Here is a 57,671-nt window from a genome sequence, read left to right on the forward strand (position 1 = left end):
CGGAACCAACGACGACTCCGATTATTACCGGGGAGCCTTGAGTTACCACAGCCCCTCAGGGGGCTGTATCAGATAGTGGATATAAGGAGACAATATGTTACCAGCAGCAAGAATGGGCGACTTAGCCTGCCATTGCGGTGTGGTGGAACTGGGTTCATGTAACGTGTTTACCAACTGTATCCCGCAAACCTTCCTGGGGGCGCCGGTATGTTGTGCTATTCATGTTAAAAGTTGCATATGCACCGCATCCTGTACCGTCTTTGTCAATAATATCCCGGCGGCACGCGCCGGGGATTGTGGTGGCTGCGGGACAGTGGTATCAACGGGTTCATGTAATGTATTTATCGGCCCCTAATCATGCTATTGCATTTTAACTGGCCGACCCGTAAAGGGTCGGTCAAACTGACAGAGCTGAACACCATCGATAATCCGGTGGTGATTAATGCGTTTACTGCGGATGTTACATTACATGCCGGTGAATCGCAGGATACCGATGTTCTGTTTTATTACACCAACACCGGTCCTGTTTTGCAGAATATCTGCCGGGAACTGGTTTGCGTGGTCAATAAACAGCAGGTCGCATTTGGTTCAAAAATCCGGCTGATATACGGTTCTGCCATTCAGATTGGTCATTTTTCACTGACTTTTGTCGCGGCGGAAAATAATCAGTCAGCATCAGTTATAGAAGCATTAACAGAACTGACAGCGACAAAGGTTGATTTCACCAATCTTGAAATTAATGAAATATTACCGCAGGGTGCGGGATTTATTTCCATAGAATATGCCGCAGAAGAGAGCCGGAAAAGCGGTGATGAATTAAAAAAACTGGAAATAGAGTATAAAAAGTTTCTGTTATGGGGAGAAATTGATTCCCCGCAAACTGAAAATCATGCAGTCACAGAAGAGGCAAAATTATCTGCCGCGGATGATGACGGCAGTTTTGATTCACTCTGTGAGCAGATAAAAGATCTGAATCTGACAGAGTGTATTTTTGAAACGTCGGCATTTATGGATCGTGTCTGGCGTGAATTGTCCACAATGGAAGAAGTTGATTTAACACAGGACGAGCATGAGGACTATGACATTCTGAGAATGCTGGCGCCGAACGGAATTATTCCGTATGCAAAAGACTCTGTTTCCTCACTTGTTTCAAAGGAACTTTATAAATTAGGCTTAGACAGCCGTTTATAATCACTTAAGGATTTTTACATGGCCACAACACAAAAACTCTCCGATATTCTTGCCAACTCATCGCTGGATGAATTTTTTGATGACACTCTCAATAAGGTAAAACAGAAGCCGAACGACTTAGTTATTCGTGAGACTTTATTTAAATTGTGTTGCCTGAAAGGTTACTGGGAAAAGGCAATGGTTCAGCTGGAAACCTGGTCATTAATTGATGGTCAGGATGATGACCGTCAGCTTGAGTTGTATAAAAACCTGGTATTCAGTGAAATTCTGCGCGAAGAGATCCTGAAAGGAAAACGCGAGCCGATGACATTACAGCAGGAATTACCTGAATGGATGAAATCGGTCTGGGAAGCCAATAAATTACTGATTGAGAATAAGCCGGATAAATCGGAGGCACTGCGCTTACAGGCATTTGAAAATGCCCCGGCAGCCGGCGGCAACGGTGAGAAAATCGGTGATTTTGCCTGGATGGCAGATAATGACAGCCGTCTGGGGCCTATCTGTGAATTTATTGTCGCCGGCGGCTACCGCTGGGTACCGTTTGCGGATATTGAAACTATCAATATTGTTAAACCGCGGGATTTACTGGATCTGGTTTGGATTCATGCCCAGGTTAAAGTAAAAAATGATATTTTTTACGGCTATATTCCGGCCCGTTATCCTGTCCGTGATACAGACAGTGACAAAATTAAGCTGGGTTTTGAAACACAATGGGAGCAGGTATCAGAATATTTCCTGACAGGGAAAGGCGGAAAAATGGTCATTACTGACCAGGGAGAATATCCGTTATCTGAACTGAATAAGGTTTCCATGACAATGGCCGGTGCTGAAACTGAACATGCAGGATAATAAAAAGCAATATATGCCTGCATTGCTTGACCGGCTGATTGATGATCATCCGAAAGAGCGGCGTGAGCCTGCCGATAAATTCTATTTCGATTCACGCAAAATGCGTGAGGTGATATTGCGTGATCTCCTGACGATTTTCAGTACTGAAAATACAGAAGGCGAATTACAGCGTTACAGCAAATCACCGGTTGTCGACTCAGTCATTAATTATGGTATTGCGCCGTTAACCGGCGTCTATGCCAGACAGCTGAGCTGGGAACAGGTTGAGGAGAAGTTGCGCCGGGCTATTCTGCGTTTTGAAAGCCGGGTTATTCCTGACTCTCTGATTATTACGCCGCTGGCGGGAAAAGATCAGTATGCGCAGTATGGTATTATTGTTTTTGAAATAAGAACACTGGTTTACTGGGATCCTTATCCGCTGGATCTGCGTATCAAAGGTTCTTATGATATGGAAACTCAGCAGGTTAGTCTGAATTACCGCTGAAATAAAAAGGAAGCGTCAGCTTCCTTTTTATTTTTCAATGCAGATCAGAGGCTTAAAAAATCCATACCAAACTGTGATGTCTCACGTTTTACAATATAACCGTTTGGTGTCATCACCAGTTTTCCGCCTTCATTGTTTTTATGCTGAGCAACAAAGAAATTCTCTATCTGAAGCAACTCATACCCCATTTCATCCTGTAATAAAGAAAAAAGGTGTTTATTTTTCTCTATGGTGGATTTCATATAGTCGCCCCATGTGGTGAAAATAATGTAAGGGTAACCGGATGCCTGTATCCATTTTCTGCCGCCTTTCAGAACCTCCAGTTCCAGGCCCTGGGCATCGATTTTAATCAGGCTGGCATGTGGCATATTCAGTGTATCCAGTGTATTGATTGTCCTTTTTTCTGTGGGAAATTCTGAGCCGCAGCGTTGCTCCAGGAAGATGGTTTTATCCAGGGAGACGGCACCGAGATTATTGTCGGTATACGGATTCGGTACCGGGACATCGATTTCACCATCATAATCGCCAAGGGCGGAGTTAAAGGTATAACAGTTTTTCAGTTTATTCAGATAGATATTACCACAGAGCTGATTATAGACCTGACGCTGAGGCTCAAAGGAATAAACAATACCATTACGGTGCTGAAAATAATTGCCTGCCGGGATTGTCCAGGAGCCGAGGTTGGCACCAATATCATAAATAACCGGTGCCGCCGAAAATTCCAGCAGGCGCTGACTGATATTGATTGAGGTTGCATTCCAGAGTTCTCCGCCGCGTAATACACCACTGATGTAATCGGGGCCGGAAGTCAGCAGGAACCGGTGGTCACCGCGGGTTGTACAGATTTCAAATTCAGATGATTTTTTATTTTCCATAATGTTATCGCCCGGATATTCAGAGGGTAATGAGATTCCTGTTCAGACATTTATTATTCAGAATGCTATCACTATATCAGAGAGAATAAAAATGGCTTACAGACGGCAGGCGGATTATAAGATAAGTCCTGATTATGTTGCTTTTTAAAAATACACATTGTCTTCTGTTTTCAGCGTGATATTCCGTTGATATTTCTTATGGCGGTTCAGACTGGCTTTTACTGCGGCTGATCGTTATTTTTTATCATAAATGAAAATATAATTTTCATTTATGATGGTGTCAGGTTTTATATTTAAGAATAATCGGAATGTTCAAAGGGTAAAACATTATTCAATTCGCGTTATATTGTCGGTAATATTAATACCATTCTTACTTGCAGATCGTTATTGTGAACCATCATCAGATATCCGGTATTTATCTCATTTTATGTTCATTTTTCATGTCCGGATAATGATGCAGGGTAATTTCTGAGTCAGGGATTAAGCAGAATTTATTGTTCTGAAATAGGTTCGGTGAGCACCTGCTTCATTTTATATACAGGAGTTATGTAATATGCCTATCGTTATCGGCGTTGTTGATAAAGCAACGCGCGTGACAAAAAAAGCAGTAACCTCAGTCAAAGACGGGGTTAATGTGCTGAAAGCCGTTCCGGGAGTGGATTATGTGCTGGTCGATAAGCAAACCGGAACAGCACCGCAGAAAGCGATCATGATCCGTGACGGTAATAACCTGAAGTTATTTCTGATGGGAGAAGAAGATCCATCGGTGGTCATTGAGGATTATTATCTGGTTCCCGGTCAGATTATCGGCGAAGCAGCGGATAAACAGGTGCATGACTACACGCCGCAATCTGCGGTGGAGCATGACAATATCGGCAGTATGGCAGATAAACAGGCGGCAGTTCAGCAGCCGGGTGAAAAATTGCTGGCACCGATTACATGGGAATCATCCGGCCCGGGCTGGGAGTTGCTGACTTTCCTGGGGCTGGCTGTGGCCGGCGGGACTGCTGCGGCGATCGCCAAAAATAATCATTCAGATGATGATCATAAAAATAATGATTCATCCGCTGATAATAAAGATAACGGAAATACCGGCACTGATGATACCGGCAACGGCAATGCCGGTACGGATGATAAGGGTAACGGTAACGCCGGAACCGAAAACAGCGGTAACGGTAACACGGGTACCGACGACAAAGGTAACAGCAATACCGGAACAGAAAACACCGGAACAGAGACCGGCGGTAACAATCACACCGGTGCGGATGAGCAGGATAACAATAATACCGACACAAATGATAACGGTAATACTGCTGCGGATGATCAGGAGAGTACCGATGTACCGGCTGATATTACCGCGATTGCCGCCATTGATGATGTTACGGATTCTGCCGGGGCTGATCCTGAAAACCTGTCAGCAATGACACCGGTATTAACCGGACATCTTGATAATGCACTGACGGAAGGCCAGGTGGTGGTCATCTCCCGTGATGGTCATGTGGCGGGGTATGCCACGGTGGAGAATGACGGTAAATGGACATTCAATGATACCTCCGGCGATTTTGAGCAGGGACAGACTTACCATTACACCGCGCGTGTTGAAGGTAATGGTGTGAGCGGCGCGGAATCCGATCCGTTCAGCATTCACTATGACACCACCGGTCAGCACGAAGGAACAGAAATGCCTGCGCTGCCCGGGTCTGAAGATGCGGCAGCCCTGGCTGCCACCGGGCTGCTCTCCGGTCATGACGGCTCCGTGAATCTGGACAAACTGCTGAGTCAGTTACCGGAGCAGGATACCCCGGCAGAACATAGTAATACGGCCACCGCTGCACCGGACTATTTTCAGCCGTCAGCGGAATTTACAGCACATGATATGGTGAATCAGGATCTGACGTCATTAACAGAGGCGCAGACCACACTGTTCTGATTCGCAGAACAACAAACAGAACGGGCCGCCGGTCATCATGACCGGCGGCCCGTTTTATTATGCGGAGCGGGAAACGCCCGGTGATACGCCGCTATCAATGTGATAACCGGAATTATTAAATTGAGAAGGCAATCGATTGTTATGCCGTCCGGCCTGAAAAATGACATTTTACAGGTGTCATAAAAATGCGGCGGGTATCTCGTTTTCAGCGGAAAAATGCCTGAAAAAACCGGAAACCGGTCACGAAACACAGCATTTATGCTGACAGAAAATCGCGCTGGTCTGAATTTTGCTCAATCGTTTAAATGATGAACCGATACCCGGGCCGGGTTCGTCATCATAGTGAGACACCCTGACGCCAGGGGTCATTTTCCGAGATCTTCGAATCGAAGCCGGGGAGTCCCGGTTGTAAGGGAGTCTGTTTCATGAGCAATCATAGTGTGGATCAAGCACAGGAACCGGTTAAGCCCGTTATTGACGAAGTTGAAGAAATATTACCTGCGGGAAAACTGATGATGCTGGGATTACAGCATGTGCTGGTGATGTATGCCGGTGCAGTAGCGGTACCGCTGGTTATCGGTGACCGGCTGGGGCTGAGCAAGGAAGTGGTGACACTGCTTATCAGTTCAGATCTGTTTTGCTGTGGTATCGTAACACTGTTGCAGTGTATCGGTATCGGGAAATTTGCCGGTATCCGTCTTCCGGTGATTATGTCTGTGACGTTCGCGGCGGTGACGCCGATGCTGGCTATCGGTGCCAACCCGGATATCGGCCTGATGGGGATTTTCGGTGCCACTATTGCAGCGGGGGTGCTGACAACACTGATCGTCCCGCTGATGGGAAAACTGATGCCGCTTTTCCCCAATATGGTCACCGGTATTGTGATCACCTCTATCGGACTGAGTATCATGCAGGTGGGAATTGACTGGGCAGCCGGGGGCAAAGGTAACCCGGAATATGGTCACCCGCTCTACCTTGGTATCTCATTTGCCGTTCTGCTGTTTATCCTGTTTATTACCAAATTCTGCAAGGGCTTTCTCTGTAATATCTCGGTATTACTGGGGATTATCTTTGGTTTTGTGTTGTCGCTGATGTGCAATGAGGTCAGTTTCGACGGCTATACGGATGCGCCCTGGTTTAAACTGGTTACCCCGATGGCACTGGGCACACCAACGTTTGAGCCTATCTCTATTATCACCCTCAGTGTGGTACTGCTGATTGTCTTTATTGAATCGATGGGGATGTTTCTGGCGCTCGGGGAAATTGTCGGCCGCCCGGTCGGAAAAGACGATATTGTGCGCGGATTGCGGGTGGACGGGATCGGGACAATTATCGGCGGTCTGTTCAACAGTTTCCCGCATACCTCATTTTCCCAGAATGTCGGGCTGGTGGGTGTGACGAAAGTCCACAGCCGCTGGGTGTGTGTGGTCTCCGGATTTATCCTGATTATCTTTGGTCTGCTGCCGAAAATGGCGGTGGTGATCGCCTCTATTCCGCAGTTTGTGCTCGGCGGTGCGGGGCTGGTGATGTTCGGCATGGTGCTGGCGACGGGGATCCGCATTCTGTCCCGTGTTGATTACAGCGGCAATAATTACAATCTCTATATTGTGGCGATAAGCCTGGGGGTCGGGCTGACGCCGACACTCTCCGGTAATTTCTTTGCCAAATTGCCGATGTTCTTACAGCCGCTGCTGCACAGCGGGATCCTGCTGGCGACGGTCAGTGCGGTGATCCTCAACCTGTTTTTTAACGGTTATCATCCGAAAAAGGAAAGTCCGGCAACGTGATATGAATCACTAAGCATAACCCGAAGTGGTGATTGACACCGATGCAGAAAAGCATCGGTGTTTTTTTATGGACGGGCGTATACTGAATTATTAGTAAGCACAATTATTGGCAACCTAAATCATATCAGTAAGGCCGTACTATGAGTGGAATCATCACGGAGCATGAACCTTTCGGCACATTACTGGGCTATGCGCCCGGCGGTGTGGCTATCTATTCCTCTGACTACGATACCATCACGGACGCAGAGAAAGAGGATGATATTTCCTTCCGCAGTTATATCGGAAATGAATATATGGGATACAAATGGCAGTGTGTGGAATTTGCCCGCCGCTTCCTGTATCTCAATTACGGTGTGGTGTTTACCGATGTCGGGATGGCGTACGAGATTTTTTCCCTGCGTTTTCTGCGTCATGTGGTGGATGACAGCATTTTGCCGCTGCGGGCGTTTAAAAATGGCTGTCAGCAGGCACCGGTAGCCGGGGCATTGCTTATCTGGCAGGAGGGAGGAGAGTTTAAACGCACCGGTCATGTGGCGGTGATAACCCAGGTGTGTGCGGATAAAGTCCGGATTGTGGAACAGAATGTCATTCACCATAAACTGCCGCGCGGTCAGCAATGGACCCGTGAGCTGCCGATGCATGTCAAAGACGGTTATTACACCCTGTCCGATACGTTCCCGGATACGCAGATCCTCGGCTGGATGATCCAGACAATTGATGATGAGTATGCGTGGACCGAACCGGCGGTGAACCCGGCGCTGATGACACTGCATGCCGCCCGCCTGGACGAGAAAGCCGACTTCACCGGAAAATGGCTGGATGAGTCGGATCCGATGGAAAAAGCCTATATCAAAGCGAATCACGGTCACAATCTGAATGCGGATCCGCACGAGTATTTCACCATTTCGGAAACCGCCGAAAATGCCCTGATGCAGGCGACCAACGAAGTTCATCTGATGTATCTGCACGCCACCGAAAAAGTGCTGAAAGATGATAATCTGCTGAAATTATTCAATATCCCGGAAATCCTCTGGCCGAGACTGCGGCTCTCCTGGCAGAACCGCCGTCACGATATGGTGACCGGCAGACTGGATTTCTGCATGGATGAGCGCGGGCTGAAGGTGTATGAATACAATGCGGATTCTGCTTCCTGCCATGCGGAAACCGGGCGGATTATTGAAAAATGGGCGAAACAGGGTGGTCTTACCGAAGGCTGGGATCCGGGGGAACGCCTGTCAGACATGCTGGCGGATATCTGGAAACACACCTCAGCCAAGCCGTTTATCCATATTATGCAGGATAAAGACAGCGAAGAAGATTACCACGCCCTCAATATGGCGCAGGCCATTACGGCGGCAGGGTACGGATACCGGATCATTCACGGGCTGGATGAACTGAGCTGGAATGAAAGCGGGCAGGTCATCGACGGCGAAGGGCGTGTGCTCAAATGTGTCTGGAAAACCTGGGCGTGGGAAACGGCGCTGGAACAACTGCGTCAGGAAAGTGAAAGCGACCGGACATACTCCGCGCTGCCTATCCGTACCGGTCATCCGCGCCATGGAAATGATGTGCGGCTGATTGATGTGCTGCTGCGCCCGGAAATCCGGGTATTTGAACCACTGTGGACGGTGATCCCCGGCAACAAAGCGATTCTGCCGATCCTGTGGTCGCTGTTCCCGCATCATCCTTATCTGCTGGATACGGAATTTCAACTCAGCGACGAACTGCGCCGGACCGGTTATGCGGTTAAGCCGATTGCCGGACGCTGCGGCAGCAATATCGGGCTGGTGGATCACCGCGATGAAGTGCTGGATGAAACCTGCGGTCGTTTCGGTGAGCAGGAAAATGTCTATCAGCAGCTCTGGTGTTTACCGAAAGTGGCAGGCCGCTATATCCAGATGTGCGCCTTTACGGTCGGTGGTCACTACGGTGGTGTCTGTCTGCGTTCGGATCCGTCTTTGGTTATTAAAAAAGAGAGTGATATTGAGCCGCTGCGGGTACTGGAGGATAAGGACTTTCTGGCAGAGAACTGATTTCTTACAGTGATACTTTTCCCGGGCAGCCCCGTATTCGCCGGTGGCTGCCCGTTTTTATATCCATTTGATCTGATTTATATTTCCTTTCTTTCCGCGAACGCACTCCTTTCCCGTATAAAAATCAGGGTTAAAAAACAGTGGTCAACCGCAATAAAAATCATTATCGTTATATTATAACATAACAAAATGAGGCAACCATGAAACCCGATATTCATCCGGATTACCGGACTGTCATCTTCCACGACACCGCCGCAGACGTGTATTTCAAAGTCGGATCCACCATCAGAACGGAAAGAACCATTGAGTTTGAAGGGCAGACGTATCCTTATGTCACTCTGGATGTCTCATCTCATTCTCACCCGTTCTATACCGGCAAACAGAAAACACACTCTCAGGAAGGGAATGTGGCCCGTTTTACCAAGCGCTTCGGGCGTTTTGTCCATTAAAAGAAGAGGAAAAACCGATGCAGGTATTAAGTTCACTGAAAAGTGCGAAACAGCGCCATCCGGACTGCAAAATTGTCCGCCGTCGCGGTCGTATCTATGTGATTTGTAAGTCCAATCCGCGTTTTAAAGCCGTACAGGGGTGATTATGACAGCTAAATCAGTTCTCCCGTTACTGTTGCTGGCGGGATTATTCAGCGGTGCGGCGGCGGCACACGGACACCATCACGACAAACCGCAGACAGAAGCACAGCGCAAGGCCGCAGAAGGGATTTTTGCGGATAAGGATGTCAAAGACCGGCAGCTGAGTGACTGGGACGGAGTCTGGCAGTCGGTTGCGCCTTATCTGGCCAGCGGCGAGCTGGATCCGGTGATGCAGGCGAAAGCTGCGAAGAATGGCGATAAAACGGCAGAAGAGTATCGTGCGTATTATACAAAGGGATATAAAACCGATGTGGATATGATTGGTATTGAAAATAATATCATCGAATTCCATCGCGGGGATAAGGTGGATCAGTGTGAGTATCAGTATGCCGGTTACCGGATCCTGAATTACACCTCCGGCAAGAAAGGGGCGCGTTATCTGTTTGAGTGCAAAGATAAAAATAGTCATGCACCGAAATATATCCAGTTCAGCGACCATATCATTGCGCCGGAAAAAGCCGGTCATTTCCACCTGTATATGGGCAATGAATCCCAGGAGGCTCTGCTGACTCAACTGGACAACTGGCCGACGTATTATCCTTATACGATGAGCGGAAAAGATATCGTTCACGACATGCTGCACCACTGACAGCAAAGCGGCACAGCACTATAAAACCGACAGCCCGGAAACAATCTCTGTTTCCGGGCTGTTTTGTTATTTCATTAACAGATTAATATAAAACTTGATTAATCGTGTCAGTTCAAAATAAAATAAGAATAAGCGATTCAGCTAATCAGTTTAAACAGATTTACCACAACAAACACCCGATGTTTTCTGGTTTTATTCCGGACTGATTTATTTGATATCAATCACAGTATGTATGTAACGATAAAACACATATTTCAATATTACTCTTCTAAGATTATGAAAACAAACACATGTTTGCTGATATGACAACCAATGCATAACAGATTGATAGATATGAAAATTATTTTTAATTAAATCCTCTATTTTTGAAGGTTATTATTTTGTGTTTTTTATTCTATTTTTGAAGATATAAAAAACATGATCGCCTTCCGGTTTTTTTGCTGAAAACCCATACCCTGCATTTTACGATCATGACTCAAATTCCGGTGAAATCTTTATTTCAGCGCTTTACTTTGTCGCGGGCAAAAAATAAAACAAGCACATGTTTAATAACTAACAAGTGTCCGCTTATGACCAGTCGAGAAAAACAAATCCTTCAGATCCTCCGGCGTGATCCGCTCATTCCGCAGCAGGAACTGGCCGGCGTATTAGGTATCAGCCGCTCTGCGGTGGCCGGACATATCATGAATCTGATGAATAAAGGCTACATCAAGGGTAAAGGATACATCCTCTCCGAGCACCGCTATGTGGTGACTGTCGGTTCAGCCAATATGGATGTTTGTGGTTATTCTGACCTGAATCTGGTGTATGAAGATTCTAATCCCGGTCACATTAAATGTTCACCCGGCGGGGTCGGGCGCAATATCGCCCAGAATATTGCCCTGCTGGGCTGCGAATCGCATTTTATCTCTGTTATCGGTGATGATTTCTACGGTAACACCCTGTACGAACAGGCAAAACTGGCCGGTGTGAATGTCAGTAATCTGCATCGTCTGCACGGGGAAACCACCTCCACCTATCTGTCTTTGCTGGATCCGCAGGGTGAAATGATCACTGCCATCAATGATATGCGCATCCTGGAAAAACTGACCCCGGCGCTGCTGGCAACCTCCCGCGATCTGATCCGCCACGCCGGTGTGCTGGTGGCGGACTGCAATCTCTCAGAAGGTGCGCTGGAGTGGCTGTTTACCAATGCGGGCAATGTCCCGGTCTTTGTCGATACCGTTTCCGCGTTCAAAGCAAACAAAATCAAGCCGTGGCTCAGCCATATCCACACCCTGAAACCGAACCGCTTTGAGGCGGAAATTCTCACCGGTATCAAAGTAGATAATAAACAGGATGTGGTGCGTGCCGCCAATGCTCTGCATGAGCAGGGTGTGCAGCGCATTGCCCTGAGTATGGGCGGCGAAGGCGTTTATTACAGCGAGGCGGGCGGTGAAAACGGCTGGTCGAAGCCGTTCAGTGTCCACATTGTCAATGTGACCGGTGCCGGTGACGCCATGATGGCAGGCCTTGCCCGCTGCTGGCTCGAAGGCGAGCCGCTGTCACAGAGTATCCGTTTTTCCCAGGGCTGCTCCGCCCTGACGCTCGCCAGCGAGCTGACAAATAATCCCGGTCTGTCAAAAGACAGTGTTCACAAACTAATGGAATCACAAGCATGAAAACTCAACAACTGAACGCAGAATATCTGGACATTTCCCCTGAGGTTGCACAGGCGCTCGCGGAGAAAAAGCCGGTTGTGGCACTGGAATCCACCATTATTTCTCACGGCATGCCGTATCCGGACAACGTGAAAATGGCACTGGAAGTGGAACAGCGTATCCGCGACAACGGTGCGATCCCGGCGACGATTGCGGTGATTAACGGCCGTATGAAAGCAGGTCTGTCTCATGACGAAATTGAGATGCTCGGCAAAGAAGGCCACAAGGTGATGAAAGTGAGCCGCCGCGACCTGCCGTTTGTGATCGCCCAGGGCATCCACGGTGCGACGACCGTTGCCTCCACCATGATTATCGCGGAAATGGCCGGGATTGCTGTTTTTGCCACCGGCGGGATCGGCGGTGTTCACCGTGGTGCGGAACACACCTTTGATATCTCAGCGGATTTACAGGAACTGGCACAAACCAATGTTGCGGTTGTTTGCGCGGGTGCCAAATCTATCCTGGATCTGGGGCTGACCACAGAATATCTGGAAACCTACGGCGTACCGGTTGTCGGCTATCAGACGGATAAATTACCGGCATTCTTCTGCCGTGAAAGCGAATTCCCGGTCACCATCCGCATGGAAACCCCGGAAACTGTGGCAAAAGCACTGCACGCCAAGTGGGCGACCGGCCTGAACGGCGGCATGGTCATTGCCAACCCGATCCCGCATGAGTTTGCCATGCCGGAAGAAACCATCAACAGCGCGATCGCACAGGCAGTACGTGAAGCGGATGAGCAGGGCATTAACGGCAAAGCAAGCACACCGTTCCTGCTGGCCCGTGTGGCAGAGCTGACCGGCGGTAACAGTGTGAATTCTAACATTGAGCTGGTGTTCAATAACGCGAAACTGGCTGCCCGTATCGCCTCCGCTTATCAGCAACTGTAAGCGGCTGACCGGTAACCGGTCATAACAACAAATGAAATACCTGACCCGGTAAGGTGCTGATCTCACAATCAGCCTTTACCGGGCATTGCAGCATACAACTGATGAGTATAATAACCACGGGGCCGGATTATGGATTTATTACGGAGTTTGGCGGGGATCGGCGTCTTATTACTGATAGCATTTCTCTTTTCGGTGAATAAGCGGAAAATCAGTCTGCGCACTGTCGGCGCGGCACTGCTGTTACAGGTGGCACTCGGTGCCATCATGCTGTATATCCCGGCGGGGAAATGGTTTATTCAGACCATTGCGTCGGGCGTGAACAACGTTATTGCCTACAGTGATGCGGGCAGCGCCTTTATTTTCGGCAGCCTGGTCGGCCCGAAAATGGATGTGTTATTTGACGGCGCCGGGTTTATCTTCGCATTCCGCGTCTTACCGGCCATTATTTTTATCACTTCTCTGATCGCGATTTTGTATTACCTCGGCATTATGCGCTGGGTGATCAACATTCTGGCGTATGTCTTCCAGAAGACCATGAAAATCAGCAAGATCGAATCCTTTGCGGCAGTAACCACCATTTTCCTCGGGCAGAATGAGTTACCGGCGGTACTGAAACCCTTTGTCAGCCGGATGAATAACAATGAATTATTCACCGTGATTTGCAGCGGCATGGCTTCCATTGCCGGATCAATGCTGGTGGGTTACGCCGGGCTGGGCGTACCGATTGAATATCTGCTGGCGGCATCCCTGATGGCAATTCCGGGCGGGATCCTGTTTGCACGGATGTTAAGCCCGGCGACACAGGAGTCCACCGTGGAATTCACCGAAATCTCTTTTAGTGAAAAACGCCCTGCCAGTATTATTGAGGCGGCGGCAGGCGGTGCGATGCTCGGGCTGAAAATTGCCGTCGGTGTGGCAACGGTGGTGCTGGCGTTTGTGGCCCTGATTGCCCTGATTAACGGGTTGATTGGCGGCCTCGGCGGCGTGATGGGTTTTGAGGGGGTCAGCCTGCAAAGTCTGTTCGGCTATATTTTCTCACCGCTGGCGTATCTGATGGGGGTGAGCAGTGAGCATATTGCGCTGGCGGGCAGCCTGATCGGCGAAAAACTGGCGATCAACGAGTTCGTGGCCTATGTGGATTTCTCCCCGCATTTACACGACGGCACGCTGGATGCCAAAACGATTGCGGTGATCTCTTTTGCCTTATGCGGTTTTGCCAACTTCGGTTCGATTGCGGTGGTGGTCGGGGCGTTCAGCGCGGTTGCACCGGAGCGGGCATCGGATATCGCCCGTGTGGGTGTCCGCGCACTGTTGGCAGCGACCTTATCCAACCTGATGAGTGCCACTATTGCCGGATTGTTTATCGGCCTGGCCGTGGCACCGGGTGTCTGACCGGTTCAGATGAATGTCCGGTATTTACAGCCGCTTCCTTATAAAGGACGCGGCTGTTACCAGCTGATACGATTCAATTTTTTTTATTCCGCTTAAGACCGCGTCAGGTCAAAAAACCAAATCCCGCTCCCCGTTAAAGTAAAAAAAATCCGGTAGCCCTGTTGCGCGTGTGTTATTGCCTTCCTGCATCCGCAGAATTTGACCCGCCCCGCAAAATGACCATAAAACAGACTACGATGGGCCGAATGTGCCCGGTTATTGCATGGTTACCAATACTGAAAACCCGGAAAGCGATAGGTGAACATGAATAAATGTATTGTTGCGGACAGCCGGAAATGCATCGGATGTCACGCCTGCGAAATTGCCTGCGTTGTCGCGCATAATGATCACCACTGGCCACATGACAGCCGTGATTACACCCCCCGTATCCGTGTCATGTTCAAAGAGAGTGACAGCCTCGCTGTCACCTGCCGCCAGTGTGAAGACGCCCCCTGTGCCGCTGCCTGCCCGGTGGATGCCCTGTATGTGGCGGACAATATTGTCAAACTGGATCAGGAAAAATGTATCGGCTGTAAAAGCTGTGTGCTGGTCTGTCCGTTCGGGGCGATGGAAATGGTGATGACGTTCGATCACTCGCACGAACTGGCGCAGAAATGCGATTTATGTGATACCACCGGCGGGTCACCCGCGTGTGTGGCTAACTGCCCGACCAACGCACTCAGCATCCTGGATGAACAGAAACTGGTGATCCTGCGCAATGATCGCCTGATGCGGGCAGCCACCGGCGCATACAATCAGGCGCGTCAGTCGGAAATCCGTTTTGAGATCCTCAAACGTCCGCCGCGTGAAGGAACACAGAAACAGAGTGCGGCACTGCGTAAAAATCATTTCGGCGAAATTTATATCGGGCTGAATGAACAGTGTGCCGGTTATGAAAGTGAGCGCTGTCTGTACTGCTCACAAAAGGCGATGTGTAATATGTCATGCCCGCTGCATAACGCGATTCCGGACTTTGTCCGTCTGGTGCGTGAAGGTAAAATTATTGAGGCGGCGGAGCTGAGCAATTCGACCAGTTCACTGCCGGAAATCTGCGGCCGGGTCTGCCCGCAGGACAGATTGTGCGAAAGCCGCTGTACGCTGCGTAACCACGGCGGCGCGGTCACTGTCGGGAATATTGAACGCTATATCACGGATACCGCTTTTGAGATGGGCTGGCGTCCGTCGGTGGCGGAGGATGTGGTTCCGCGCCCGGAACGTGTCGCGATTATCGGTGCCGGGCCAGCCGGACTTGGCTGTGCGGATGTGCTGACCCGTGCCGGAGTGAAAGCGGAAGTGTTTGAGCGCCATCCTGAAATCGGAGGCCTGCTGACCTTCGGGATCCCGCCGTTCAAGCTGGACAAGCAGCTGATGGCACAGCGGCGGCAGATTTTCACGGATATGGGGATCACCTTCCGTCTGAACTGTGAGGTCGGTAAAGATATCCCGTTCAGCCGTCTGATGAGTGAGTATGATGCAGTACTGCTGGGAGTCGGCACCTACGGCATGATGAAAGCCGGGCTGGAGCATGAGGATTCCCCGGGCGTGGTGCAGGCACTGCCGTTCCTGATCGCCAGTACCCGTGAGGTGATGGGGCTGCCGGTAGCGGATGAATACCCGTGGATTGATGTGAAAGGGAAAAAAGTGGTGGTACTCGGCGGCGGTGATACCGCAATGGACTGTGTCCGTACTGCTGTCCGCCGTGGTGCTGAGAGTGTTATCTGCGCTTACCGCCGTGATGAGGCGAGTATGCCGGGCTCGAAGAAAGAGGTGATCAACGCCCGTGAAGAGGGGGTGGAATTCCTCTATAACGTGCAGCCGCAGTTTATTGACCGCACTGAACAGGGGGCGGTCAGCGGTATCGGGCTTATCCGTACGCAACTCGGTGAACCGGGGCCGGATGGCCGCCGCCGTCCGAAACCGGTGGAAGGGTCTGAATTTATCCTTGATGCGGATGTGCTGATTATGGCGTTCGGCTTTCAGTCGCATCCGATGCCGTGGCTCAGCGGTTATAATGTCCAGCTGGATAAATGGGGACAGATTAAAACCGGCGGCAACGGTCGCATGAGTAATCAGACCACCAACCCGAAAATCTTTGCTTCCGGTGATGCGGTACACGGCGCGGATCTGGTGGTCACCGCTATGGCTGCCGGTCGTCAGGCCGCCCGCGAGATGCTGAGTATGTTCGATGAACAGGCACAGTCACCACAGGCTATGGTCAGTAACGCATAACAGAAAGCCGTAAAAACAAAACCGCGATAATTATTATCGCGGTTTTTTTACGGGCAAAAATCAGAGAGGTCAGATAACGCGTTTGTTCTCCGCACTCATGGCCATATCCGGCAGGTCCCGCTCTGCATCCGGGATATCCAGCATTGCCCCGAGCTCCTCTGCCAGCACATCCGGCTCTTCCTCATTGGCTGCACCACGCGGTTGTCCGACCGGGATCAGCAGATTCAGGATAATCGCCGTCAGACCGCCGACGCAAATCGGGTTCTCGGCAAGGATATATAAAGACGGCGGCAGGATACTGAAGATCTGCGGATCATAAGAAACCCCCAGCCCGAGACCCAGGGATGTTGCCACAATCAGGGTTTCGCGGCGGCGCAGGCCGTTGGAGATAATAATGCGCAGCCCGGCAATGGCGATCATGGAGAACATCAGTGTCATTGCCCCGCCCAGTACCGGTGCCGGAATGGTGGTAAAGAACCAGCCGATACTAGGGAACAGGCCGAGGAACACCAGGATCACAGCAATAAAGCGCCCGATATAACTGGAGGCCACACCGGTCATCTGGATCACACCGTTGTTCTGGGCAAAGGTGGTCAGCGGCAGTGAGCCGAGAGCTGACGCGATAACGGACACCACACCATCCGCCATCACACCGCCTTTCAGCCGGTTCTGGTACACCTCACCGTTAATCGGCTGATTGGACACCATGGCTGTCGCTGTCAGGTTGCCGACCGCTTCCAGCACGCTGAGGATATAAATAATGGCGACCACCAGGAAGTGGGTGAAATTAAATGAGAAGCCGAATTTAAACGGCACCGGGACCGTAATAAATGCGGTGTTCTGATAAGTGCTGAAATCCACCAGTCCGAGGAACAGCGAAGCAATGTAGCCCGCCACCAGGGCAATGGCGATCCCGCCCATCCGCAGCAGCGGACTTTTGCAGCAGTTAAAACCAATCACCACCAGCAGAACCAGTAATCCCACACCGATATTTTCATAGTTGCCGTATGTACCGGCCGATTTGGCGGAGAAACCGCCGCCGAAGTCGATAATCCCGACCTTGATAAGACTCAGACCGATCATCAGCACCACCACGCCGCTGACTGTCGGGGTGATTATCCGGCGCAGATAAGGCAGTACAAAAGAGGAACCGACAACCAGGAAAGCACCGGCGAAAGAGACGCCGAGCAGAGAGGACAAAATCAGTTCTTCATGGATCCCGTCACTGCGCATGGCGGTACCGATGGCAATCATGGCAGTCACAAATGAGAAATTGACGGACTGAATAGATAACAGGCCAGAGCCCATCGGGCCGTAGCGGTGAACCTGTATCCAGGTACCGATGCCGGAGGCAATCATGACCATAGAAACCAGATAGGCTGTGGTATCGGCGGATAAATCCAGGGCTTTGCCCACAATCAGGGCAGGCATCACCATCGGAACAAACAGGGCCAATAAATGGGTTACCGCACCAAGAAGGGCCTGGAAAAACGGGGGCTTGTCGTCCAGCTGATAGATTAGATCAGAGGTTGGATGATTGAGATCTGACATCCTTCTCTCCTTTATAATAAATGGAATGAGAGGTCATACGTCGGCCTCAGCGGATCGTTTGGTACAGGGAATAAAGCAATAACTGAACCAGCGGCGCGACAAAGAAATAAAAATGTGAGAGATCTCTTAAATCATCTGCGATTTGTGAAATGTATCACCGGAATTTGCGAAGGGCTTTCCGCTACGGTCAGCCGGACCGATAAAAAGCGGTGTGAACAGGGTTTGTGCAGTATGAGAATGATATCATCTCATTTTGATAATGAAACGGCAGTGATAATGGTATCCCCCGGAACCCAGCACAGGAAAGGGATGCGGGTCATTCAGGCATTCTGCAGAGTGACTATTCCGCTAATGAAAATTTCTTTAAATAAGATATTTCCATTTTTCGCTAATGGAATTATATTAGGCATTAGTTTATTAAATAATATATACCAATTAAGAATGTACAATTATCTTAAATAAACGGAAAAAGGTAAAAATGGATTACGTAATAACACGAGCCATCATTATATAAATTAATGTTTCATTGTTATTTTTTTGTTACCGGACAGCCTTGTTATTGTTCATTGCAAAAAAAACGGCAGATGTAAAATATAAATTATATTAGTATGTTATGTATCTTTTGATAAAGAGGTCGTTTATTCATCATATGAGTATTATCCTAAAAACACAGAAGCAGCATAAGGAAAAATTCGGTCTTAAATTTCATCAAAATAATCATATGACATGCTTGCCCGGATTCTTCATCTCCCCATCCTGATAATTCGATATTTAATCCTGCATTTGCATTGATGGTTGATTTTTTATGTTACAAGCGAAAGAAGAAGAATTACTAATAAAAGGAATAACGATGAAAAAAACACGCTATTTACATATAAAGCTAATCCATTTCTTATTGACGATATATTTTATGATGATAATCTTTATCGCAATAAGAAACTGAGTTATGTTTGTTATATGTAAGGCAAATACAGAACTTGTTTTAAATTGAGTCTTTTCTTATTGGCCTTTAGATGTTTTAAATGTAGATTGAAAGTGTGTTCACGTTATTATTCTCAATTTTAATTAAATACCGAAGTGTTGTTTTATAATTTCATGTCTGACATGATCTGTAAGTTAATATTCAGATATACCCCTGGAAATATTAAAAATGCAGTTATTACAGATGTTTCTTATAACCGGATTGTTATAAGGTAATATACCCGCAAGGATGCGAATATAACCGGACTGATACGTTATTATCTTAAAAAATAAAGGAATTATTTTTTAATGATTTAGCGGGATAACGGATATATCCCTCAGGGACATAAACGGATGTTACCGGACAAGGTTGCCGGTGTAAACGGACTTACCACACGGATGTATTATCAGGGAGCCTGTATTTTATCACCACAGGTAATAAACGGATTTACCCCGGGAAGGGGACGGTAAACGGAATTTACCGTTACAAGGAAGTAAGAGCGGACAGGTGTCATGCCCCGATGCTCTGATGAAAATGGATTTTCACTGTAGTACGCATGACAAATCAAGGTAGTTAAGTGTTGTCAGTACAAGGTAAAACATCGGTAATTATGGCGACCCTGTTGACGGAATACAGCAAGGTCGCCAATTTTTTTCTGTTACCGGGCGTTTTTCAGACGGTTTACCGCTTCCGCCAGCAGTGCGCGCGGCGTACCGAAGTTAATCCGCAAATACTCTTCACCATCCGCCACATAATGACTGCCATCCTCAACCACCACGCCGGTCTGCCGGGCATAATCCAGTGTCAGATCTGTCGCTGTGCGTCCTGTGGCGCTGATATTAACCCAGGCGAGGTAAGAGGACTCCGGCTGCATCATCTGCCAGTCCGGGAAATGTGCCGCCACGGCCTGTGTCAGATAATCCGCATTGCCTCTCAGATAACGGTTCAGCTCATCCAGCCAGTCAGTGCCGTGGTTGTAAGCCTCAATAATGCCCCATACGCCGAACAGGTTAGGCGAGGTAATCGAGTTTTTCTCAAGCTGCCGGCGGAACTGTGCCCGCAGTGCCGGGTCCGGAATGATGCTGTAGGAGGTTTTCAGCCCGCCGAGGTTAAAGGCTTTGTTCGGCGAGGTCAGCAGGATCAGGTTCTCCGGTGCCGCACATCCGGGGCGCAGACAGCCGGTGAAGCTGCCGTACAGCACATGTTCCGCATGCACCTCATCGATCACCAGCAGCACGCCGTATTGCAGACACAAATCTGAGACCTGTTTGATCTCCGCTGCTGTCCAGATACGCCCGGACGGATTATGCGGCGAGCAGAACAGCCAGACTTTCGGCCGGTGTTCGCGCATCTGCGCCTCAATATGGTCAAAATCAAGGTGATAGCGGTTATCCCGTGCCACCAGCGGATTGGTCAGTACCGTCACATTCTGCCGGGTCACCGCATGGGCAAACGGATCATACACCGGTGTGTTCATCATCACGCAGTCGCCGGGCTGACAGAATGCCTGCACCAGATAGTGCAGGGTGGAAACCGTGCCGTAACTGAGAGTCACCCACTCCGGCTGAACCGTGACCTGATGACGCGCTGCCTGGAAGCGGATCACCGCATCGTAAAATTCATCAAAGCACCAGGTGTAGCCGAAGGTACCGTGCTGTGCCACCTGCGTGAACCGCTCAATCACTGCGGGCGGGGATTTGAAATCCATATCCGCTATCCACAGCGGAATGAAATCCTGCGGGACATCCCCGAAACGGGAACAGACATACTGATGATCCCATTTCCGGCAGCGATCACTTTTGCGCTCAATTATTTCATCAAAATCGTACATGCTCAGTTCCTGTTAAATTAAGGCTTCAATGCCGGATTTCACACTCTGCACCTGCGGGCCGATAATCACCTGCACACTGTGGGCATCCAGTACCACCACAGAGAGGGCACCGGCGTCTTTCAGGGTTTTCTGATCCACCTTATCCATATCTTTCACCACCAGACGCAGACGGGTGATACAGTTATCCAGCGAATCAATATTTTCTTTACCGCCGAGCGCGGTGAGGATCAGGTTGTGATCGTATTTGGCTTTGCCGCGTGCTTTTGTATTGGCTTTCACTGCCTGTTCCGCGCCGTCAGCGGCATCTTCACGGCCCGGTGTTTTGACATCATGCTTCAGAATGTACCAGCGGAAGACAAAGAAGTAGATAGCGAACCAGATAATCCCGACCGGGAACACCAGATACCATTTGGTGGCGGTTCCCTGCATGATACCGAAGATCAGCAGATCCAGAATCCCGCCGTCAGTGTTCCCGATCGTCACGCCGAGCAGTGCCATCACCAGCAGGGCAAGACCGGACATAATAATGTGGAAGATATAGAGCACCGGCGCGATAAACAGGAACAGAAACTCAATCGGCTCGGAAATTCCGGTCACGACGGAAACCAGTACCCCGGAAAGTAATAACCCTTTGATCACCGGACGGTTCTCCGGTTTTGCGGTGCGGTAGATAGCGTAAGCCACCGCGGGCAGACCAAAGATAAAGGTCGGCATAAAGCCCTGTGACAGGAACGCGGTGACATGCGGGCTGAACGGCAGACCGGCCTTCAGTTCGGCATAGAAAATATTCAGGGCTCCGGCGACTTCATTGCCGTCAACAAATTCCGTGCCCCCGGCCGGGGTAAAGCGCACCATGGCCAGCAGAATATGGTGCAGCCCGAATGGCTTGAGCAGCAGCACACCGACACCGTACAGGAACGGGCCGAAAACATCGGTACTCTGAATGATATGGCCGATCCCGGCAATGCCCATGGCGACATATTTCCACAGGAACGGGATCGCGAGGCCGACCAGTGACAGGGTCAGCGCGGTGATAATCGGTACAAAACGGATGCCGCCGAAAAATGCAAAAGCATCATGCAGGACGGTATCCTGGAAACGCTCATGCAGAAAATAGGTGATAACGCCGACCACAATCCCGCCCAGCACCCCCATTTCGAGGGTCTGGATACCGAGAACCACAGACTGCCCGACCTGCTTCATCATTGCCGGGTCGGCAAGCTGGTGGGTGACGGTCAGGTAATAATTGATGCTCATGTTCATCAGCATATAGCCGACAAACCCGGCAAAGGCGCCGACCGCTTTGTTACGGTTTGCCAGCCCGAACGGAATGGCCATGGCAAACATCACCGGCAGATAGGTAAAGGCAAAGCCGCCGACCATTGCCATAAAACCAAAGGTCAGCTGGACAAATTCATTGCCGAGAAACGGAAAACTGCTGATAGCGGAAGGACTGGTGACCGAACTGCCTATCCCGAGTAATAACCCCATGAAAGCCAGTAATGAGACGGGAAACATAAAGGTTTTCCCGAGACTTTGAAAAAATTCCCAGAGTTTGGATTTAAACGACTTTTCCTGCGACATCGTAGAGTACTCCTCAGCTTCTTTATAATTTATTGGTTAAGGGGTGTTACGGAACAGTCTTTTTTATTGTTGTTTTTTTATTATTTTTCGCAGATGAAAAAGGCGGCACTGCGGGGGAACACAGTGCCGCCTGACGGGTTACAGAAGCTGACCTTCCGCACCACAGACGCTGATTTTATCGCGGACAACCGCTTTCATGGCATCCATACCGACCCGCATGTAGTAGCGCGGATCGTTACCTTCCGGATTTTCCGCAAACCAGGCGCGGACCGCTCCGGCAAACGCGATTTTCAGCTCGGTGGCGACATTGACTTTGCACACCCCCAGCTCAATGGTACGGCGGACATCCGCATCCGGCACATCACTCGCGCCGTGCAGTACCAGCGGGATATCCGTGATGCTGCGGATTTTTTCCAGCCGCGCAAAATCAATTTTCGGACGGCTGGTATACAGGCCGTGAGCGGTACCGATAGCCACCGCCAGGCTGTCGATGCCGGTCAGCTGCGCAAAACGGCGCGCTTCATCCGGGGAGGTCAGAAAGGCACTTTCCGCATCCACATCCATATCATCCTCGACGCCGCCGAGACGGCCGAGTTCCGCTTCCACGCTGCAATCCTGACTGTGGCAGAAATCCACCACGGATTTGACCAGCGCGACATTCTCCTCAAACGGGAAATGGCTGCCGTCGATCATGGCACTGCGCACACCCTGGCCGACTTTGGTGCGGATATCGTCAAGGGTTTCGTGATGGTCAAGATGCAGGGCGACCGGCATGGAAAATGAGCGGGAATAGGCATCACACAAGGCATAGATTTCCGGGAAACTGATGTGCTTAAAGGTGCCCGGTGTACCCGCCAGAATCACCGGTGCGCGCAGTTCCGCACAGGCTTCCAGAATGGCTTGAATCGTTTCGGCATTATGGATATTAAATGCCGGAACCGCATAACCGTTGGCCTGTGCATGTGTAAGCAGATATTTGGTTGAGATGATCCCCATGATTACGCTCCTGTGTTCTGATTATTGAAGGGGTGAATAGTCACGCCCTGAACAACGCGGTTAACGGTGCCACTGGCAGACGGGGTATCCGGTGTGATCCCGGTTCTGACAGACTGACTGAGGGCAAATAACTGTGCATACGGCAGGAAACAGAACAGCAGTTCTGTATCGCTGAGGGCATCACCGGCAGGCAGATAACAGTGTGTCCCGGCGCTGATGGCATCATCCGGCCGATCGGCTATTGCGACCACCTGTTTGGCGATCCGGTCGCGGCGCAGTTCAGCCAGCAGATCCAAATCATACTGACGGGTGTAGGGCTGGTTTGAGATGTACACAACCACCAGGGTATCGCCATCGACCAGCGATTTCGGGCCGTGGCGGAAGCCGGTCGGCGTGTCATAAAAGGCGGCAATTTGCCCGGCGGTCAGTTCCAGCAGTTTGAGGGCGGATTCCCGCGCCAGGCCCTGGAAGCTGCCGCTGCCGAGGTAAACCACGCGTTTAAAAGCATCATTACCCGGCAGAATCTGTCCGCTGCTGCCATGCGCGGCGAGAATATCCCGCGCCCGCTGCGCCACAATGGCAAAGCGTTCTGTGCTGAACGTCTGCGGGGCGAGGGCGGCGAGGCAGCTGCACATCATGGAGGTAATGCTGCTGGTCATGGCAAAGGCGTTGTCATTGGTCTGCGGCGGCATCAGCAGGGCAAAACCGTTATCACTGCCCTGTACACGCTGGTACAGATGCCCCTCTTTATTACAGGTGATCACCAGATGCGAACAGCGGGCAACACACTGATTAGCAAGATCAAACGCGGCAACGCTTTCCGGGCTGTTACCGGAACGGGCAAAGGAAACCAGCAGTACCGGTTGCTGCTCAGGCAGATAATCCGCCGGATTGGTGACGATGTCGGTTGTCGGGATCGCCGTGACGCTTTTGCCGGTCAGGCGGCGCAGTACGGGAGAAATCATCTCACCGATAAAGGCGGAGGTTCCGGCACCGGTCAGAATGATACGCAGGTTGTCCTGCGCCAGCAGCGGCGCGAGAAAGGCATCCAGCTGTGCGCGTTGTGAGTCGATTGAGTGTAATGCACTCATCCAGCAATCAGGTTGCTGGCGGATCTCCGTTTCCGTCCAGGTGGAATAGCGGGGTGTGGCGGCAGAAAGAGGGTCGTGCATAGCTTCATCCTTTACATGACGTTCAGCCGAAAGTGAAATGAATCAAAAGATCACTCGATCCGTCATTACCTTTCGGTTGGTTTCGTTTTGAGGTTTAATTTCAATTTACAGGAAGGAAAACGAAGGATCAATGCAGTAATGAAAAGAAAACGAAAAGTGTGACTTACACCACAAGTGAAATGATTAAGCTATTGTTTATTAGTTAGTTATATAAAAATACCCGGCGGATAATCATAAGGAAAAGAAAGGTGCAGAGAGAACCGCACCTCAGAATGAAAGAAAATCAGCGTACCGGCTGCCCGTGGATCCAGGTTTGTGTTACCCGCCAGTCACTGTTCAGGTCATTGAAGTGCGCCCGTTTTCCGGGGGAGATACTGCCGTGTGTTGCGGTGATCCCCAGCAGTTGTGCCGGTTGCAGAGAGGCCATGCGGATGGCGGTTTCCGGCAGCGTACCGGTATCACTGATCATCCGGCTGACCGCGTCATCCAGTGCCAGGGTGCTGCCCGCCAGACCGCCGGAGGCGGTCCGGACAATGCCCGCTTTCATGGTGACATCATGGCCGCAGATATCATAAATGCCGTCCGGCTGTCCGGCCGCCCGCATGGCATCGGTGATCAGCACCGTGCGGTGTGCGGCACACTGACAGACAATCCGCATCACTGCCGGGTGGACATGATGCCCGTCAGCGATAAGCTCCAGCCAGGCGCGCGGGTCGGATAATCCGGCTCCCGCCATGCCCGGTTCGCGGTGATGCAGGCCGGTCATGCCGTTGAAACAGTGAACCAGCCCGTCAGCCCCGGCATCAAGTGCCGCCAGGGTCTGTTCATACGTGGCGGCACTGTGGCCGAGCATCACATTCAGCCCGCGCTGTTTCAGATGGCGGATGGCATTCAGTGCGTCCGGTTTTTCCGGTGCCAGCGCGACCACTTTCAGTGTGCCCTGCGCATCGGCAATCAGGGTATCCAGCTCACTGATGTGTAATTCACGGAACAGTTCCGGCGGGTGTGCGCCTTTGTTCTGCGGCGTGAAATACGGCCCTTCCAGATAACTGCCGAGCACTTCCGCCACTGGTTCTGTGGTGGTCTGCTGCTGACAGTAACGGGCGATCCGTGCGAGAGTGCTGCCCAGATCCGGCAGCGGGGCGGTCACCGTGGTGGCGAGCCACGCAGCGACCCCCTGTTGTGCCTTGAAAGCGGCAATGGTTTTCAGTGCCTGCGGGTTATCATCCATCACATCCATACCCTGCCCGCCGTGGACATGAGTATCGATGTAGGCCGGGCAGAGCTGCTCCGCATCAAACTGTGCTTCTTTTGCCGCCAGCGGCGTGATGGCGGTAATGATGCCGTCTGATACTGCCACCGCCTGGTTTTCCCGCCAGCCGTATTCTGTCAGTACCCGGCGGGCACGGATTTGCCGGATCATATGCCTTCATCCTCCGTTTCACAGCAGCGTTCGCGCAGTAACTCGTCCGTCAGGCTGGTTAATCCGCGGTGTCCGCAGGCCAGTGCTTCACGGCGGAATTCAGCCGGAGAGAGCGAATCCCGCTCCAGTGCCATTTCCAGCAGCAGCTGCAGATTGGTGCCGGTGATCACTTCGCGGTCTTCCCGGCCCTGTGACAGGGTGGCAGCCACACGGAACGGGGTACCGCCGAGGATATCGGTCAGGAAAATCACACTGTCGCAGTGTGACATCAGCGCCAGTGCGGCTTCCAGTTCCTGTGTCAGGCGGGCGGTGGTGGATTCCGCCGGAAAATCAACCGCCGCGAAATCCTCCTGCTCCCCGATAATCTGTAACATGGCTTTTTCCAGTCCGGAGGCAAAGCCCCCGTGACCACATAAAATAATTCCCGGCATCAGTTGCTCCTCTTATCACAGGAAATGGGCGAATTTGCCGATGATACCCAGCGCCACGGTCAGTACGATCAGGCGCAGCGGGCTCCAGCCACGGCGCACCAGCCAGAACATTGACAGGGTGTATACCAGCGGCAGGAAAGCAGGCATCAGCTTATCAATCACATCACTCTGTAATTTCACGACCGCATCACCGGCGGTGATTTCCAGTGTGGTTGAGAGCCGTACATACGTTGCCACCAGCGCGCCGATTACGGTCATCCCGACAATCGAGGCCGCATGGCCGACTTTTTTGGTATTGGCTTTGATAAGCGGAATGGCGGCAACCCCCATCCGGTAAGCATAGTGCGCCAGGCCGAAACGCAGGCCGAAATGGACAACGTTAAACATCACCAGAAACACCACTGCACCGAGAATCGATCCCTGCAAGGCGAGGCTGGCACCGATACCGCCGCAGATAGGCAGCAGGGTCAGCCAGAACATAGCATCACCGATCCCGCCCAGTGGTGCACCGACAGCAATTTTGGTGCTCTGGATACTGTTTACATCCTGTTTGGAGCGTTCCATTGCCAGGATGATGCCGATAACAAACGTCACCAGGAAAGGATGCGTGTTGAAGAACCCCATATGGCCTTTCATGGAACGCGCCAGATCACGCGGATTGGTGTGGATTTTTTTCAGTGCGGGCAATAATCCGTACAGCCAGCCCGCCGCCTGCATCCGCTCATAGTTAAAGGAGGCCTGTAACAGCAGGGAGCGCCACGCGACCCGGTTGATATCTTTGCGGGTCAGTTCCGCACCGGTGCTCTGATCTTCATACACGTTCTGGTTACAGTCTGCCGGCAGTAAGGTTTCCGCTTCTGCGGCAGATGAATGATTTTTTTCAGATGCCATCTTCAAATTCCTCGTGTGACGGTTGTGCCGGTTCGCTTTCTGCCGGTTTGCGGACGAAATCGATCATTGCCATCGCAAGTGCGGCGGCGGCGATTGCCAGAACCGGCAGCTGAAGCCAGGCAGCGCCGACAAATCCCAGAATGAAATAAGGAATGTAGGCATTTTTCATCATGATTTTCAGCAGAACGGCAAACCCGATGGCAGGCATAATGCCGCCCGCGACACCCAGGCCGTCAATTAAGCGTGCAGGGAGTACATCAATCAGGGTTTTGGCGTGATCCGCCCCGAAATAGATCGGCAGGAAGGCACAGAGAAAATAGAACGTACCGAGCGCCAGCAGGGCGAGGTAGTTGATGCGCTCAATCCCCCTGGTATCGGCATTGGCAGCCATTTTGTCGCAGCGGGACATCACACCGGACATCACCGAGAACAGGAAGGTGATCCCCATCTGCACTGCCACGGCAAACGGGACTGCAACACCGACCGCCACTTCCGGTTTGACCCCGGTGGAGATAGCAAACGCGGTACCGACAATGGTTCCGATAATCACGTTCGGCGGCTGGGCACCGGCCAGCGGCGCGAGTCCCATCCAGACCAGTTCCAGTGTCCCGCCGGTCAGGATCCCGGTATTGAGATCGCCGAGGATCAGACCGACCACCGGTCCCAGCACCACCGGACGGTGAATGTGCGTGAGTCCGTTAAACAGATCCAATCCGGCAATAAAGGCTACCAGCCCGAGAGCGATAGCTTGTAACAGACTGATTTCCATACATGTATCCTCAGAGCAGTTTAAACAGATCCTGCGCCGGTTCTGTCGGTACGCCCTGGATATAACAGGCGACACCGGCCTCGTTAAGCCCGCGGAATGCGGCGATATCCGCCTCATCCACAGACACAGTTTTGGCAATCTGACGTTTTCCTTCGGTATAGTGAATATTGCCGACGTTAATGCGTTCCACCGGAACACCGCCTTTCACCAGGGTCAGAAAATCTGCCGGGGTTTTGCAGACCAGCAGAATTTTCTGGCGGTCAGCGGCTTTATGAATATTGTCGATCACTTTTTGCAGCGGCCAGAAACGCACGGCAATCCCTTCCGTCAGCACCATTTCCATCAGGTTTTGCTGCAGCGGATCTTCCGCCACCTCATCATTGGCGACCAGCACCAGATTGGCACCGGCAAATCCCACCCACTGGACTCCAACCTGTCCGTGGATTAACCGTTCATCAATACGACTTAACACAATATTTGGCATGGCTGTTTCTCGCTCTTATCGGCAGGCATCGTGATAGTGACGCAGCACAGTCTGAATGTGTGCGATGATTAATTCGTCCGGTGCGGCGGAAATCGTTCCGGCGCGTACCAGCGGATACTGTAACGGCAGATACTGGCTGATCAGCGGCAGCGGGATCGCCGTTTCTGTCAGGTTTTCCAGCAGACGGGTTACTGCCGCACTGATGGTCTCATCCGGCCAGTAATAGCGGATGCGATCGGAATAGCTGTAGCTGCGGGCAAGGCGGCGGGTCTGCTCATCACCGGTGTAATAACTCTGCCAGTAACCCGGTTGTTTCAGCATGACATCTTCCAGCACCTGACGCAGCCCGGAACGTACCGCCGGAGCAACCAGCTCATCTTCAATACCGGCGAGAGCATACAGCGCTTCACGCAGGGCGAAGGTCAGGCCGGGGCCGACTTTCAGAATCGCAAAGTGATCGTTCACCAGCTGACTGAGTGCCTGCGGGGTCTGGTAATCGGTGGAATGCGCCTCGTACACAAGGTGGTCATGATGCGTAATCATCTCACTCAGTGCGCGGGCCTTTTCCGGACGGTAATCAATAACATTATTATGATCAAATTCCACCCCCGGCTGTACCACCAGCCCGGTAATGCGCGGCCAGATATCCGTGAGCTGATGCTGCGCAAATGCGTTCTGATGTGCGGCAATAGTGGCGGATGCGGCCTGCGGCGTGGTAACCGCCAGCTCATTCAGCTCTTCGTGAGCCCCGCCCGGCACCGGTACTTCTGTACCAATCACATACACCAGATCGCGGACGCCGAAATGTTTTTCACAGGTTTCTTCCGCAATCACCGCCAGGCGGGCGGCACGCTGTGCGACGATTTCATCCGTCAGCGGTACCGGATCACCGGCACAGGACATACTGCAGTCGAGGTGAATTTTTTTGAACCCAGCGGCAACATACGTGCGGATCAGCTCATCGGCTTTTGCCATCGCCTCTTCAGCCGGTTCGTTCTGCCAGCGGTTCGGCCCGAGGTGGTCGCCGCCGAGGATCAGGTCTTCGCGGGAAAAGTGATGTTCATCGGCGAGTGTCCACATAAAATCACGGAAATCTGCCGGGGTCATGCCGGTATAACCGCCGAACTGATCGACCTGATTGGAGGTTGCTTCAACCAGTAACGGCGTCTGTTGTTCACGGGCAAAACATACCGCTGCTTTCAGAACATACGGATGGGCAGAACAGACAGCATAAATCCCTGTTTTCTCACACCGTTTGTGACGGGCAACGATATCAGTTAAAAGTTTCACTTTCCTCTCCTTACAGCCGGATGTGGTTTGTTTTTGTTTCGATGTCTGAATAACATACTGCTATAGAGAAAAAAGAAAACAAAATGAAAGGTTGTGAAATCCGGATCTTCATCACAAAAGAAATATAATGAAAGTGTTTGTTCCTGAGTAATCCGGGGTTCACCCTTTTTATGGGCTTGCATTCTGTACAAAGAAAAGCGTTAATATGCCAAACGAAATGAAACGAAAGATTTTTTAAATGAATGTTAAGGATAAAATCATGAACAGTCCGGATGCCGGGACGGATAACCGGGTGATGGGAACGAGCGAGCGGCGTGAGCATATCATCCAGCTTCTGCGCGCCCACGGCAGTGTTCAGGTTAATGCGCTGTCGCAGCAGTTCCGTGTTTCCACCGTGACTATCCGCAATGATCTCGCTTTCCTTGAAAAGCAGGGGATCGCGGTGCGTGCTTATGGCGGCGCACTGATTTGTGAGGGGGTTTCACCGGTCAGCGAACCGTCGCTGGAAGATAAAAGCACCCGCCACACGACCATCAAACGCGATATTGCGGCGGTAGCAGCCGACCTTATCCGGCCGGGGCTGCGTGTGATTCTGGATTCCGGCACCACGACCTGTGAAATTGCCCGTCAGCTGCGCCACCATCAGGACACGATTGTGATGACCAACGGCATGAATGTGGCGAATGCCCTGCTGGACGCGCCGGGCGTGGAGTTGCTGATGACCGGCGGTCAGCTGCGGCGTCAGTCGCTCTCTTTTTACGGCGACCAGGCGGAGCAGTCATTACAGAATTATCACTTTGATATGCTGTTTCTCGGGGTGGATGCGATTGATCTTGAGCGCGGCATCAGCACGCATAATGAAGATGAGGCGCGTCTTAACCGGCGGATGTGTGAAGTGGCCGGGCATATTGTGGTGGTGACGGATTCCAGTAAATTTAATAGCTCCAGCCTGCATAAAATAATCGATACCCAGCGTATTGATACCATTATTACTGATGACGGTATTCCCGAAGAAAGCCTGACCGGATTGCGCCGGATCGGTACAGAAGTGATTCTGGTGAAGGGATAACAAAAAACAGGGGTGTATCTGTCCGTATGTTATCCGGCGCAATCCGGTACAGGCTAATCCGGGGCTGTATCCGGATTGCCGGTGAGTTAAAACGAGTACAGTGTTGCCACGGATTCACCGAGTTTTTTTGCCAGGTCGGAGGCGGCATAGCGCTCTGTAATGATTTCAATATACGCGGCGCGGTCACCGGTTTCCGCTTCCCGGATTGCCTCATCCAGTTCCGCGCAGGTGGTAACGCGGCGGCAATACCAGTTATCGCATCCCAGTGCCTGCGGCAGTTGCACGTAACGCCACTGCGGCAGGTCGTTATAAACAGCTTCCGGGTCTTTGCACAGCAGGCGCTCAATGAGATAGCCGTCATTATTCAGCACAAAAATAAGCGGTTTCAGACCAAAACGGCCAAACTGACTGATTTCCTGGGCGGTCAGCTGGTGTGAGCCTTCGCCGGTGATCAAAATCAGTCTGCGATCAGGCGCCGCAACGGCTGCACCAACGGCTGCTGGTGTTGCCCAGCCGATAGAACCCCATAACGTCTGGTTATGGAATTGTGCCCCTTCCGGCAGCAGCGCAAACCCTAATCCCATCGAAACGGTACCGGTTTCAGCGATGATAATGTCGTCTTTTCTGAACATTTGCTCAAAACGGGGATACAGATACTGCGGGGTAATATTACCGGCAGCATCAGCCACCGGTTTACCCAGCCCGGTGGCTGCCGGAATATGACATTCCCGGTGCGGCAGTACGGCGGTCAGGGCAGGCAGCAAATCCCGCATATACACATTCTGATACACCGCTGAGCCGATGCGGACATGATCCGCCATAATGCTGATCCGTTTTTCCGGTGCGATATCAGCGGTAAAACTGCCGGTGTTAAAGTCTGTCATCACCGCGCCGATACCCAGCACACAGTCACTGTTTTCAACAAATTCCCTGACCTGCGGATTCATCAGCTGACCGTTATACATCCCGGCGTAATGCGGGTCGGATTCACTGATGATGGCTTTATCCATAAACATGGTGGCGTACGGTAGCCCGGTCTGACGGATTAGCGCCTGTACGTCATCAATCAGTCCGGAACGTGCGGCCAGCATGCCCGGCAGGATACAGGCAGACGGACTGTCCGCCAGTTTTGCCCTGATCGCGGCAACTGCCTCCGTGAGCGCGGTTTTGTCACTGACCGGTTGTGCCGGTGCGGTAAGGTGTTCCGGCATCTGAACCGGCTGTGTGGCGTAATCAAACGGGAAGCCCATATAGACCGGACGGCGCTCACGCAGCGCGGCAGCAATCAGGCGTTCTGTCTCCGCCACACAATTCTCCGGGGTCATAACGGCATGGGCACAGGAAAGGCGCTGTCCCAGCTCATAGAACAGGCTGAAATTACCATCGCCCAGTGTGTGATGCACCAGACGACCACGCTTCTGCACACCGCTGGCGGGCATGCCGACCAGATGAAAAACCGGCAGATTTTCCGCATACGATCCGGCAATACCGTTAATAGCACTCAGTTCCCCGACCCCGAATGTGGTGGAGAGGGCCGCCATGCCGTTAACCCGCGCATAGCCGTCAGCCGCATAGGCGGCGTTCAGTTCGTTACAGTTACCCATCCATTGCATAGTCCGGCTTTCACAGACAGCGTCCTCAATCGGGAAAGCAAAATCTCCCGCCACACCAAAGACATGGCGGATACCTAAGTCCTGTAAGCGGCCCAGTACATGTTCGATGACGGTTTTTGTCATGATGTTCTCCGGTAATACAGTGGCTGATTTATCAGCTTTAAATGATTAACAATATGAATGAGTTTTAGCGGGAATTACGGCAAACAGGAAATGGTTTATACTCATCGGGGCTATAACAAAAGGTAATAGGTGACAGGTATGGATATACGGACATTGCGCTATTTTACGGAAGTGGTGCAGCTTAACGGATTCAGCCGGGCGGCGGATGCTCTGTTTGTGACACAACCGGCCATCAGCCGCAGTATTCTCCGCCTGGAGGATGAACTGGGATTTACCCTGCTGACACGGGAACCGGATGGTGTCCGGCTGACAGACGAGGGCGCGGTTCTGTTTGATCACGCAACCCGTATTCTGGCGCAGTTTAACAGTATGAACAAAGCGTTACAGGATAAATCCGGCCCGCTGACCGGTACCCTGAATGTCGGATTACCGCCGGTTATCGCCTCAACCTATTTTGCCGGGATCATTATGGCGTTCAGTACCCGTCATCCGCAGGCGGAACTGAAGATTTTTGAACTCGGAACAGAGCAGATGTCTGAGGCTATGGCGGAAGGCAGTGTCGAGACGGCGGCGGTGATGCTGCCGTTTGATGATACCCGCTTTGATTTACAGCGCTTTGCAACGGATCGTCTGATGCTGCTGGTGAATACCCGGCACCGGCTGGCAGAGAGTGAGCAGGTGAGCTTCCGTGAATTAACGGATGAAAAATTTGTCCTGTTTTCCGACGATTTCCGTATCAATGAACTTATCCGCAACGCCTGCGGTATTTATCATTACAAACCGGCGGTGGCAGGCCGAAGTAACCATCTGGATCTGATCATGGCGATGGTCAGTGCCGGGGTCGGCGTAACACTGTTGCCGGAAAGTATGTGGCGCGCTCACCGGACAGACGGGCTGGCGGCGGTCAGTGTGGCGGACCCGGTACTCTCTTATGATCTCGCGCTGGCTAATGTGAAAGGGTATCAGAGCCGCAGTTGTCTGGCCTGGAATACACTGGCGCGGGAAATTCTCGGTATTTCGTGTGTCACCGGTGTTGATCCCGGCTGACCATTTACTGTAAATACAGGATATACACCACAAATAACAGCAGTATGATGAAAATCAGTGCCGGGCCGGTGACGCGCGATCTGACCGGGCGCGGCTCCTTTTCCGGCGGACGGCGCGGCTGAGCCGGCGGTACCGGCGGAGCCACGGTTTCAGGTTCAGGGCAGGGGGCGGGCGGCGTATCATGGCCGGATTGCTGCGCCCTGCGTTTTTCCAGCTCGCGCAGTGCCTGCTGTTCCCGTTCTCTCTGCTGTTTCCGTTGCTGTTGCTGCTCTGCCACTTTCTGAAATGCCCGCAGCCGCTCCTCTTCCTGCTGTTGCAGTCGTGTCATTTCCCGGTGCTGCTCTTCCGGGGTCAGCGGGCGGGGCGGTGTTTTTCTGCGGGGTGGTGCTGGCGGCGGCGGAGAGGGTTCTGCGGAATAGATATCAGATAACTCAAGGCGGTATTTTTTCATGAAGATCCGCGCTTTTGAAAAGGCGTTCGCGGCTTCATTCTCATTACCGGCATTTTCGGCAAGAGACATCAGCTTTCTGACTTTTTCAACCGCCTTTTCTCTGTCATCCATCATTTCTTATCACGTATTTATCCGGCAGATACGACTATCATACGGTGAATCAGAGTGAGGGAAAGAGTGAAAATGGCGTTACAGGATATTCAGTGGTTCATGCCGCGTTCCGGACATGATTTTTTTGAATGGTATATAAAACCGCCTGAACAGGGAAGATTACGGATAAAAAAACGCCGCCTTCACAAGAAGACGGCGGGAGTGTATTTATTGACGGGCATCCAGTAACTGTTGTGCGTTTTCTTTGGTGACCTGAGTCCACGGAATCGCGTAACGTTTGTCTTTACCGTCATTCCATTTCAGCTGGTCAGCATACTGAACCCAGATTTGGGACTGTGGCTCGTATTTATCGCCCTTGACCGCTTTCATCGCCAGGTCGATAGAACCCTGCATCTGTGCATTCGCGTCCTGGAGGATAGAGACCATTTCGCCCTCCTGAACAGAGCGGATAGCATCAGATACGCCGTCAACACCGGCAATGGCGAAATCATTCACATTCAGACCGGCAGATTTGATTGCTTCAATCGCACCCAGTGCCATTTCGTCGTTCTGAGCGATGACACCATCGATTTTACCACGGTGTTTCTGCAACCAGTTTTCCATCAGCGGCATCGCTTCCGCGCGTGACCAGTTAGCGGTTTTGCGCTCCAGCACTTTCACTTTACCCGGACCACATTCCGCAATCGCTTTGTCATTACCTTCGCCGCGCTGAATTTCACCGCTGCCGCCTTTCGGCCCTTCGATAATCACCACGTTACCTTCACAGTTCATTTTTGCCAGAACGGCTTTGGCTTCCATATAACCGCCGAGGACATCATCAGATACCACTTCTGCGGTCATTTTATCGGTGTTCAGACGGGCGTTGGTGACGATAACCGGGATTTTGGCGTCATTTGCCATGGTGACCACGTCGATATTCGCTTCATAATCCATCGGGTTGATGATGATAGCGTCGGATTTGGTCTGGATTGCGGTTTCCGCCTGGTTGTTCTGCACCATCGGGTCATAACGGCCATCATAAACTGTGATGATCGCTTCACCGTTTTTCACAGCCGGATGCTCTTTTGCGGATTTTTCCATTAACTGGACAAATTCAGCTTTCATGCCGTACATCAGAACGGCAATTTTCACCGGGTTGTCCTGTGCCGCAAATGCCTGTCCGCCCATCATCAGGGCTGTCAGTGCAGCGATTTTGGTCAGTTTTTTCATGGTCATTCCTTCATTGTGTAGGGTAGTTTTGCTTTTGTTTTTTGCTGTTTTCGTCTTTTTTACGCTTCATCCTTCAGCCTGTGGCGGTGTTGGCCTTAAACTGAAAGAATCCGCGCGGTACTGCCATCAGTCACGGCGTTGCTTACGTGACGGATCCAAAAGTACGGCGATAACAATTAATGCGCCTTTGATAATCTGCTGGTAATACGACTGTACGCCCAGCAGGTCGAGACCGTTATTCATCACACCGATAATTAACACACCGAACAGGGTGCCGACTAAGGTACCCACGCCACCGGCCATACTGGTGCCGCCGATAACCACCGCGGCGATCGCATCCAGCTCGTAGGCACTGCCGGCACTGGTCTGTGCTGACCCGGTACGGGCGGTGAGAATCAGACCCGCAATACCGGCTAACGCGCCGCACAGGGTGTAAACCAGCACTTTAATTTTAATCACGCTGATCCCGGAGGTTCTGGCGCTTTTCGGGTTACCGCCGACGGCATACACATAACGGCCGAAGGTGGTTTTATTGAGTAAAATCCAGGCGAGAATAAAGATAACGGCCAGGATCACCACCGGTACCGGGATATCCAGGATATAGCCGTTACCCAGCCAGCGGAAATCGCTGTTGAGCTGGGAAACCGGGTTACCGTCAGTGGTCAGCAGGGTCAGACCGCGTGCCGCAGACAGCATCCCCATGGTGACGATAAACGGCTGAAGGTTGAATTTCGCCAGAATCGTCCCGTTAAGCAGACCACAAATGATACCGATGCCGAGCGCGATAATCATCGGGATCATCACGGCATTGGCGGTATCACCGATAGCCAGACCGGTATTGCTGGTGGCAAACCGCGCCGCCACAATGCCGCTCAGTGCCAGCACCGAACCGACAGAGAGGTCAACACCGGCGGTGATGATGACGAAGGTCATCCCGATGGCGAGAATACCGTTGATGGAAATCTGACGCAGGATAATCAGCATGTTGTCCTGACTCAGAAAGTAGTTATTGGTCCATTCGCCGCGGGCGACCTGAACTTCACCGACAACCGCCACAATCAGACACAACACAAAGAACGCCAGAATGATGCCGTATTTGTGCATATTTTTCTTGTTACGGGCGATAAATGAGACCCCTGGTGCGGGTGCAGTATTTGTTGTATTCATGGTCACTTCTCTTTATTCATGCATACGTTGGCGGGTAAAATCACACCGCAAGTTTCATTAAATCAGTCTGAGTGGCAGTGGCGGCGGTCAGCTCTCCGGCGATCCGTCCGTCACGGAAAACAATAATCCTGTCACTCATCCCGATAATCTCCGACAGCTCAGAAGAGACCATCACAATGCCTTTGCCCTGTAAGGCGAACTCAGACATAAACTTATAAATTTCTTTTTTGGCACCGACATCCACGCCGCGTGTCGGCTCATCGAGCAGCATCACATCCGGCTCGATCAGCGCCCAGCGTCCGAGAACCACTTTCTGCTGATTACCGCCGCTGAGGTTCCCGACCAGCTGATCCGCATCCGGGGTTTTGACATTGAACAGCGCTATCATGTCGTCCGCGCGGGCGCGCTCTTTGCGGTCATGAATAAAGCCGCCGGTGCTGATGGCACCAAACGAGGCGATATTGATGTTTTCATTGATGGAGCGGCCCAGCATCAGCCCGGTATCTTTGCGGTCTTCGGTGACATAGGCTATCCCGGCATTTATGGAATCTTTCGGGCTGTGTTTGTCGAGGAAGCGGTCACCAATCTGAATGGTGCCTTTATCGGCGTGTTCGATGCCGAAAATCAGGTCGAGGAACTCAGAACGCCCGGAACCGACCAGCCCGTAAATCCCCAGAATTTCACCTTTTTTCAGTGTCAGACTGATGTCCTGCACCTGGTCATCACGGGACAGATCGCGGACTTCCATAATGGTTTCATCTGTCGGCGCATTAAATTTGGCGAATTCATCTTTGATTTCACGACCGATGATCAGCTCAATCAGTTTTTCGCGGGTGATACCTGTCAGCGGACCGTCGGTGATAAACGTGCCGTCACGGAAAATGGTGAAGGTATCGGCTATCTGAAAAATCTCGGACAGGCGGTGTGAGACATAAATAATGCCTTTACCTTTTTCCGTCAGGCGGTTGATGACATCAAAAATCTTCTGCGCATCTTCCTCACCGATAGCGGAGGTCGGTTCATCCATAATGATGATATCCGCATCCGCGTGGGAGAGGGCTTTGGCGATTTCGACCAGTTGCTGTTCCGCCACACTCAGGTTGCGCATTTTTTCTGACGGGGAGATCTCAAAATGCAGATCGGTCAGCAGTTCAGCGGTCTGCCGGTTGAGTTGTTTAAAATCGACAAACCCGAAACGGCGCGGCTCACGCCCCAGCCAGATATTTTCCGCCACGGTCAGGTCAGGAATGGAACTCAGCTCCTGCTGAACGATGGCGATACCGGCGTGCAGGGCTTCTATCGGCTGATGAAACTCACAGCGTTTGCCTTTGACATAGATTTCCCCCGCATCCGGACGGATAAAGCCCATCAGGATGCTCAGGAACGTGGATTTACCGGCACCATTCCCGCCGCACAGGGCGTGAATGGAACCTCTCTTCAGTGAAAACTGCGCGTTCTTCAGTGCAACAACCTGACCAAAGGCTTTGCGCACCCCTTCAACCCGCAGTAATTCCTCAGTGTCAGCGACAGTGGCTGTCATACGGTGACCTCCGGGTATTCTGATGTCAGTAATGCAAGGTAGTTCTGATACAGGGATTCATACACCGCCACATTCGCCGGATCCGGCGGTGTGCGGCTGCTGTCATCCAGTTGCACAAAGCGATCACAAAGCGCAGCCAGTTGTGCCTGCGGTGCGTTGTCTGTGGTGAGGGTATCACTCCAGATAGCCTGGATAGCTGCCCCCAGTGCCGCCGCTTCCTGGTTGGTGACACACACCACAGGCGCCGCCATGATATCCGCGACAATCTGACGCCATTTCACGCTGCGGGCACCGCCGCCGGTCAGACGGATCTCACGGGTGGTAATGCCTTGCTGACGGAACAGATCAATACCGAAACGCAGCCCGTAAGTGGCACTTTCCACCACGGCCTGACTCAGGTTCTGCGGAGTCAGGTTGCTGCCGTCCATATTGTGAAGGCTGGCGCGGGCGTCAGGTAACTGAGGTACGCGCTCACCATTAAAGAACGGCAGCATAATAAGGCCACCCGCACCGGGTTTACTGCTGTTAAGCGCCTCATTAAAGGCCTGAATATCCATGCCTAATAATGATTGAACCGTGGTGGTGGCGGAGGTGACATTCATGGTGCAAATCAATGGCAGCCAGCCGTTGCTGGAGGAACAGAACCCGGCGATCATCGCGGAATCCGCCACAACCGGTTGTTCAGCAAAGGTAAACAGCGTACCGGAAGTGCCGAGGCTCATGGTGGTGATGCCCGGACGGATATTCCCGGTGCCGATGGCAGCCATCATGTTATCGCCGCCGCCGGATGCCACGCGGGTGTCCGAGGAAATGCCGAGCTTCTCCGCGATCGCCGGACGAACCGTGCCGATGATTTGCTCTGCGCGCACCAGCGGCGGCAGCGCCTGCCATAAGCGGCCTTCCGGATCGATAAGATCAGCGGCGGTCTTATCCCACTCACGGGTACGGATATTGAGCAGTCCGGTCCCGGAGGCATCACCGTACTCGGCACAGGCCTGTCCGGTGAGCCAGAAATTCAGGTAATCGTGCGGCAGCAGCACATAGCGTAATTGCTCCCACAGCGCCGGGTGCTGCTGTTTAAAGCGGATAATTTTTGACACGGTATAGCCGGTCTGCGGTAGCACACCCAGGCGGTCAAGCGCGGTCTGTTCACCGCCCAGCGCATCAATAAACCACTGATTTTCCGCACTGGTTGAGGTATCACACCACAGTTTGGCAGGCGCAAGTACCGTACCGTCATGACTGACCGGCACAAAACCGTGCTGCTGACCGGAAACGGCGAGGGCGCGGATATCCCGCCCGTCAATTCCGGCGTTTTTAATCGCCTGAGCAAACGCGGTTTCCAGCGCATCAGTCCACCAGACGGCTTCCTGTTCACGGCTTCCGTCTGATTTGCTGATCATCGGGTGAGGGGCTGAGCCCTCACCCAGAATACGCGCGGTCCGGTTATCGGCAATAATGACCTTGGTGCTTTGTGTTCCGCAGTCAATACCGGCATAGAGCGTCATGGTTTACTCCATTTCCAGCACAATTTTCACGTCAGTCGCACGGCCTTCGGCTGCACGCTCATAGGCTTCGACACTGTCTTTGAACTTGTAGGTTGCGGACAGCAGCGGAGCCACATTCAGTTTGCCGGAACTCAGCAGACGAATGGTGCGCGGATACATATTGGCGTAGCGGAAAATGGTTTTGAAGGTGACTTCTTTCGCCTGTGCCGCCACGATATCCAGCGGTGCCGGGTCGATAGGCATGCCGACGAGAACCGCGGTGCCGCCGGGGGCGATATGATCAGAGATGGAGGCAATAACCGGTTTCGCACCGCTGCACTCAAACAGGACGTTTACGCCTTCGCCGCCGGTCAGTTCACGGACTTTATCCGCCAGCGCCTGCTGGTCTTTGCTGTTTACCGCATGCAGACCCTGATATTTCTCAGCCACTTTCAGTTTTTCATCAAACACATCACAGATGATGACATCCGAACAGCCGCCGGCCAGTGCGCACAGCGCAGTAATGATACCGATGGTCCCGGCACCGATAACCAGACCGATATCGCCCGGTTTGATCCCGGCCTTGGTCGCGGACTGCATACCGATTGCCAGCGGCTCAACCATTGCGCCCTGGGCAAAAGAAACGTTATCCGGCAGTTTAAAGGTGAAGGCGGCAGGGTGGATCACACTTTCACGCAGGCAGCCGTCGATTGGCGGGGTTGCCCAGAAACGGACGGCAGGATCAAGGTTATAGATACCGGCACGGGATTGCGGGGATTGCAGATCCGGAATGCCCGGCTCCATACACACGCGATCGCCGACTTTCAGGTGTTTCACATTTTTACCGGCAGCGGTGATCACACCGGACGCTTCGTGACCCAGCACCATCGGTGCCTCAACCACGAACGGCCCGATACGGCCATGTTGGTAATAGTGAACATCGCTGCCGCAGATACCGACGGTGTGGATTTTAATCTCAACATCGTCGTCGCCCAGTACTTCATTACTCTGCCAATCCTGAATGGCGATTTTCCCTGCTTTCTCTAATACTAATGCCTTCATGATCATTTCCTTTCATTAAAATGATATCGATATCATTACTATGATGCGGATAATAGAGCAATGTTTATTATAATTATGTGATGATGGTTAAACTTTTATTAAATAAAGTCTGATCTACTCATGTAGTATTGGGTAAAGGGTCTTTCAGGTCACATTTTTGCTGTCTGTGACAAGGCTATAATGATAACGATATCATTCAGGAGAGAGGCAGATGAATAAACAGCCGTACATCGCGGAATCACTGGCGGTTCTGGAACAGGCACATATCGTTCTGACAGAAGCGGAAAAGCAGCATATTGAAATTGCTCACTTTAATCTGCCGGATTACCCGCGCTCGGGTCTGCAACTGCTTACTTACTGCAACAGTCCGCTGTACTGCGCCAAAGAGCTGGTTCTTTTTGCTGATCAGACCTGTCCGGAGCACCGCCATCCGCCGTACAAAGACCGGCCGGGCAAGCAGGAAACCTTCCGTTGCCGCTGGGGTGAGGTGTATCTGTTTGTGGATGATCCCGCGCTGACACTGAATCAGGATGCACAAGGCAATCCGGTCTGCCGCCCGCCGCAGGGGGATGAGGAATGGTACACCTGTGATCGCTTTATTCTGCTGCGCCCGGGAGAGCAGTACACCATTATGCCGGATACCCGCCACTGGTTTAAAGCCGGGCCGCAGGGCGCGGTGGTGTCGGAGTTCTCCACAGAAAACACCGATGAATACGACATTTTTACCGATCCGCGGATAAACAGACTGGCGTGTTAAAAAGTTGTTAGTGTCGGTTTAAGTGATAAAAAGCGTGTTTTTCACGTGACTGAATCGATTTAGATGATATTATAATGGTATAAAATGATACGTTGCTGCTAAGGAGAGAAAATTGGCGGAACCCCGGACACAGAAAGTCACACTGGAAAATGTGGCCGCTATTGCGAATGTCAGTAAGATCACCGCATCCCGCGCATTTTCGCAGCCGGATAAGGTTCACCCGGAAACTCTCAGGCGTATTCTCGACGCTGCCGATAAAATCGGTTATGTGGTGAATGCGGCGGCACGCAGCCTGCGCGCGAAATCCACCCGTACCATCGGCATTGTCAGCCCGGACATGAGTAACCCGTTTTTCGGCGGGCTGGCTAAACGCATCACCCTGGAAGCCTATAACGCCGGGTATGACACCCTGATGTTTGACTCCTATGAATCCCGTGAAAATGAAGCGCGTATCATTGATAAGCTGATTGGTTACAACGTGGATGCTATCATCCTGTCCGTTGTCTCTGCCGAGCGGGTGTACCGCCCCGCGTACATGAAACAACTGGAGCTGCTTAATATTCCGGTGATCCTGGTTGACCGTGAGCTGGATGCCAAGGCATGCAGCGGCGTTTACATCGATAACCTCGATTGCGGATTGCAGGCAGGGCGCTATCTGCTGTCACAAAAAGCGGATAATGTGGTGATTGTCTCCGGCCCGGAAGATTCCAACGTGGCCCAGGATCGCGTAACCGGCATGGTGGCTGGTCTGCACGGTCAGGTCAGCAGTGTCAATGTGCTGCATGCGGACTTCCTGATGGATGAAGCCTTTAAAGTCACCGACCATTACCTGAAATACCATTCCGCACCGGATTATTTTGTCGGCTGCAATAACCAGATCTCACTCGGGATTATCAAAGCCTGTATCCGTCACAATCTTATCCCGCAAAAAGACGTCTCGCTGTTCAGCATTGATGAAGTCTCTCATGCTGATATCTACGGATTCAATTTTCCGTGTATTTCCCATGATTTACAGGAAATTGCCTGGCAGGCGATCAATATGGCAGTGCGGCGGGCGACGGATCGCAGCGCCCCGGCGAGCAAGGTGGTTGTGCGCGGTCTCCTCAAATCCTGAATCCGCGTCATCCTTCCGCCTGTGACGGTGTTGGCTTCGCTCGTCCACCCCGGTCACATACTGATGTATGCTCCCGGGGCACTCTTCCCTTGCCGCCTTGCCGGTTATCCCGCGGCCCGGGTTTGAAAGAAGATGGTTTTATTCTTTCCGGTTTTGCCGGTTATCCCACGCCGCCCGGGTTTGAAATAGGATGGTTTGAGACTAACAGCCCGACTCCGGTTCATCACTTAACCCGTATGTACAGGCATTAGGGTCTTCCCATTTGTTATTTCGGTAGAGAAAATCAACAGAACTGCCATCATTGAAAATGACATATCCATAACCACTTGACTGTATCGTCCATTTACCGGATGTTCCATCTTTAAATTCAACATATCCGGTTGATATACAAGCTGAATAATACTCATGCATCCAACTGTTTTCTTTTGATTCTTCTGCGTGTGTAAAGTAAGTGATGATTTGTTCTTTGGTCGGAAGAAATTTTTTGCAGGTGTCAATTTCATATTTATCATTATGATTCTGATAAACAGCACCTGTTTTATAAATATTAATTTTATTTAGTTCCTTTGCCTTTAGTGGATTAGAAAAAAAACAAATCAACAGGAATAAAATATAGACTTTATTTACCATGATGCGGTGCTCGCTTCAGTTTTATTTTTTCTGGCAACATCAGGATGTTTGTATACTTCGGATGCGGAAATATCCAGAGTTTCTAATAGCTCAGATACAAGTCACTTAAGTGCTGAGTTTTGTTGATTGTTTACTGTTTCATATACAGGGTCTTGGTCATTCTCTTTTTGAGCTTTACCCACAATTTCAATTCCAATGCTGTCAACGTTGGCGGGGTAACGCTCAGGAAATGGTTTTATTTTTTCAATATCGGAAAAACCTTTAGCTGTCAGTTTTTTTTCTAAATCAGCCATCCTTTTTAATTCAGCAGGCTCACATTTTTTTGTGACAAGGCATCTTGACTTCATTTTTCCAACATGCCATGTTATTTTCAATAGTGATGCAGTTTGATAAATAGTACCGTCTCTATCTATTAAAAAATGAGCGCCGTTAGATTTAGGATGACTATAACTATTAAAAACATGACTTGCCTCAGGGGTATCTGTTTGGTGAACAATAATACCATTAATTTTGTCCATTCTCCCTTGTTCAATATTATTAAATATTTTAATTTTAATGCGATTTGATTTAACTAATCCATTGTCATCTATATAAAGCATATGTGTTACTCCTGTAATATGGCGATTTCCAGTTTTTATCATATTGCTATAATTAAAAATACGGGATAAATCTGTAACTTTTTATGTAAGCAATAAACGCCAGATATACTTTCTGTGGTTAGTATTTTTTCTTGGTGAATTATCACTATTTCTTCAATAACGACAACGCCAAATCCAATACCGCAGCGCTTTGCAGATCCCAAAACATATCCGGATCGATACAGGCCAGCGGTTTTCCGGCAGCTGCCGCGCTTTGCTGACACTCGCGCAGGTGATGGCGGGACTGAGGGGCAAGCAGAGCGGCGTCATACTCTGCCGCGCATTCGCGGTAATCAAAAACAGAACGGCACTCAATGCTGGCATCAATACCGCGTACCTGTGCCTCATCACGCATTTTTTGCGCCAGCATCTGCGGGGAAATCCCCGTATCACTCATCAGCAGAATGTTAATCATATCCGTATCCCTGCATTATCCGTTATTCACTGAACTGACAGCCTATAATGCCCCCGTCGCCTGCGGCATCGGAATTGACCGGGTTATGCCATCGCACTGATGGTTTTGCGGAAGCGTAACAGCGCAGCACCGAAAAACGCCCCGCCGATGATGATCAGATACATAAACTGCGGCCAGACGATCAGAAAATCCGCGCCCCGGTAAAGAATCGCCTGTGCCAGACTGACAAAGTGTGTCGTCGGCATGGTTTGCATAATATCCTGCACAAACTGCGGCATACTTTCCCGTGAGGTCATCCCGCCTGATAACATATTCAGCGGCAGCAGCACCATAATCATCAGCAGCCCGAACTGCGGCATCGAACGGGCGATCGTCCCCATAAAAATTCCGATGGAGGTGGTGGCAAACAAACTCAGCGCCACCCCGCACATAAACAGCGTAATTGAGCCCTCTATCGGCACCTGTAACAGAAAGCGGACAATCAGCAGCAGTGAGCCGAGCGAGGCGAGCAGTACCACCAGTCCCATCGACCAGACTTTAGACATCATGATCTCAAACGGTGTCACCGGCATCACCAGAAGATGCTCAATTGTGCCGTGCTCCCGCTCACGGATCAGTGCCGCCCCGGTCAGGACAATCGACAGCATCGTGATATTGTTGATAATCGCCATCACCGACCCGAACCACATCTGGTTCAGATTCGGGTTAAAACGGGCGCGGATATCCAGATCTACCGGCAGCACACTGTTTTGCCTGTTTTTAGCCAGAAACGTATTCACCTCCCCGGTAACAATATTCTGAATATAACTGTTGCCGAGAAACGCCTGGCTCATGCGGGTGGCATCGACGTTCAGCTGAATAGCAGGGCGGCGTCCGGCCAGCACATCACGCTGAAAGTCCGGCGGAATATCCATGGTAAACGTGTAGGTACCGCTGTCCATCAGGCCGTCCATCTGACTGATATCAATATCTGCCGGGGCCAGAAAATAGGGCTCGTAAAAGCTGTTGATAATGCGCTCGCTGAGCTGAGAGCGATCCTGATCCGCAATCGCAATCGGTGCCAGATGCAGCGAACCGGAGGTCACTGTTGCAGAGGAATAGATGGATACCGTGAAGGCAAACACAATCAGCGCCAGCATCGCTTTATCCCGCATCAGGCTGCGCAACTCTTTCATGCCGAGATAGATAATATTCTTCAGTGTCCGCATGTTATCCCTCCTGCTTTTTCAGGAAAAAGATGCTGCACCCGAGAACAACCGGGATGGTGATCAGCAGCGGAATAAAGGCCTGATACAGATCGATAAGCCCCAGCCCTTTGGAGAAGGTTCCCCGGGTGATGGTCAGGAAATGGGCCGTCGGATAGATATGTCCTATCCAGTAACCCATACCTTCCAGTGATGAAACCGGGTCAATCATGCCGGAAAATTGGGTGGCCGGGATCAGAGTGATAATTGCAGTCCCGAAAATCGCAGCAATCTGACTCTTCATAAAGCAGGAAATCAGCAGCCCCATACTGGTGGCAATCGTGATATAGCAGAACGCCGCGAGTGTCACCGTCAGCAGACTGCCCTTAAACGGCACACCGAATACCCAGACCGAGAGGGCGCAGAGCAGGAAAAAGTTAAACATCCCCAGCACGATATAAGGCACCTGCTTGCCTATCAGAAACTCTGTTTTGGTCACCGGGGTGACATAAAGGTTGATAATCGATCCCAGCTCTTTTTCCCGCACCACACTCAGGGCGCTGAGCATCGCCGGTATCATCATCAGCAGCAGCGGGATCACCGCCGGAACAATGGCGGGCAGGCTTTTCACATCCGGGTTATAACGGTAGCGGGTTTCGATATCTATCGCAGAGCGCAGCGGGTTTGCCACCGGCTGTTTTGACGCCATGCGGGTCAGCCAGTTGAGATGCATAGCCTGCACATAACCACGCACCGTTTCTGCCCGGTTCGGCATGGCACCGTCCACCCAGACCCCCAGCTTCACATCATGGCCTTTGGCGATATCACGGGCAAAATCCGGCGGAATTTCAATCGCCACCGCGATTTCCCCTGCGCGCATCCGGCGCTCCATATCGTCATAATTTTGCAGCGGCGGCTGTTCGATAAAGTAACGGGAACCGGAGAGATCCTGCACATAGTTCTGGCTGGTGGTGGTCTGGTCGCGGTCGAGCACGGCGAACCGCAGGTTTTCCACATCCATACTGATACCGTAGCCCATAATAAACATCAGGATCACGGTGCCGAGCAGCGCCAGTGTCAGCCGCACCGGGTCGCGGCGCAGTTCCAGCCCTTCACGCAGACTGTAACTGAACAGACGGCGCAGACTGAAACGGCGTTTCAGTGCGGTGGCGGCAGCTTCGCCGCTGTCAGCAGGTAATTCCGGTGCTTCCGGCGGCGGGGCATCATCCTCAATCCCCGAGGCTTTTTTCAGATAATCAATAAAGACGGCTTCGAGGGTATCAAATTGGCTGTTGGCGACCAGATGTTCCGGCGTGTCCGTCACCAGTACTTTCCCGGCGTGCATCAGCGACATGCGGTCACAGCGGGCGGCCTCATTCATAAAGTGGGTGGATATAAAAATCGTCACGCCGTCTTTGCGTGATAAATCCACCATCAGATCCCAGAACATATCACGGGCGATCGGATCAACGCCGGATGTCGGCTCATCGAGGATCAGCATTTCCGGGCGGTGAATCACTGCCACGGCGAGGGAAAGGCGCTGACGTATCCCGAGGGGCAGCCCTTCCGGCATGGCATCGGCGACGTCCGTCAGTTTAAAGCGCGTCATCATTTCATCAACACGCTCATCAATTTCGTTTTCCGGCACATGGAACAGCTTGGCGTGCAGTACCAGGTTCTGTAAAACCGTCAGTTCGCTGTAGAGGGAGAACGCCTGCGACATATAGCCGACCCGCATCCGCGTATTCAAATCTTTCGGATCGACCTCCTGACCAAACAGCCACGCCTTGCCTTCCGTGGCCTGCAACAGCCCGGTGAGCATTTTCATGGTGGTGGATTTGCCACAACCGTTGGAGCCGAGGAAACCAAAGATTTCCCCTTTCGGGATGCGGAAACTGACGTGGTCAACGGCGGTGAAACTGCCGAAGCGCATGGTCAGATCCTGTGCCTCGATAGCAATCTCTTCATTGTCCTGCGCGTTGCGCGGCGGGATCACCACCGCTTTGTGATCTTTGCGTTTTTCTTCCGGCAGCAGGGCGATAAAGGCGGCTTCCAGCTCGTCAGTCTGTGTCTGTGCTTTCAGTTCACGGGCGTGTCCTGTCGCCAGGACTTTGCCGTCGTCCATTGCGACCAGGTGATCAAACCGTTCCGCCTCTTCCATATAGGCGGTCGCCACCAGCACACTCATATTCTGCTGGCGTTCTCGGATGCGGTCGATAAGCTCCCAGAACTGAGCGCGGGAGAGGGGGTCAACGCCGGTGGTCGGTTCGTCGAGGATCAGCAGTTCGGGGTCATGGATCAGGGCGCAGCATAATCCGAGTTTCTGCTTCATCCCGCCGGAGAGTTTTCCCGCCGGGCGGTCGCGGAACGGGGCGAGCCCGGTACTGGTGAGGAGATCGTCAATCCGCAGACGACGCTCTTCCTCAGACTGGCCGAACAGGCGCCCGAAAAAATCCACGTTTTCAAACACCGACAGGGTGTGATAGAGGTTTTTCCCCAATCCCTGCGGCATATAGGCGATACGCGGACACACCGCGCGGCGGTGCTCCTCTTCACGGATATCACCGCCCAGCACTATCACATTACCCTGCTGCACTTTACGGGCACCGGCGATCAGGGAAATCAGGGTGGATTTCCCGACACCGTCCGGCCCGATCAGCCCCACCATCTGACGGGCGGGGATGTTCAGCGTGATATCATCAAGGGCGCACACATCACCGTAATGATGCGTAACCTGTTCCAGGGTGACGATTGCGGTGTCAGAATGCTGTTTTGATGATGTCATTGAGGTAATTTCACCTCCAGGTCAGCCGGCCAGTCCTGCTTCGGATCCAGCCGGATATAAGCGCGTCCCGGCAGACCGGTTTTCACATATTCCAGATGTTTTTCCAGCAGTTCGGGGGCGATACGCGCACGAACGCGGAACATCAGTTTCTGGCGTTCATTATCCGTTTCCACCGTTTTCGGGGTAAACTGCGCGACACTGGCAACATACGAGGTTTTCGCCGGGATCACCAGATCGGGAGCGGCATCAAGAATAATATGCACGTCACTGCCGATGCCGGCCTGTCCGGCCTGTTCGGTCGGCAGGAAGAAAGTCATATAGACATCGCTGAGATCGACCATATTTACCACGCGGCCACCGGCACCGAGCACCTCACTCGGTTCGGCAACCCGGTACTGGACACGACCGTTGCGCGGCGCTTTCAGCTGACTGTCATCCAAATCCGCTTCAATCCGGTGTTGTGTTGCCAGGGCGGCATCCACTTTGGTCTGCGCCTGGATAATACCGGACTGTGCGGCATCAATCGCGGCGGAAGCCGCTGCCACCTGGGCCTTCGCCGCTTCCACAGCAGCACGGGCACCCTGGACAACCGCAAGGTCATCATCCACCTGCTGAACAGATACCGCGTTGGTTCTCACCAGCGCCTGTGAACGGGTCAGGCGCTTCTGCGCGGCGGTCAGTTCTGCGGTGCGCTGCCGCACCATCGCTTCTGCAGCGGCTTTCTCACTTTTGCGCTGAGCCAGTGCCGAGCGCGAGGAAATCACATTACTGTCCGCCTGGCGATACTGTGCCTGAGCCTCGCTCAGCTGCGCCTCGAGTGTCCGGGTATCCATCTGCGCCAGCACATCCCCGGCGCGGACAAAATCCCCCTCCCGGACATTGATGGTACTGATGCGTCCGGCGGTTTTGGTTGAGATATCAATTTCCGTTGCCTCGATCCGCCCGTTGCTCTGCGCGAACCCGGCAGGCAGCCCGGGGCTTTGCAGCATGCGGTACAGATAGCCGCCGCCGGCAAGGACAACGATCAGGATGAGATAAAAAATCCACGTTTTACGTTTTGATTTTTGCATAGATATGGTGATTACCTTTCTTATGGAAAATAATGAGATAAGCACAACAGCCGCATATCAATATCAGGTTCTCAAATAATGATGCTTTGAATTTTCAGAACGGTGACATTAAATGCTGGCAGGGAAAGCATAACCGGATCAGCAGGATAAAGCTGCCGTCTGTATCACATTCACTGTAAACGGCAGGATACAGCGTCCGGAAAACTGCACGAATTGCACCGGTTTTTCTCTGCCGTAAATACATGCAGGCGAGTTCAGGAAGTTAAGGGCAGAGAGCGGATTCAGCAGATTATTGCTGAATCAGAATGATGTTATAATGTAATAAATCGTAACCACAAAATTCAGACAATATAATATGTAACGGATTGGCCTGAGCCGGAATTTTTTATCGGCTAATACAATCAAATCTTATAATCTGATTTGAACAGGGAGCAAACATATAGTCAGAAGGTAAAATTTCCGGCTTCAGCTTAATAACAGGTTATAGTGATAAATCAATATAATAAGTTAGTGTCCACGCAGTGCATTAAAAATATTAATGTATCCAATATGCTGAAGAAACGTATAATGAAGAGGTTTGTTGCAGTCATAATCGTTCTTTCATTGAAAGAATAAGATGAAAGAACTGAACATGTTATTGGAATAATGGAACGCTAAAGAAAACAGCCGGAGCCTGAGGATGAAAATAGTATGACGATAAAGAATAAAAAAATAAAGATAGCCATACTTATCGTTATAATAATGGTGTTATCTGCCGGCTTTATTTTATCTCATTCCGCTGAACATGAGATCTTAGAAGGCATTGTTGATACAGATGAAATTAATATCACCAGTAAAGTGACGGCAAGAGTGGATAGTCTGCATGTCAGGGAAGGGGACAGCATCCGTAACGGGCAGGCCTTAGTCAGTTTGTATGACAGGCAAACCACTGAGAATGCCCTGCAAACTAAAGAAGCATTAGCTGCGGCGGTGGCCAGTCAGGAAAAGGCATATAACGGAGAGCGTTCAGAATATATTGAGTCATTAAAAGCTAACTGGATAAGTGCTCAGGCAGATGAAAAAAACGTCAAGTTAACCACGGATCGGGTAGTAAAACTCTATGAGAAGAGTAAAGCTGTCTCTGCCCAGGAACGTGATGATGCTATCGCCAGATATAAAATTGCCGGGCAGAAAACAAATTCTGCCTATGAGCAATATATGCAAGCCAAACGGGGTAACAGAGCGGAGGACATTCGCATTGCTGATGCAAATGTAAATGCAGCCAGGGCCGCGTTTGAGTCTGCTGACTCCCTGGTCAGAGAGCTGAGTGTTCATTCAAAAAATGACGGCGAAATTGCCAAACGCTTTGCTAATCAGGGGGAGCTTGTTTCTGCCGGTACACCTATATTCAGTATGATTGATTTAAATAATCTTTGGGTAACCGTCAATTTACGGGAAGATCGTTTTAACGCATTAAAAATAGGTGATGTGATTGAAGGAAAGATCCCGGCACTGAAAGATAAAACGGTTAAATTTCAGGTGTTTTTTATTAACCCCAAAGGCAATTTTGCCACATGGAGAGCAACTCGTCAGTCAAGCGGTTATGACGTCAGAACATTTGAAGTACGGTTACATCCGGTGAATAAGACAGAAGGAATGCGCCCGGGTATGTCTGTTATTTTTGATTGGCCTGCCGGTAATGACGAATAATACCGCATCGGGCTTTTCAGCCTCATTGACAGATGAAATTAATTTCATCTGTCATGATCGCTATATGAAAATTTTACTGTTTATTGTGCCGGTGTTTTTATTAACGTTTGTCTGCGCGATGTTCAGTTCCGGTGTGCCTGAGAAAATACCGGTAGCGCTGGTGGATTACGACCATTCATCATTGAGCCGGGAAATAATCAGGAATATTGATGCATCGAAGAGTATTGAGTTAACAGAAATACCGGAAAATGTGGCTCAGGCCCAACGCCTGATGAAAAGCATGAAAATTTATGCTTTTATAGAGATCCCCCGTGGCGCATCCGGATCAGCTATCCGTCAGGATGATAATAAGGTCATCATTCGTTATAACGGACAGTTCAGATCGACAGGTAATGCTGCGTTTATCGGGTTGCAGGCTGCGGTGAATGATGCGTTTAGCTCACTCAATAACAGGAAATCATTGGGTGCCGGGCATAAAGGTGCGGGCAGCTCAGTGCCAAATATACAAGTCGTCAGTATCAGCAATCCGCAAAATAGCTATGAAAGATTCCTGACGCCAATCGCAATACCGGTGTTACTGAGTATCGTCCTGAGCAGCGCTGTCATTTGCGCGATAGGACGTTTTTTTGAAGAAGGTAAGCTCTGCGCCGGCTGGATGAAGAAAAGCAGAATCTGCCTGTCAATTCAGATTGTTTCCCGTTGTTTACCCTATATCACTATCATTTTTCTGTGGAACTTGCTATTTAACGTCTGGCAAACAGCGGGGCGGGGCTGGCCGATTTTAGGTAATTCATGGTTATTAATACTGGCGATATTTATGCTGTGTCTTCTCACTGCCTCTGTCGCTATTATGTTTATTTCAATAACGCGAAATATACTTACAGCATTAAGTATCTCAACGGTATATACCAGTGCGGCATTAACCTACTCTGATGGGACGCTGTCCATTTTGAATGCCAATGGCTGGGCTAAATTCTGGAGTAATTTTCAGCCATTCACGCATTATTACCGCATACAATTAGAGCAGGTCAATCTTGGCAGTGATATCACAACAAGCTTGTATCAGTTTGGTATTTTGTCACTCTATATCATTATACCGTTAACCGTCTCTTTTATGCTGCTGGGGAAACATAAGTATAAGCAACAACCGGCAACGTTTCAGGAAAATGTAAAATTTGATGGTATTAAACAAAGCGTTATCAGTACTCTCACATCAATAAAAAAATCTCAGCCTATATTTTCAACGGCAATTATGTCATTGATTCTTTATAGTATTTTCTATCCAAGTGCTTATAAGGCACAGATTAACCTCAAGCTTCCCGTTGCGGTGGTCGATTTTGATCAATCATCATTATCACGTAACCTGATCGACAATCTGCAAACCACCCGTGAGATTGATGTTACCCGGGTGGACAGTTCTCTGTCTGAGGCATTAAATTTATTACGCAACAGAAAAGTTTCCGCAGTGATCACTATTGATAATGATTTTAAAAATAATCTTATCAGAGGGGGAGACGCAGGGATCGATGTTCACCTGTCAGGCGGTTATATGGCTGTAGCTGCCGATTTGAGAGCGGCGGTGATTAATGCAATAAGCGCTACGACTGATGTTAACAGATTAACACCTAAAACCACTGATCATATTATTTCCCTTCCGCTCTATAATCCCACACTGGGATACGAATCTTTTATTATGCCGCTGGTGTTTATTATCATACTTCAGCAAACACTGATTTTTGCCGGTTCTATGCTTATCGCATTACGCAATAGCGTCGGTTTAACCAATATTAACGTATCACAGTTTATCGGAACATTTCTGGGCTTGTTTATCGTTGGTTTTTCCGGCGCAATTTTTGTGTTTGGCTGGGTTTATTACTTACAAGGCTATCCCAATGAAGGCAATATGTTTTTACAGCTTTGGCTGATCGTTCTGTTTTCTGCGGCAGTAAGCTCAATGAGTATGTTGATTGGTAGTTTTCTGGATAACATTAACCGTCCGATGCAGATCCTGTCGGCTACGTCGATGGTTATTTTTTATGCATCAGGCGCCTCATTTCCTACATTTAATATGCCGGGCTGGGTTGTGAAAACGATGGAAATTTTTCCATCAAGTACAATGATAAGCGGGTTTACTATGCTGAACTCTCAGGGGGCTGGTATTTATGAATTGATGCCCGTCATCATAAAAATATCGTTGTTAGCCATTATATTATTTTTACTTGCTATGTATCGTCTGGTTTGGCGGAAATCAAAAGCCGCCTGATATGACATCGTACTGATGATTCAGATAGCTGTTGTTCCGGGGGCGCTTTTATCGTGCTGACCAGGCGTCATCTTACATATGAATAAAGTTTTGGCATCCTGTATACTTCATGTTTCCTCAATTAAAGATTATATAATAAATGGCAAAGATTGGATTTTTATCATTAGGCTGCCCGAAAAACCTGGTGGATTCCGAGCGCATTCTGACTGAACTGCGCACGGATGGTTACCAGATCGTGCCGAGCTATAATGATGCTGATGTAGTGATCGTTAATACCTGCGGTTTTATTGACAGTGCTGTGCAGGAGTCCCTGGAAGCAATCGGCGAGGCACTGGCGGAAAACGGTAAAGTGATCGTGACCGGATGTCTGGGGGCAAAAGAAGACCAGATCCGTGAAGTTCACCCTAAAGTACTGGAAATCACCGGTCCGCACAGCTATGAACAGGTGCTGGCGAGTGTCCGTAAATATGTGCCGAGACCGGCGCATGATCCGTTCACCAGCCTGGTGCCGGATCAGGGTGTGAAACTGACACCGCGCCATTATGCGTATCTGAAAATTTCAGAAGGGTGTAATCACCGCTGCACATTCTGTATTATCCCGTCCATGCGCGGCGATCTGGACAGCCGTCCGGTCGGTGAGGTACTGAGTGAGGCACAGCGTCTGGTTGAAGCCGGTGTGAAAGAACTGCTGGTGATCTCCCAGGATACCTCTGCCTATGGCGCCGATATCAAACACCGCACCGGTTTCCGTGACGGTCTGCCGGTGAAAACCAGCATGATCGGCCTGTGTGAGCAGTTATCCCAGCTCGGCGTTTGGGTTCGTCTGCATTATGTGTATCCGTATCCGCATGTGGATGATGTGATCCCGCTGATGGCGGAAGGCAAAATTCTGCCGTATCTGGATATTCCGTTACAGCACGCCAGCCCGCGTATTCTGAAACTGATGAAACGCCCGGGGGCTGTTGAGCGCACACTGGAGCGCATCAAACGCTGGCGTGAAATCTGTCCGGAGCTGACGCTGCGTTCTACCTTTATTGTCGGCTTCCCGGGGGAAACCGAAGACGATTTTCAGATGCTGCTGGACTTCCTGAGCGAAGCCCGTCTGGATCGTGTCGGCTGCTTTAAATACAGCCCGGTGGAAGGGGCACATGCCAACGAATTACCGGATCAGGTGCCGGAAGCGATCAAAGAAGAGCGTTATCACCGCTTTATGCAGTTACAGCAGCAGATTTCCGCTGAGCGTCTGGCTGAAAAAGTCGGCCGCACACTGCCGGTGATCATTGATGAAGTCGATGAAGAAGAGGGCGCTGTCGGCCGCAGTATGGCTGATGCACCGGAAATCGACGGCATGGTATATCTCAACGGCGAATTTGATGTGCAGCCGGGGGATATTGTCATGGTGAATATTGAACATGCCGATGAGTATGATCTCTGGGGCAGCGTGGTGCGCGAAGCATGACAAACAGTGACAACCGCCTGACCGGACGCCTGATGTTCGGTAGTGACCCGGTGCTGCAGGCCGCATGGCTCTATTATCAGTCCGGTCTCAGTCAGACGGAAGTGGCTGATGCGATGGGGATTTCCCGCGTGACCGTGGTGAAATACCTGCAAACAGCCCGGGAAAACGGTGTGGTGCATATCAGCCTGGATATGGCGCGTTACAGCCGCATCGATATGGCGTTGTCACTGAAAAAAAAGTTTAATCTGACCAATGTGCTGGTGGTGCCGGACAGCCCGGTTGCGGAGGCGGCAGCAGATTCCGCCCGCCGCCGGGAAAACATGGCACAGGCGGCCGGGGTGTATCTCAGTCAGGTGCTTGAAGACGGGGATGTGCTCGGCGTGGCCTGGGGGCGGACAATTCATCATATGGCGAAGTGTCTGACACCGAAAGTCATCCGCAATATGACGGTGTTACAGATGCTCGGCTCCGTACCATCGCAGCCGGATTTCACCACCGTGGAATCGTCCTCGCTGATCGCCGGAAAGTTCGGTGGTGAGTGTGCGTATCTGCATGTGCCCGCGATTGTCAGCTCAGCAGAACTGGCAGATGCACTGCGCCGTGAGCCTATCATTCAGGCAAACTTTGCCCAGCTGGAACGCTGCACCAAAGCGCTGTTTGTGGCCGGTAATGTCACGGAAGAGAATCCGCTGATTCGCGCCGGGGTCATTACGGCGGCAGAAATGACCGATTTCCGCCGCAAAGGCGCGGTCGGGGTTATCTGCGGGCGTTTTTATGATCAGGCGGGTGCGCCGCTGGATACCCATACGGATGCCCGTATTCTCGGTATCCGGCTGCCGCAGTTGCGGAATATCGCACGGCGGATTTTTATTGCCACCGGTGAACACAATATCGCCGCGACCCTCGGGGCACTGCGCGGCGGATATGTTTCTGATTTGATTGTTGATCCGCTGATCGCGGCACACCTGTTGTCAGATAAATAAGTGCAAAAACCGCCGGAAGGCGGTTTTTCTACATCAGAGTATCATTATTGCTGGTTATTGCTTTTCCGCTGCCGCTTTTTCTTCCGGTGTGCGGGTATCTCCCTTACCGTTATTCAGCAGCTGAATAGCGCAGTCCATATACTTATCCGCACCGGCCTGAATCAGATCGTGGTTAAATGCAACGGCCGGTGCGCTGTCCTGTAATGCAGTCACATTGATATCACCGTTAAACTGCTTGTTTAAATCCACTTCACCTTCAATCTTTACATAGTAAGCGATACCGTCCGGCAGATAGCGCCCGCACTCTTCAATGCTTTTTTCGCTGAATGACGGGGATTTTTGGGTAGCGGTACATCCGGACAGGAGCAGAACGGCAGAAGCAAACGCAGCATAACAAATGACTTTTTTCATAAAAACCTTAAATTACAAATACATTAAGGTTTTAATTATATTGCAAATGATTATCATTTAAAATAATTAATTACACAAGGTAACAAAAAACGACGCATGGCGCCGTTTTCTGCCGCCGGTAATCACGATTTTCCGGTTTTCAGTCCGTAGGTTTTGAATTTCCCCAGCACCCGTTGCATCTCCTCCGTACTCAGTACTGGTACATCTGGTGTGATGGCGCGGACTTTCAGATACAGCGCGGAGAGTACTTCAATCTCATGCGCCAGCCACAGGGCTTTTTCGAGGTTGACTTCCATCGCCAGCATGCCGTGATGCTGCATAATCAGCGCCTTGCTGGTTTTAATCCCTTCCGCAACAAGAGCAGCCAGTTCATGTGTACCGAAGGTGGCATACGGCACACAGGGAACATGGTCGGTGCCCGTGACGGCGACCATATAGTGGATCGCCGGAATGGATTCATTGAGAATGGATACAGCCGCCGTATTCAGGGCGTGATTGTGTACCACCGCATTCAGCTCAGGACGTGCCTGATAGCAGCTCAGATGAAAGTGCCACTCACTCGACGGGATCTTATCCGCCTCTGCCTGTCCGGTGTTATCCATGTAGACAATGCTGTCCGGGGTCAGCTTTTCATAGGGCACGCCACTCGGAGTGATCAGCATGCCGTCCTGCCAGCGGGCGCTGACATTCCCGGATGTGCCCTGATTGAGCCCGCTTGCATTCATTTTCAGGCAGGTATCGATAATCTGTTGTGCCAGTTCAGTACGGGTCATGATCACACCTCATACTCAGACGGCCACATCTCCGGGAACATGGCTTTCAGCCCGGCCGGAGAGGCATCACAAATACCGCGCTCGGTGATAAGCCCGGTAACGTACTCAGCCGGGGTGACATCAAACGCATAGTTGCCGCAACGGGTACCCGCCGGTGCAGTATTCACCCAACTGCGGGTGCCTTCCGGTGTGATGCCGAAAACGTGTGACTGTTCTTCACCGGCGCGCTGTTCAATCGGGATCTCTTTTACGCCGTCCCACACCGTGAAATCGAGCGTCGGTGACGGCAGCGCCACATAGAACGGCACATTGTTTGCTTTGGCTGCCAGTGCTTTCAGGTAAGTGCCGATTTTATTGCAGACATCTCCGCGCGCGGTGGTGCGGTCAGTGCCGACAATACACATATCCACTTCACCGTGCTGCATCAGGTGTCCTCCGGCGTTATCGGCAATCAGGGTATGCGGTACGCCGTGTGAACCCAGCTCAAAGGCGGTCAGTCCGCCCTGGTTGCGCGGACGGGTTTCATCCACCCAGACGTGAATGTTAATACCTTCATCATAAGCCTGATAAATCGGTGACAGCGCCGTGCCCCAGTCAACG

The 57,671-nt window shown here is 51.2% G+C and carries 49 protein-coding genes (1 of these 49 running past the window's edge); 21 read left to right on the plus strand and 28 right to left on the minus strand.

Going from position 1 to position 57,671, the window contains the following annotated elements:
* The first annotated feature begins 357 nt into the window (after nucleotides 1–357).
* Genes N7387_RS14445 through N7387_RS14455 form a run of 3 tightly spaced genes read left to right on the plus strand, consistent with a single transcriptional unit; the run spans nucleotide 358 to nucleotide 2,524 of the window.
* The gene (locus tag N7387_RS14445; RefSeq protein WP_279799855.1) at nucleotides 358–1,191 is read left to right on the plus strand and encodes a TagK domain-containing protein; all 834 of its coding nucleotides are present in this window, start codon (nucleotides 358–360) and stop codon (nucleotides 1,189–1,191) included.
* Nucleotides 1,192–1,209: 18 nt separating this feature from the next.
* Nucleotides 1,210–2,040, plus strand: a complete 831-nt coding sequence (locus N7387_RS14450) for a type VI secretion system accessory protein TagJ (protein WP_025152676.1) — start codon at nucleotides 1,210–1,212, stop codon at nucleotides 2,038–2,040.
* Nucleotides 2,030–2,524, plus strand: a complete 495-nt coding sequence (locus N7387_RS14455) for a GPW/gp25 family protein (protein WP_025152677.1) — start codon at nucleotides 2,030–2,032, stop codon at nucleotides 2,522–2,524. The genes N7387_RS14450 and N7387_RS14455 overlap by 11 nt, the downstream gene beginning before the upstream one ends.
* Before the next feature lie 44 nt (nucleotides 2,525–2,568).
* Here N7387_RS14455 and N7387_RS14460 read toward each other — a convergent pair whose 3' ends face one another.
* Entirely contained in the window at nucleotides 2,569–3,399 is an 831-nt protein-coding gene (locus N7387_RS14460) for an FkbM family methyltransferase (RefSeq protein WP_262860493.1), read from the minus strand.
* Nucleotides 3,400–3,952: 553 nt separating this feature from the next.
* Between N7387_RS14460 and N7387_RS14465 the strand changes: the two genes are divergently transcribed.
* The 10 genes from N7387_RS14465 to N7387_RS14510 all read left to right on the plus strand — a co-directional run bounded on the left by N7387_RS14465 (nucleotide 3,953) and on the right by N7387_RS14510 (nucleotide 16,638).
* Nucleotides 3,953–5,329 carry a hypothetical protein gene (locus N7387_RS14465; protein ID WP_279799860.1) on the plus strand — a complete coding sequence of 459 codons (1,377 nt, stop codon included), beginning with the start codon at nucleotides 3,953–3,955 and terminating at the stop codon, nucleotides 5,327–5,329.
* Nucleotides 5,330–5,754: 425 nt separating this feature from the next.
* Complete coding sequence (locus N7387_RS14470) at nucleotides 5,755–7,116, plus strand: nucleobase:cation symporter-2 family protein (RefSeq protein ID WP_274370943.1); 1,362 nt, start codon at nucleotides 5,755–5,757, stop codon at nucleotides 7,114–7,116.
* Nucleotides 7,117–7,256: 140 nt separating this feature from the next.
* Entirely contained in the window at nucleotides 7,257–9,149 is a 1,893-nt protein-coding gene (gene gss / locus N7387_RS14475) for a bifunctional glutathionylspermidine amidase/synthase (protein ID WP_279799863.1), read from the plus strand.
* Between the two features lie 200 nt (nucleotides 9,150–9,349).
* Nucleotides 9,350–9,598, plus strand: a complete 249-nt coding sequence (locus N7387_RS14480; protein ID WP_024474782.1) for a type B 50S ribosomal protein L31 — start codon at nucleotides 9,350–9,352, stop codon at nucleotides 9,596–9,598.
* A gap of 17 nt (nucleotides 9,599–9,615) precedes the next feature.
* Nucleotides 9,616–9,741 (plus strand): type B 50S ribosomal protein L36, encoded by a 126-nt coding sequence (gene ykgO, locus N7387_RS14485; protein WP_004237696.1) that lies wholly within the window; start codon nucleotides 9,616–9,618, stop codon nucleotides 9,739–9,741.
* 2 nt (nucleotides 9,742–9,743) lie between these two features.
* Nucleotides 9,744–10,388, plus strand: a complete 645-nt coding sequence (gene zinT / locus N7387_RS14490) for a metal-binding protein ZinT (protein ID WP_262860489.1) — start codon at nucleotides 9,744–9,746, stop codon at nucleotides 10,386–10,388.
* A gap of 569 nt (nucleotides 10,389–10,957) precedes the next feature.
* Nucleotides 10,958–12,049 (plus strand): PfkB family carbohydrate kinase, encoded by a 1,092-nt coding sequence (locus N7387_RS14495; RefSeq protein ID WP_262883671.1) that lies wholly within the window; start codon nucleotides 10,958–10,960, stop codon nucleotides 12,047–12,049.
* A complete protein-coding gene (locus tag N7387_RS14500; protein WP_004237699.1) occupies nucleotides 12,046–12,978 on the plus strand; it encodes a pseudouridine-5'-phosphate glycosidase in 933 nt (310 codons plus the stop codon). Before N7387_RS14495 ends, N7387_RS14500 begins: the two co-directional genes overlap by 4 nt.
* 129 nt (nucleotides 12,979–13,107) lie before the next feature.
* Nucleotides 13,108–14,370, plus strand: coding sequence for a NupC/NupG family nucleoside CNT transporter (locus N7387_RS14505; protein ID WP_262859554.1), 1,263 nt, complete (start codon nucleotides 13,108–13,110; stop codon nucleotides 14,368–14,370).
* Nucleotides 14,371–14,673: 303 nt separating this feature from the next.
* A complete protein-coding gene (locus tag N7387_RS14510; protein ID WP_279799925.1) occupies nucleotides 14,674–16,638 on the plus strand; it encodes an FAD-dependent oxidoreductase in 1,965 nt (654 codons plus the stop codon).
* A gap of 69 nt (nucleotides 16,639–16,707) precedes the next feature.
* Here the strand turns inward: N7387_RS14510 and N7387_RS14515 are convergent, their stop codons facing one another.
* The 11 genes from N7387_RS14515 to kbaZ all read right to left on the minus strand — a co-directional run bounded on the left by N7387_RS14515 (nucleotide 16,708) and on the right by kbaZ (nucleotide 30,021).
* A complete protein-coding gene (locus N7387_RS14515) occupies nucleotides 16,708–18,189 on the minus strand; it encodes a nucleobase:cation symporter-2 family protein (protein ID WP_262883669.1) in 1,482 nt (493 codons plus the stop codon).
* A gap of 1,619 nt (nucleotides 18,190–19,808) precedes the next feature.
* A complete protein-coding gene (locus tag N7387_RS14520) occupies nucleotides 19,809–20,981 on the minus strand; it encodes a PatB family C-S lyase (RefSeq protein WP_279799872.1) in 1,173 nt (390 codons plus the stop codon).
* 12 nt (nucleotides 20,982–20,993) lie between these two features.
* The gene (malX, locus tag N7387_RS14525; RefSeq protein WP_279799874.1) at nucleotides 20,994–22,565 is read right to left on the minus strand and encodes a maltose/glucose-specific PTS transporter subunit IIBC; all 1,572 of its coding nucleotides are present in this window, start codon (nucleotides 22,563–22,565) and stop codon (nucleotides 20,994–20,996) included.
* 138 nt (nucleotides 22,566–22,703) lie between these two features.
* Nucleotides 22,704–23,561: a tagatose-bisphosphate aldolase subunit KbaY gene (kbaY, locus tag N7387_RS14530; protein ID WP_279799876.1), complete on the minus strand. Its 858-nt coding sequence runs from the start codon at nucleotides 23,559–23,561 to the stop codon at nucleotides 22,704–22,706.
* A 2-nt stretch (nucleotides 23,562–23,563) separates the two neighbouring features.
* Nucleotides 23,564–24,733 carry an SIS domain-containing protein gene (locus tag N7387_RS14535; protein ID WP_262862289.1) on the minus strand — a complete coding sequence of 390 codons (1,170 nt, stop codon included), beginning with the start codon at nucleotides 24,731–24,733 and terminating at the stop codon, nucleotides 23,564–23,566.
* Between the two features lie 283 nt (nucleotides 24,734–25,016).
* Nucleotides 25,017–26,156, minus strand: coding sequence for an N-acetylglucosamine-6-phosphate deacetylase (gene nagA / locus N7387_RS14540; RefSeq protein WP_279799878.1), 1,140 nt, complete (start codon nucleotides 26,154–26,156; stop codon nucleotides 25,017–25,019).
* The gene (agaF, locus tag N7387_RS14545; protein ID WP_279799880.1) at nucleotides 26,153–26,587 is read right to left on the minus strand and encodes a PTS galactosamine/N-acetylgalactosamine transporter subunit IIA; all 435 of its coding nucleotides are present in this window, start codon (nucleotides 26,585–26,587) and stop codon (nucleotides 26,153–26,155) included. Before agaF ends, nagA begins: the two co-directional genes overlap by 4 nt.
* Before the next feature lie 15 nt (nucleotides 26,588–26,602).
* Nucleotides 26,603–27,478, minus strand: a complete 876-nt coding sequence (agaE, locus tag N7387_RS14550) for a PTS N-acetylgalactosamine transporter subunit IID (RefSeq protein WP_004237712.1) — start codon at nucleotides 27,476–27,478, stop codon at nucleotides 26,603–26,605.
* On the minus strand, nucleotides 27,468–28,247 hold the full coding sequence (agaW, locus tag N7387_RS14555) for a PTS N-acetylgalactosamine transporter subunit IIC (protein WP_004237713.1): 780 nt from the start codon (nucleotides 28,245–28,247) through the stop codon (nucleotides 27,468–27,470). The genes agaE and agaW overlap by 11 nt, the downstream gene beginning before the upstream one ends.
* Before the next feature lie 10 nt (nucleotides 28,248–28,257).
* Entirely contained in the window at nucleotides 28,258–28,731 is a 474-nt protein-coding gene (agaV, locus tag N7387_RS14560) for a PTS N-acetylgalactosamine transporter subunit IIB (RefSeq protein ID WP_004237714.1), read from the minus strand.
* 15 nt (nucleotides 28,732–28,746) lie between these two features.
* Nucleotides 28,747–30,021, minus strand: coding sequence for a tagatose-bisphosphate aldolase subunit KbaZ (gene kbaZ / locus N7387_RS14565; RefSeq protein WP_279799884.1), 1,275 nt, complete (start codon nucleotides 30,019–30,021; stop codon nucleotides 28,747–28,749).
* A 259-nt stretch (nucleotides 30,022–30,280) separates the two neighbouring features.
* Here kbaZ and N7387_RS14570 point away from each other — a divergent pair, with 259 nt between their 5' ends.
* A complete protein-coding gene (locus tag N7387_RS14570; RefSeq protein WP_025152695.1) occupies nucleotides 30,281–31,090 on the plus strand; it encodes a DeoR family transcriptional regulator in 810 nt (269 codons plus the stop codon).
* A gap of 86 nt (nucleotides 31,091–31,176) precedes the next feature.
* On the opposite strand, the gene N7387_RS14575 is transcribed toward N7387_RS14570, so the two are convergent.
* Complete coding sequence (locus N7387_RS14575) at nucleotides 31,177–32,826, minus strand: thiamine pyrophosphate-dependent enzyme (RefSeq protein WP_279799887.1); 1,650 nt, start codon at nucleotides 32,824–32,826, stop codon at nucleotides 31,177–31,179.
* 138 nt (nucleotides 32,827–32,964) lie between these two features.
* Between N7387_RS14575 and N7387_RS14580 the strand changes: the two genes are divergently transcribed.
* Nucleotides 32,965–33,873, plus strand: a complete 909-nt coding sequence (locus tag N7387_RS14580; protein ID WP_279799888.1) for a LysR family transcriptional regulator — start codon at nucleotides 32,965–32,967, stop codon at nucleotides 33,871–33,873.
* A 4-nt stretch (nucleotides 33,874–33,877) separates the two neighbouring features.
* On the opposite strand, the gene N7387_RS14585 is transcribed toward N7387_RS14580, so the two are convergent.
* The 6 genes from N7387_RS14585 to N7387_RS14610 all read right to left on the minus strand — a co-directional run bounded on the left by N7387_RS14585 (nucleotide 33,878) and on the right by N7387_RS14610 (nucleotide 40,900).
* On the minus strand, nucleotides 33,878–34,438 hold the full coding sequence (locus N7387_RS14585; RefSeq protein ID WP_279799889.1) for a DUF2786 domain-containing protein: 561 nt from the start codon (nucleotides 34,436–34,438) through the stop codon (nucleotides 33,878–33,880).
* A 204-nt stretch (nucleotides 34,439–34,642) separates the two neighbouring features.
* Nucleotides 34,643–35,605: a substrate-binding domain-containing protein gene (locus tag N7387_RS14590; RefSeq protein ID WP_262859559.1), complete on the minus strand. Its 963-nt coding sequence runs from the start codon at nucleotides 35,603–35,605 to the stop codon at nucleotides 34,643–34,645.
* Between the two features lie 165 nt (nucleotides 35,606–35,770).
* Entirely contained in the window at nucleotides 35,771–36,811 is a 1,041-nt protein-coding gene (locus N7387_RS14595; RefSeq protein ID WP_025152700.1) for an ABC transporter permease, read from the minus strand.
* Nucleotides 36,812–36,851: 40 nt separating this feature from the next.
* Entirely contained in the window at nucleotides 36,852–38,351 is a 1,500-nt protein-coding gene (locus N7387_RS14600) for a sugar ABC transporter ATP-binding protein (protein ID WP_279799892.1), read from the minus strand.
* On the minus strand, nucleotides 38,348–39,859 hold the full coding sequence (gene xylB, locus N7387_RS14605) for a xylulokinase (protein ID WP_279799894.1): 1,512 nt from the start codon (nucleotides 39,857–39,859) through the stop codon (nucleotides 38,348–38,350). The genes N7387_RS14600 and xylB overlap by 4 nt, the downstream gene beginning before the upstream one ends.
* Nucleotides 39,860–39,862: 3 nt before the next feature.
* On the minus strand, nucleotides 39,863–40,900 hold the full coding sequence (locus tag N7387_RS14610; protein WP_015422928.1) for an NAD(P)-dependent alcohol dehydrogenase: 1,038 nt from the start codon (nucleotides 40,898–40,900) through the stop codon (nucleotides 39,863–39,865).
* Between the two features lie 211 nt (nucleotides 40,901–41,111).
* On the opposite strand from N7387_RS14610, the gene N7387_RS14615 reads away from it, so the two are divergent.
* The gene (locus tag N7387_RS14615) at nucleotides 41,112–41,657 is read left to right on the plus strand and encodes a D-lyxose/D-mannose family sugar isomerase (RefSeq protein ID WP_262882244.1); all 546 of its coding nucleotides are present in this window, start codon (nucleotides 41,112–41,114) and stop codon (nucleotides 41,655–41,657) included.
* Nucleotides 41,658–41,769: 112 nt separating this feature from the next.
* On the plus strand, nucleotides 41,770–42,771 hold the full coding sequence (locus tag N7387_RS14620; RefSeq protein ID WP_262882243.1) for a LacI family DNA-binding transcriptional regulator: 1,002 nt from the start codon (nucleotides 41,770–41,772) through the stop codon (nucleotides 42,769–42,771).
* Between the two features lie 201 nt (nucleotides 42,772–42,972).
* Here the strand turns inward: N7387_RS14620 and N7387_RS14625 are convergent, their stop codons facing one another.
* The 6 genes from N7387_RS14625 to N7387_RS14650 form a co-directional block, all read right to left on the minus strand.
* Nucleotides 42,973–43,401 carry a hypothetical protein gene (locus tag N7387_RS14625; RefSeq protein ID WP_279799898.1) on the minus strand — a complete coding sequence of 143 codons (429 nt, stop codon included), beginning with the start codon at nucleotides 43,399–43,401 and terminating at the stop codon, nucleotides 42,973–42,975.
* A gap of 101 nt (nucleotides 43,402–43,502) precedes the next feature.
* Complete coding sequence (locus N7387_RS14630) at nucleotides 43,503–44,000, minus strand: N-acetylmuramoyl-L-alanine amidase (protein WP_279799900.1); 498 nt, start codon at nucleotides 43,998–44,000, stop codon at nucleotides 43,503–43,505.
* 145 nt (nucleotides 44,001–44,145) lie between these two features.
* Complete coding sequence (locus tag N7387_RS14635; protein WP_025152707.1) at nucleotides 44,146–44,454, minus strand: hypothetical protein; 309 nt, start codon at nucleotides 44,452–44,454, stop codon at nucleotides 44,146–44,148.
* An 83-nt stretch (nucleotides 44,455–44,537) separates the two neighbouring features.
* Complete coding sequence (locus N7387_RS14640; RefSeq protein WP_279799904.1) at nucleotides 44,538–45,662, minus strand: ABC transporter permease; 1,125 nt, start codon at nucleotides 45,660–45,662, stop codon at nucleotides 44,538–44,540.
* Nucleotide 45,663: 1 nt separating this feature from the next.
* Entirely contained in the window at nucleotides 45,664–48,423 is a 2,760-nt protein-coding gene (gene rbbA / locus N7387_RS14645; protein WP_279799906.1) for a ribosome-associated ATPase/putative transporter RbbA, read from the minus strand.
* Nucleotides 48,420–49,493 carry an HlyD family efflux transporter periplasmic adaptor subunit gene (locus tag N7387_RS14650; RefSeq protein ID WP_279799908.1) on the minus strand — a complete coding sequence of 358 codons (1,074 nt, stop codon included), beginning with the start codon at nucleotides 49,491–49,493 and terminating at the stop codon, nucleotides 48,420–48,422. Before N7387_RS14650 ends, rbbA begins: the two co-directional genes overlap by 4 nt.
* Before the next feature lie 690 nt (nucleotides 49,494–50,183).
* Between N7387_RS14650 and N7387_RS14655 the strand changes: the two genes are divergently transcribed.
* The 4 genes from N7387_RS14655 (at nucleotide 50,184) to N7387_RS14670 (ending at nucleotide 55,887) form a co-directional block, all read left to right on the plus strand.
* Nucleotides 50,184–51,182, plus strand: a complete 999-nt coding sequence (locus N7387_RS14655; RefSeq protein ID WP_262862283.1) for an efflux RND transporter periplasmic adaptor subunit — start codon at nucleotides 50,184–50,186, stop codon at nucleotides 51,180–51,182.
* Complete coding sequence (locus N7387_RS14660; RefSeq protein WP_279799914.1) at nucleotides 51,172–53,445, plus strand: ABC transporter permease; 2,274 nt, start codon at nucleotides 51,172–51,174, stop codon at nucleotides 53,443–53,445. The genes N7387_RS14655 and N7387_RS14660 overlap by 11 nt, the downstream gene beginning before the upstream one ends.
* 139 nt (nucleotides 53,446–53,584) lie before the next feature.
* Nucleotides 53,585–54,904: a 30S ribosomal protein S12 methylthiotransferase RimO gene (gene rimO, locus N7387_RS14665; RefSeq protein ID WP_262862281.1), complete on the plus strand. Its 1,320-nt coding sequence runs from the start codon at nucleotides 53,585–53,587 to the stop codon at nucleotides 54,902–54,904.
* Nucleotides 54,901–55,887, plus strand: a complete 987-nt coding sequence (locus N7387_RS14670) for a sugar-binding transcriptional regulator (RefSeq protein WP_262859532.1) — start codon at nucleotides 54,901–54,903, stop codon at nucleotides 55,885–55,887. Before rimO ends, N7387_RS14670 begins: the two co-directional genes overlap by 4 nt.
* A 54-nt stretch (nucleotides 55,888–55,941) precedes the next feature.
* On the opposite strand, the gene N7387_RS14675 is transcribed toward N7387_RS14670, so the two are convergent.
* The 3 genes from N7387_RS14675 to mtnA all read right to left on the minus strand — a co-directional run.
* Nucleotides 55,942–56,298 (minus strand): hypothetical protein, encoded by a 357-nt coding sequence (locus tag N7387_RS14675; protein WP_262882237.1) that lies wholly within the window; start codon nucleotides 56,296–56,298, stop codon nucleotides 55,942–55,944.
* 122 nt (nucleotides 56,299–56,420) lie between these two features.
* Nucleotides 56,421–57,071: an L-fuculose-phosphate aldolase gene (locus tag N7387_RS14680; RefSeq protein ID WP_279799917.1), complete on the minus strand. Its 651-nt coding sequence runs from the start codon at nucleotides 57,069–57,071 to the stop codon at nucleotides 56,421–56,423.
* 2 nt (nucleotides 57,072–57,073) lie between these two features.
* A protein-coding gene (gene mtnA / locus N7387_RS14685) for an S-methyl-5-thioribose-1-phosphate isomerase (RefSeq protein WP_279799919.1) crosses the window boundary here: on the minus strand, nucleotides 57,074–57,671 show its 3' portion. The gene runs 512 nt beyond the window's last position; only the last 598 of its 1,110 coding nucleotides appear in the window; its start codon lies beyond the right edge, outside the window; its stop codon occupies nucleotides 57,074–57,076.

Origin of the sequence: Morganella sp. GD04133, assembly GCF_029835375.1 — a bacterium.
Lineage (GTDB): Bacteria > Pseudomonadota > Gammaproteobacteria > Enterobacterales > Enterobacteriaceae > Morganella > Morganella morganii_B.

What these genes read in the sequence shown, in the direction of transcription:
- N7387_RS14445 (WP_279799855.1), top strand. Translation starts at nt 358, where the DNA reads ATGCTATTGCATTTTAACTGGCCGACCCGTAAAGGGTCGGTCAAACTG.
- N7387_RS14450 (WP_025152676.1), top strand. Translation starts at nt 1,210, where the DNA reads ATGGCCACAACACAAAAACTCTCCGATATTCTTGCCAACTCATCGCTG.
- N7387_RS14455 (WP_025152677.1), top strand. Translation starts at nt 2,030, where the DNA reads ATGCAGGATAATAAAAAGCAATATATGCCTGCATTGCTTGACCGGCTG.
- N7387_RS14460 (WP_262860493.1), bottom strand. Translation starts at nt 3,399, where the DNA reads ATGGAAAATAAAAAATCATCTGAATTTGAAATCTGTACAACCCGCGGT.
- N7387_RS14465 (WP_279799860.1), top strand. Translation starts at nt 3,953, where the DNA reads ATGCCTATCGTTATCGGCGTTGTTGATAAAGCAACGCGCGTGACAAAA.
- N7387_RS14470 (WP_274370943.1), top strand. Translation starts at nt 5,755, where the DNA reads ATGAGCAATCATAGTGTGGATCAAGCACAGGAACCGGTTAAGCCCGTT.
- gss (WP_279799863.1), top strand. Translation starts at nt 7,257, where the DNA reads ATGAGTGGAATCATCACGGAGCATGAACCTTTCGGCACATTACTGGGC.
- N7387_RS14480 (WP_024474782.1), top strand. Translation starts at nt 9,350, where the DNA reads ATGAAACCCGATATTCATCCGGATTACCGGACTGTCATCTTCCACGAC.
- ykgO (WP_004237696.1), top strand. Translation starts at nt 9,616, where the DNA reads ATGCAGGTATTAAGTTCACTGAAAAGTGCGAAACAGCGCCATCCGGAC.
- zinT (WP_262860489.1), top strand. Translation starts at nt 9,744, where the DNA reads ATGACAGCTAAATCAGTTCTCCCGTTACTGTTGCTGGCGGGATTATTC.
- N7387_RS14495 (WP_262883671.1), top strand. Translation starts at nt 10,958, where the DNA reads ATGACCAGTCGAGAAAAACAAATCCTTCAGATCCTCCGGCGTGATCCG.
- N7387_RS14500 (WP_004237699.1), top strand. Translation starts at nt 12,046, where the DNA reads ATGAAAACTCAACAACTGAACGCAGAATATCTGGACATTTCCCCTGAG.
- N7387_RS14505 (WP_262859554.1), top strand. Translation starts at nt 13,108, where the DNA reads ATGGATTTATTACGGAGTTTGGCGGGGATCGGCGTCTTATTACTGATA.
- N7387_RS14510 (WP_279799925.1), top strand. Translation starts at nt 14,674, where the DNA reads ATGAATAAATGTATTGTTGCGGACAGCCGGAAATGCATCGGATGTCAC.
- N7387_RS14515 (WP_262883669.1), bottom strand. Translation starts at nt 18,189, where the DNA reads ATGTCAGATCTCAATCATCCAACCTCTGATCTAATCTATCAGCTGGAC.
- N7387_RS14520 (WP_279799872.1), bottom strand. Translation starts at nt 20,981, where the DNA reads ATGTACGATTTTGATGAAATAATTGAGCGCAAAAGTGATCGCTGCCGG.
- malX (WP_279799874.1), bottom strand. Translation starts at nt 22,565, where the DNA reads ATGTCGCAGGAAAAGTCGTTTAAATCCAAACTCTGGGAATTTTTTCAA.
- kbaY (WP_279799876.1), bottom strand. Translation starts at nt 23,561, where the DNA reads ATGGGGATCATCTCAACCAAATATCTGCTTACACATGCACAGGCCAAC.
- N7387_RS14535 (WP_262862289.1), bottom strand. Translation starts at nt 24,733, where the DNA reads ATGCACGACCCTCTTTCTGCCGCCACACCCCGCTATTCCACCTGGACG.
- nagA (WP_279799878.1), bottom strand. Translation starts at nt 26,156, where the DNA reads ATGATCCGGCAAATCCGTGCCCGCCGGGTACTGACAGAATACGGCTGG.
- agaF (WP_279799880.1), bottom strand. Translation starts at nt 26,587, where the DNA reads ATGCCGGGAATTATTTTATGTGGTCACGGGGGCTTTGCCTCCGGACTG.
- agaE (WP_004237712.1), bottom strand. Translation starts at nt 27,478, where the DNA reads ATGGCATCTGAAAAAAATCATTCATCTGCCGCAGAAGCGGAAACCTTA.
- agaW (WP_004237713.1), bottom strand. Translation starts at nt 28,247, where the DNA reads ATGGAAATCAGTCTGTTACAAGCTATCGCTCTCGGGCTGGTAGCCTTT.
- agaV (WP_004237714.1), bottom strand. Translation starts at nt 28,731, where the DNA reads ATGCCAAATATTGTGTTAAGTCGTATTGATGAACGGTTAATCCACGGA.
- N7387_RS14570 (WP_025152695.1), top strand. Translation starts at nt 30,281, where the DNA reads ATGAACAGTCCGGATGCCGGGACGGATAACCGGGTGATGGGAACGAGC.
- N7387_RS14575 (WP_279799887.1), bottom strand. Translation starts at nt 32,826, where the DNA reads ATGACAAAAACCGTCATCGAACATGTACTGGGCCGCTTACAGGACTTA.
- N7387_RS14580 (WP_279799888.1), top strand. Translation starts at nt 32,965, where the DNA reads ATGGATATACGGACATTGCGCTATTTTACGGAAGTGGTGCAGCTTAAC.
- N7387_RS14585 (WP_279799889.1), bottom strand. Translation starts at nt 34,438, where the DNA reads ATGATGGATGACAGAGAAAAGGCGGTTGAAAAAGTCAGAAAGCTGATG.
- N7387_RS14590 (WP_262859559.1), bottom strand. Translation starts at nt 35,605, where the DNA reads ATGATGGGCGGACAGGCATTTGCGGCACAGGACAACCCGGTGAAAATT.
- N7387_RS14595 (WP_025152700.1), bottom strand. Translation starts at nt 36,811, where the DNA reads ATGAATACAACAAATACTGCACCCGCACCAGGGGTCTCATTTATCGCC.
- N7387_RS14600 (WP_279799892.1), bottom strand. Translation starts at nt 38,351, where the DNA reads ATGACAGCCACTGTCGCTGACACTGAGGAATTACTGCGGGTTGAAGGG.
- xylB (WP_279799894.1), bottom strand. Translation starts at nt 39,859, where the DNA reads ATGACGCTCTATGCCGGTATTGACTGCGGAACACAAAGCACCAAGGTC.
- N7387_RS14610 (WP_015422928.1), bottom strand. Translation starts at nt 40,900, where the DNA reads ATGAAGGCATTAGTATTAGAGAAAGCAGGGAAAATCGCCATTCAGGAT.
- N7387_RS14615 (WP_262882244.1), top strand. Translation starts at nt 41,112, where the DNA reads ATGAATAAACAGCCGTACATCGCGGAATCACTGGCGGTTCTGGAACAG.
- N7387_RS14625 (WP_279799898.1), bottom strand. Translation starts at nt 43,401, where the DNA reads ATGGTAAATAAAGTCTATATTTTATTCCTGTTGATTTGTTTTTTTTCT.
- N7387_RS14630 (WP_279799900.1), bottom strand. Translation starts at nt 44,000, where the DNA reads ATGCTTTATATAGATGACAATGGATTAGTTAAATCAAATCGCATTAAA.
- N7387_RS14635 (WP_025152707.1), bottom strand. Translation starts at nt 44,454, where the DNA reads ATGATTAACATTCTGCTGATGAGTGATACGGGGATTTCCCCGCAGATG.
- N7387_RS14640 (WP_279799904.1), bottom strand. Translation starts at nt 45,662, where the DNA reads ATGCGGACACTGAAGAATATTATCTATCTCGGCATGAAAGAGTTGCGC.
- rbbA (WP_279799906.1), bottom strand. Translation starts at nt 48,423, where the DNA reads ATGACATCATCAAAACAGCATTCTGACACCGCAATCGTCACCCTGGAA.
- N7387_RS14650 (WP_279799908.1), bottom strand. Translation starts at nt 49,493, where the DNA reads ATGCAAAAATCAAAACGTAAAACGTGGATTTTTTATCTCATCCTGATC.
- N7387_RS14655 (WP_262862283.1), top strand. Translation starts at nt 50,184, where the DNA reads ATGACGATAAAGAATAAAAAAATAAAGATAGCCATACTTATCGTTATA.
- N7387_RS14660 (WP_279799914.1), top strand. Translation starts at nt 51,172, where the DNA reads ATGACGAATAATACCGCATCGGGCTTTTCAGCCTCATTGACAGATGAA.
- rimO (WP_262862281.1), top strand. Translation starts at nt 53,585, where the DNA reads ATGGCAAAGATTGGATTTTTATCATTAGGCTGCCCGAAAAACCTGGTG.
- N7387_RS14670 (WP_262859532.1), top strand. Translation starts at nt 54,901, where the DNA reads ATGACAAACAGTGACAACCGCCTGACCGGACGCCTGATGTTCGGTAGT.
- N7387_RS14675 (WP_262882237.1), bottom strand. Translation starts at nt 56,298, where the DNA reads ATGAAAAAAGTCATTTGTTATGCTGCGTTTGCTTCTGCCGTTCTGCTC.
- N7387_RS14680 (WP_279799917.1), bottom strand. Translation starts at nt 57,071, where the DNA reads ATGACCCGTACTGAACTGGCACAACAGATTATCGATACCTGCCTGAAA.